The following is a 54,928-nucleotide window of genomic DNA, read 5'->3' on the forward strand; positions in this document are numbered from 1 at the left end:
AGCGGGCGAACCCGCCGAGCCAGTCCGGTCCGGCGCCGGCGGCCGGGGCCTGCCCGGGCGGCTGGTGCAGCCGGCGCAGCGCCGGGCCGAGCGCCGGGGTGGCCGGCAGCGCCTCGCGTACCACAAGGAACAGCCCGAGCCCGACCGCGCACCCGCCGAGTACCGCGATCGCCATCTGCCAGTTGAGGATCACCGTGGCCGCCTTTCGTTCGCGACTGCGGGGCTCGCAAGCTCACTCCTCGCGCTCACGCGATCGCCTCCTCCGGATCGGGCGCCGGGAGGAAGCGCGCGGGCCGGGGCGGCTGGCTCATCGACCGCACCCAGACCAGCAGGCCGACGAACGCCGCGCCGAGCACCGCCATCACGAGCTGACCGGTGAGCGTCCCGTAGGGACGGATGTAGTCGCTGTTCACCAGCCCGTACGCCAGGGTCGCCAGCGTCATGCCGGTGAGGAAGCGGACCGCGAACCGCGGCTGGGTGCGTTTGGCCTCGACCTCGCGCCGCGTCGCCACCTCGGCCGAGGCGGCGGTGGCGATCGAGCCGAGCACGTCGCCGAGGCGCTCACCCCGGTCGGTGAGGTGCAGGATCAGCGCGGCCACCACCTGGTCGGCGACCGGGTCGGCGATCTCGTCGGCGAAGGCGAGCAGCGCGGAGCGGGCCAGCCAGCCGGCCTGCAGGCGGGCGGCGAGCGTGCGTACCTCCTCCTGGATCTCCTCCGGCGCGGTGGCGATGGTGCCGATGATCGCCTGCTGGAGCCCCTGGCCGGTGGCCGAGATGTCCTTGAGCCGGCGGGTCCACTCGCCTACGGCTTCGACCCGGGCGATGGCCCGCTGCTCGGCCCGGCCCACCGCGAACAGCCACGGCACGCCCGGCACCGCGAGCGCCACCAGCAGGCCGACCACCGGCAGCCCGGTGAGCAGGAACGCCGCCGCCCCGGCGACCACCGCGGCGCCGAGCAGGAGCTGGTAGCGGCGCTGGTCGGCGCGGCTCGCGCCGGAACCGGTCCAGAGCCGGCTCAGGCCGGGCCCGGCGCCCGGGGCCGGGCCCGGTGGGCGGCGGGTGCCGACGAGCGCGACCACCGCCAGCACCAGCCCGGCCACGCAGGCCGCGCCGGAGACCAGGGCGATCAGTTCGATCTGCGTCACGCCGGGCCTCCGTTCGGCCGTGCCCCGAGGCGGGTGTGCCGGGGCCGCCGCCACGCGCCCACGCCGGCCTCGACGAACCGGGTGAGCAGCCGGGCGTCGTAGCCGACGCGCAGCAACTGCTCGCGGATGCGTTCGGGCAGGTGGCGGGGGACCGCGCGGCCGTCCGGCCCGGGGCCGAAGACGGTGGTGGTGGTGATCCGGTTGCCTTCGCCGACGCCGATGACCTCCTCGACGTGCGACACGAACCGGTGCTTGCGCCCGCCGATCGCGGTCTCGTCCTCGACAGTCACGTAGACGATCAGGTCGAGCGCGTTGCCGGCCATCCGGCGGGCCTGGTCGACTGTCATCTCCCGGCCGTGCGACAGCGCCAGCTCGATGATGCGTTCGCTCACCCCCGAGGGGGTACGCGCGTGGATGGTGCACATCGACCCGCGGCTGGTGGTCATCGCCTGGAGCATCGGCACGATCTCCCGGGACCGCACCTCGCCGACGATGATCCGCAGCACGCCCATCCGCAGCGACACCGGGATCAGGTCGGCGATGCTGACCTCACCCGCCGGCCGTCCGTCCGCGCCGCGCTCGCCGTGCCCCTCCCGGGACTCGAAGCTCATCACCGCACGGTGCTTGTGCCCACGCCGGGCCGGCAGCAGTTCCCGGCTCTCCTCCAGCAGCACGTACGGCTCGTCGGACGGGATCTCGTCCATCAGCGCCCGGATGACAGTGGTCTTCCCGGCCCCGGCGAGCCCGGCGACCATGATGTTCAGCCCGGCCCGCATGGACGCGCGCAGGAAGTCGCGCAGCAGCGGGTCGATCATCTCGTCCAGGTCGGGCCGGCCGCCCGCGATGTCCTCCAGGCTCACCGCGAGCGTGTTGTGCTTGCGGATCACCGCGTACGGGCGGTGGCTGACCAGGAACACGGCGGCCAGGCGGCTGCCGTCGGGCAGTTGCAGGTCGAGCGTGGGCTTCGAGGTGGACAGCGACCGTTCGGTGGCACCCGCCCGGCGGGCCGCCGCCTGGAGGATCTCCACCAGCTCGTCGTCGGTCTCGGCGATCGGCTCGGCCCAGTCGACGCCGCCGCCGTGCCGGGTGATGCGTACCTGGTCGCAGCCGAGGATGTGCACCTCCTCGATGCTGTCGTCGACGAGCAGCGTCTGGAGCCGGCCCAGCCCGACGAGTTCGGCTGTCACCTGGTCGAGCAGCAGCCGTTCCTCGTCCGCCGCCATCGGCGTACCGGACCGGCGTACCGAGTCGGCGTACGCGGAGACCACGGTGACCGCGAGCCGGGCGCGCTCGACCTCCTCGGCGTCGGCGTCGAACTCGCGGCCGCGCTGCCAGTGGGTGAGCCGTTCGCTCAGTTCCCGGCGCAGCTCGCGGACCACGGCGAAGTCGATCCGGGGGCGCGGCGGCGGTGCCGGGGGCGCGGCGGGGAGTGGGCCGGGGACGTGGTGCCGGCCGTTCGGCGGCGCCAGCGGCGGGACCGTGGAGACGACGCCGGGCTGCTGCCCGCGCGGGTCGTGGGAGACCGGCTCAAACCGCACCGGACACCCCCGGCACGCTCGGCGCGGTCACCGCGCGCGGTGTGGTCGCGCCCGGCCAGGCGAGCCGGGCCCGCCGCCGCTCCAGCAGCGCCCGGACCGGCACCTCCAGGGCGCCGGCCGCGCGCATGAGCGGCCGGTTCGCGCGTACGGTGCCGCCGTGGCCGAGCACCTCGGCGGTACGCGGGTCGTGCGGCAGGCGGGCGATCACCGGTAGCCGCAGCGCCTTGCTGATCTCGCTGGTGCCGTGCCCGTCCCCGACCACGAGCAGCCGCAGCGTGCCCGGCGGTACGCGGTGCTCGGTGAGGTCCCGTTCGATCGCCCGGGCGGTGGCCCGGGTGGCGGAGAGGTCGGGCAGGGTCGCCCGGGTGACCAGCAGCACCACAGTGGCGGCCCGCAGCAGCGGCCACGGTGGACCGCCGACGGCGAGCCGGCCACAGTCGACGAGCACGTCGTACGGCGGTTCGCCGCGCTCCAGCCCGGTGAAGTAGTCGGCGAAGCGCTGCCACAGCGGGATCACGCTGCCGGCCTGGGCCGGGTCCACCACGCCGGGCAGCAGCAGCCGCTCGCGCCGGGGCGCGTCCAGGTCGACCAGCTGGGACCAGAACGTGTGCTCCAGGCTGCCGTCGCGCAGCTCGCCCACCGCCAGCTCACCGATGCCGCGCGGGCCGTCCAGGGCCCCGCCGAGGTAGCCGGCGAGGATCGAGCCGCCCGCCGGGTCGCACTCGGCCAGCACGAGCCGCCGGTGCCAGCTCAGCGCGGCGGCGAGCGCCGCGGTGGTGACGCCCGGCGATCCCTTCGCCGAGACCAGGGCGATGATCGCCATCAGGCCGCCTCGGTGAGCACGAGCGCGATCCGGTCGGCGGCGGCGAGCGCCACGACCGCCGGCACGTCCCGCACGGTCAGCGCCAGGTAGACCACCACGTCGCCGTTCTGCGGCGTGGCGGTATCGATCACGGTGCCCTCGAACCGGGTTCCGCCGGCACGGGACGCGTCGGAGCCGTTCGTGGCGTTGCTCGGTGTGCTGACCAGCAGCACCTTGTCGCCGGGGTTCAGCTTGCGGGCCGGCACCTGCTCGGGTTCCAGCCCGAGAGCGATCTGCTGCTGGCCGGCGCCGAGCAGCGGGGCCTCGGTGAGCTGCGCCTCGGTGAGCAGCGTGCCCGGGGTGAGCCGGACGGCCGCCCGCAGTCCCAGCACCTCGTCCATCCGGTCGGCCGGCACCGGCTGGAGTTCCCGCCCGCCGGAGACGCGCACCGGCACCAGGTCGTCGGCTGTGAGTTGCCGGCCCACGTCGACCGGCCGGGCCACGGCCAGGTACGTGCCGGTGGAGCGCACCGAGGTGACCGCGAACGCCGCGCCGAGCCCGCCGAGGGCGATCAGCAGGATCGCCAGGCCGAGCAGGCCGGGCCGGACACGTCGCTGCCGGACCACCTTCGGCGGCGCGACCGGCGCCTCCATCGGGGTTCCGTTGCGGGCTGCCACCACACTCATCGGGTCACCACCTGAAGCTCGTTGATCTGTACCGGGATGACGCCGCTGGACCGGCTCTGGGCGATCACGCCGCTCTCCCCGCCGCCGGACCACTCGACGGTCCAGAACGTGGTGGCGCTGACCTGGTAGGTGTCGGCCTTCGGATAGCCGGCGTCGAGACCGCAGTCGGGCGAGGTCAAGCCGGCCCGCGGCCCGTCGGCCCGGTACGGCGTGCCCGGTCCGTGGCAGGTGACGTCGATGTCGTCGGACATGTGCCAGACGATCCGGTCCACCTTCGCCGTGATCCTCACGGTCAGCCCGCGGTCGGAGGCGGAGGCGCTCAGCGGCCCGAAGTACGCCTCGCCCGGGCTGGCCCACATCCAGACCGGCAGCCCGACCAGGCCGGGTCCCTGACTGCGCCGGGGCGCGACCGAGGCCCGGGGCGGGAGCAGCGAGATCGAGGCCAGCGCGCGCCGGGCCAGCTCCTCCGGGTCCGGCGGGGCGCCGTAGCCGGGCGGCGGGGCGTCCAGGAGTTCCTGGCGCATGCTGCCCGGGCTGGTGTCGCCGCCGTTGCAGGTGAGCTGGTACCACTGCTTGCCGGGGGGCGCCTCGTCCTGCGGCTCGGCGAGCTTGTAGTAGCAGCCGTCGGCGTTGTTGAACCAGCCGAGCGTCTCGTTGTAGCAGGGGATGACGCGGCCGTTCCACTGGCACTTCGGCGCGCCGCCGCCGTTGCCGCCGCCGCCGTTGTCCCCGCCGCCCGGCCCGCCCGGGCCGCCCGGGGTGCCGGGGTCGTCGTCCCACACGTCGCAGTCGGTCTGTTCCGGCGGGCACGAGCCACCGGGGTCGGCTGCACGCGCGGGCGCGCCGGTGAGCGTCAGCAGCGCGGCGAGGCCGGCGGCGAGCAGCACCCGGCGGAGCGTCCCGGCCCGGGGCGGGCGGGCCGGGACACCCCTTCCTCCCCAGGTCAGCACGGCTGGTCCTGATGTGCGGCGCCGCCGTTGATCAGCCACCGGCCGTCCGGGAAGCGGGCCGCTGTGGCGGTGGCGAGGTAGCGCCCGCCGCGGGTGCCCGGCACGGCCTTGCGGTCCTTGGCGTAGACGAGCCGGTAGCCGCTCGCGTCCAGGCAGTCCTGGATCTCGACGGTGGGTGGGCGGGCGGTCAGGTCGACCGAGACCACTGTGGGGTCGGAGACCAGTTTCCCGGTACGCATCGCGCCGTGCTCCTTCGCGTCGAGAATTGCCATTCGCACCCGGGTCAGCAGCGGATCAGCCAGAAAACGGGCCAGAGCGGGATGGGACGGATCGCTTCGGGCGCTCGCCGCCCGGGACGCGTCGAGATAGCCGGAATACGCGGCAAGCGCCGCCTTTTCGGCTTCCTTCTCCGCCTCGGCGGAATGGGTGGCGGGGGCGGCGGCGCGGCCGGTGAGCGGTCGGTTGGCCGCCTCCGGCTCGGTGCCGCAGCCGGCCGCGCCGACCGCCAGCGCGAGGCTGAGCAGGTAGATTTCCCATCGGCGGGATTGCCGTGTGCGCAACGCCGATCCCTCCTCGGTGCCGGCCCGGGGCGATCACGCCGACCCGCTCCGGGCATGCGGAAGCGCACCCGGAACTGTCACTCCGGGTCCCCGTCGCCGCCACTCGTATTGACCTGTACTGATAGCTGCGGGTTCTGTGCCCTGACTCCTCCGACGCCAATTGATCGGGGGTTGCGTCGTACCCAAGGGGCGAGCATAAGCTCACGTCCGCCGATGCAACAGAGGCAATTCACGTGAACACGGTGAGTGAAGACGGGAGGTGGTGGCCGGTGTGTGTCGTCACGATGACGAGCGGGCTTCCGGTGGGCTCCGGGCCGGCGGGCGTGTGCTCACCCGTACCCGCCGTGGCGGTGGCGACGAGCCGCCGGTATGGGTGGGGAGCGTGCCGCTCGTCCGATCCGTCCCGCCGGTTCGATAGGGCTCACACCGCGGTCGGTCCCGGCCGGTCGCGCGTCGCGCCGCACGCCGCTGCGGGCTCCCCCGTCACATCAGCGCGAACGAGAAATCACTCTGCGTGCTTCACGATGGAACATACGGCGACCGGACGGGGGAGCCGGCGTGACCACTGAACGGGTACGGCGTACCGGACCGGTGGCCGAGGCCAGCCGTCCGGTCGTCCGGCTGCTGGCCGCCCTCGCGGTCGTACCGCTGCTCCGGCTGGCGGTGGCGCGTTACGCCGTACCCCCGGATTGTCCGGACCGGACGGCGTGCGACGGCTGCGCCGCCCCGATCGGGCTGGACCGGCCACTGCCGGCGCTCGGCCCCGCGGCCCGGTGCCCGGCCTGCCGGGCCCGGGTCGGCGCGGCCCCGGCCGTGGTCGAGGTGGCGCTGCTCGTGGCGGTCGCCGTGCCGGTGCTTGCCGGCGGCGTGCCCGCCGCGCGCCTGGCGCTCGCCTGGTGGCTGCTCTGGGCGGTGCCGATGACGATCGTGGACGCGATGGCGCACCGGCTGCCCGACCGGCTCACCTGGCCGGCCGCGGCCGGCGCGTGGGCGCTGCTCGGGGTGGCCGCGCTGACCGGCACGGGCGCGGACCCGTGGATCCGCGCCACAGCCGCCGCTCTGGCGCTCGGCGGCGGCTTCGCCGCGACCACGCTGCTGCTCGGGCGGCGTGGTTTCGGCCTCGGCGACGCCAAGCTGGCGCTCGGCGCGGGCGCGCTGCTCGGCTGGTACGGCTGGCCGGTGCTGGTGGCCGGGCTGGTGCTCGCGCTCCTCCTCGCCGGGGCGACCGGGGTGGCACTGCTCGCCGCCCGGCGGGTCCGCTGGTCCGGGCACCTGCCGTTCGGGCCGTTCCTGGTGCTCGGCACCGCCGCCACGCTGGTGCTCGTCACCGTGTGATCGGCCACCCGCAGGTGCGGGCGGGGTCACCACGGGTATCGGGGTCCCAGCCGCCTCCCAGCCGGGTCTGGTTCGGTGGCGGTCCAGGCTTCGGACTCGGGAGGGCACGTGTCGCACGGCGACGACGGTTGGCGGATCCGGCGTACCAGCGCGGACCTGGACCGGCTGGGCGAGACCGAGTCGGTCTTCGCGCTCGCCAACGGCTGGGTGGGCTGGCGCGGGACGCTCGACGAGGGCGAGCCGTGCGGCATGCCGGGCAGCTACCTCAACGGGTTCCACGAGCAGCACGAGCTGAGCTACCCGGAGAGCGGGTACGCGTTCCCGGAACGCAGCGACACCGTGATCAGCGCGCCCAACGCCGCCCTGATCCGGCTCTGGGTGGGCGACGAGCCGCTGGACCTGGGCACCGGCACGATCCGGCGGCACCACCAGGAGCTGGACCTGCGCGCCGGGGTGGTCCGGCGGGAGACCGAATGGGTCTCGCCGGGTGGCCGGGGTGTCCGGATCCGCAGCACCCGCCTGGTCTCGCTGACCCGCCGTCCGGTCGCCGCCGTCGACTGGGCCGTCGAACCGCTGGACGAGCCGGTACGGCTGCGGATCGGCGCCGACCTGCTCGCCAACCAGCGTGTGCCGGAACGTGCCGACGACCCCCGGGCCGCCTCGGTGATCCACGACCCGCTCACCGGCGAGATCCGCCGCGACGACGGCCTGGACGGGGTGCTCGTGCACCGGACCGGGCGCAGCGGCCAGCGGGTCGCCGTCGCCGTCGCGCACCGGGTCGAGGCACCCGACGAGATCGCCACCGGCACCGAGCTGACCGCCGACCGGTTCCGGCTGGCGCTGTCCGGTCCGGTACGCCAGGGCGAGCGGATCCGGGTCACCCGGTTCGCCGCGTACGAGTGGGCGGAGGTCGACGGCACCCCGCCCGGTGAGCTGGCCGACCTGGTCGTCGCGGAGGCGGACGCGGCCCGGGCCGACGGGTTCGACGCCCTGCTCGCCGAGCAGCGCGCCGCGCTGGATGCCGCGTGGGCCACCGCCGACGTCGAGCTGGACGGTGACCCGGAGCTGCAGCTCGCGGTGCGGTTCTCGGTGTTCCACCTGCTCCAGTCGGGGCGCGCCGACGGGGCCCGGACCATCCCGGCGAAGGGGCTGACCGGCAACGGCTACGACGGGCACGTGCTCTGGGACACCGAGGGCTACGTGCTGCCGGTGCTGACGTACCTGGCGCCGGAGCTGGCCCGCTCGGCGCTGCGCTGGCGGCACGCCCACCTGCCCGAGGCCCGCGAGCGTGCGGCCGAGCTGCGTCTGACCGGCGCCACCTATCCGTGGCGGACGCTCAGCGGCCGGGAGTGCTCCGGCTACTGGCCGGCCGGCAGCGCGGGCCTGCACGTCAACGCGGACATCGCGGACGCGATCCTGCGGTACGTCGCGGCCACCGGCGACACCGCGTTCCTCGCCGAGTGCGGTGCCGAGGTGCTGATCGAGACCGCCCGGCTGTGGCACGGCTACGGCCACTTCGACGACGCCGGCGCGTTCCACCTGACCGGCGTCACCGGCCCGGACGAGTACTCCGCGCTGGTCGACGACAACGTCTTCACGAACCTGATGGCCCGGCGCAACCTGCGCGGCGCCGCCGGCGCCGCCGAGGACTGCCCCGAGGTGGCCGCCCGGCTGGGTGTCGACGCCGCCGAGGTGGCCGGCTGGCGGGCCGCCGCCGACGCGATGTTCGTCCCGTACGACGGCAAGCGCGGCGTGCACGAGCAGTCGGCCGGGTTCACCGCGCAGCCGGAGTGGGACTTCGCCGGCACCGGCGAGGACGACTATCCGCTGCTGCTGCACTTCCCCTACCAGGAGCTGTACCGCAAGCAGGTGGTCAAGCAGGCCGACCTGGTGCTGGCCATGCTGCGCTGCCCGGGGGAGTTCACCGCCGAGGAGAAGACGCGCAACGTCGCCTACTACGAGGCGCGGACCGTCCGGGACTCGTCGCTGTCGGCGTCCGCGCAGGCGATCCTCGCCGCCGAGGTCGGGCACCTCGACCTGGCGTACGACCTGTTCGCCGAGACCGCGTTGCAGGACCTCGCAGACCTGGGCGACAAGACCGCCGACGGGCTGCACCTGGCGTCCCTGGCCGGCGCCTGGCTGGTGGTGGCGCAGGGCTTCGGCGGGCTGCGCGACGACCGGGGCGTGCTCGCGTTCGAGCCGCGGCTACCGGGGCGGATCACCCGGCTGGTGTTCCACCTGCGCCGGCACGGGCACCGGCTGCGGGTCACGCTCACGCCGCGGGAGGCCCGCTACGAGCTGCCGGACGCCGGTCCGGGCGACGCGGTCGAGCTGTGGCACCACGGCGAACAGCTCCGCGTCACCGGCGACGGGCCGGTCACCCGGCCGATGCCGCCGGTGCCCGACCCCGGCCCGGAGCCGCAGGCCCCGCCCGGCCGCCGTCCGGAACGGCGCGCTCAGGAGGCGGCGGGCGGCGACGACTGAGCCGGCAGGCCGGACATCCGGGCGACGACCTCCTCCAGCGCCTCGAACGCGTACGCCCAGTTGTGGCACTTGAAGCTGCGCAACCCGGTGATCGGGGTGCGGCAGTCGGCACAGTGGACGCCCGGGATCGCGTCCGGCACCTCGGTGTTCACGTACTTGCGTTCGCCGAGGATCACCCGGGCGATCATCGTGCGGTCGTGCACGCCGTGCAGCGCGGACGCGACGATGTCGTACCAGGTCGGCCGCCGCCCGCACTTCGGGCAGTCCGGCTCGTCGCCGCTGACCCACAGCGGAGCGCCGATGCTGCGCGCCGGCATGTTCAGCAGCTTCTCCAGCCGGCGTACGTCCGCCTCCGGGGTGGTCCAGCGGTGCCGCCCGGGCAGCGACGCGGGCGAGTCGTAGACGGCGCGGAACACCGCCGGCTCGACCTCCACTGTCTCCCGTCCACCTGTCATCGGTACCTCCTCGCGACGGCGTGTCCCACCGTCGTACCAGGTGGACGGCGGGATCGGCCGGATCATCGACACGACGGGTCAGCGGTGTGTCGCGCAGAGTGCTAGACATCGAGGCGTGACGGAGGCTGAGAACCGACCCAATGTCGCCCGGATGTACGACTACTACCTGGGCGGCTGCCACAACTTCGCCGCCGACCGGGCCGCCGCCGAGGAGGTCCTGAGGATCTTCCCGGACACCGGCGTCGCCGCGCAGAGCAACCGCGCGTTCCTGCGCCGGGTCGTGCGCTGGGCCGCCGAGCAGGGCATTCGCCAGTTCCTCGACATCGGCGCCGGCCTGCCCACGCAGGGCAACGTGCACGAGGTGGTGCGCGCGATCCGCCCCGACGCCCGGGTGGTCTACGTCGACCACGACGAGGTGGCGGTCGCGTACGCCCGGCGGTTGCTGCCCACCGACGGCCGCACCGTGGTGCTCCGGGGTGACCTGCGGCGGCCCGGCGAGTTGCTGGCCGACCCGACGCTGCGGGCCACCATCGACCTGAGCGAGCCGGTGGCGGTGCTGCTGTTGGCGGTGCTGCACTTCGTGCCGGACGCCGACGACCCGTACGCGGCGGTGGCGACGCTGCGCGACGCCACAGTGCCGGGCAGCGTGCTCGCGCTGTCCCACCTCACGCTGGACGGCCTGCCGACGCTGCCCACCGAGCAGGGCACCGCGATCTACCGCCGCAGCAGCTCCCCGCTGGTGCCCCGCACCCGCGACGAGGTGGCCCGCTTCCTCGACGGGTACGAGCTCGTCGATCCGGGCCTGGTCAAGGTGGCGGACTGGCGGCCCGACGGCGAGCCGCAGGCCGCGGTGTCGCACGGCTACGGCGGGGTGGGCGTGCGCCGCTGAGGCGGGAGTCAGTCCAGGCCGCCGTGCGCGGCCCAGAGCGCGGCGGCGCGGTCGGCCGCCGCCGCCACGAGCGCGGCCAGTTCGGGCCGGTCGGGCACCCGGAACGACACGTACGCGCCGCGGCCGCCGGCGGTGGGCCGGCCGTACGCCTTCGCGGCGAGCCGCCCGTCCGGCAGCAGCCGCACGTTGAGCGTGGTCAGGGTGAACTCCTCGCCGCGCCGGGTGTCGGTCCAGCGCAGCTCCTCCGGCACCGTCACGTTGATGGCGAGGGCGCTGACGTCGGGTGAGGCGGCGCTGCTCATCCGGCGATCGTCCCACGACCACGCGCTCACCGGCGCAGTGTGGTTTCCCGGGTCATGCGGGACAGCTTCTCCGGGTTGCGCACCGCGTAGAGGCCGCTGATCCGGCCGTCGTCGAGGCGTACCGCGACGACGGTGTCCAGCTCGCCGTCGAGGCGTACCAACAGTGCCGGGTAGCCGTTCACCTGCGCCGGTTCCATCGACGCCACGGCGGCGATCCGGGACCAGCCGCCGGCCAGCAGCCGGGCCACCTTGTCGCCGCCGGTGACCGGGCGGGCAAGCGCCTGCTTGATCCCGCCGCCGTCGCCGACCAGGACCGCGTCCGGGGCCAGGACGCGGAGCAGCCCGTCCAGGTCGCCGGTCTCGACCGCCCGCCGGAACGCGTCGAGGGCGTCGCGGGCCTCGGCAGCCGGGACGGTACGCCGGGGGCGGCGCGCCGCGACGTGGGCGCGCGCCCGGTGCGCGATCTGCCGCACGGCGACGGGCGTCCGCTCGACCGTCTCGGCGATCTCGTCGTAGCCGACGTCGAACACCTCACGCAGCACGAACACGGCCCGCTCGGTCGGCGTCAGCGTCTCCAGCACCAGCAGCATCGCCATCGACACGCTCTCGGCCAACGCCACGTCGTCCGCCACGTCGGGCGCGGTGAGCAGCGGCTCGGGCAGCCACGACCCGACGTACGACTCCTTGCGCCGCCCGAGCGTGCGCAGCCGGGTCAGCGCCTGGCGGGTGGTGATGCGCACCAGGTAGGCGCGCCGGTCCCGCACCTCGCCGAGGTCGACGCCGGCCCAGCGCAGCCAGGTCTCCTGCACCACGTCCTCCGCGTCGGCGGCCGAGCCGAGCATCTCGTACGCGACGGTGAAGAGCAGGTTCCGGTGTGCGAGGAAGTCCTCGGTGGCCTGGTCCGCCATGACTGGCTCCTCCGCTGTCCGGCTGCGCTCCTCACCAGACGCCGCCCGCCGCCGCCGTGTGACATCGGGTCGCTGTGGTGGTCCTCACCCGCCGGCGCCGTCACGCCGGAGCGGTCTCCGGCATCTCGTGTTCGTCCGACACCACCGAAGCAGAGAGGGCCAACCCATGCAGACCCGATTCAACCTGTTCGAGAACCCGGTCTCGGCGGCGTTCATGAAGCGTTTCGCCGGCGCGGGCCTGGCGATCCACCAGTCGACGTTGCCGCGCACCGTCCAGGAGCTGGTGTCGCTGCGGGCCAGCCAGATCAACGGCTGCGGCTGGTGCATCGACATGCACACCAAGGAGGCGGTGGCCGGGGGTGAGAGCGCGGTGCGGCTGAACCTGGTCGCCGCCTGGCGCGAGTCGACAGTCTTCACCGAGGCCGAGCGCGCGGCGCTGGCGTTCGCCGAGGAGGGCACCCGGTTGGCCGACGCGCATCAGGGCGTGTCCGACGAGACGTGGGCGCGGGTACGCGAGCACTACGACGACGACCAGATCGCCGCGCTGGTGTGCCTGCTCGGGCTGATCAACGCGGCGAACCGGTTCGCGGTGCTCGTGCACCAGCGCGGCGGCTCGTACGAGCCGGGGATGTTCGCGGCGGCGATGAGCTGAACGCCGCGGCGGCGGTCCGGCCCGGTCGTCCCGGGCCGGACCGCCCCCGGAAAACGCGGCGACACCCGTGATCCCCTGTGGCCATACTGCTCGCCATGAAGATTGCGGAGGCCCTTGCGCTGCGGGCGGATGCGGCGCGACGCGCCGAACAGCTCCGTGCCCGCATCACCGCGAGCGCCCGCTACCAGGAGGGCGAGACGCCCGCCGAGGACGCCTCGGCGCTGCTCGTCGAGGCGGCCGGGGTGCTCGGTGAGCTGGAGACGCTGATCCGGCGGATCAACCGGACGAACGCCGCGACTGTCGTGGACGGTGGCACCCTGACCGACGCGCTCGCGCGTCGCGACGTGCTGCGCCTGCGGCACGGCGTGGTCACAGCGGCAGCGGACGCCGCCGCGGGCGAGGGCCAGCGCGGCTACCGTCAGCTCCGGTCGGAGCTGAAGATGGTTCCGGCATTGCCGGTGGCGGAGCTGCGCCGGCAGGCCGACGAGCTGGCCCGGCAGATCCGCGAGGTGGACACCACGATCCAGCGGACGAACTGGGAGGTCGACCTGCTGGACTGACGAGTCGCGGAGCAGGTAGCCGACGTGGAGGCGTGCACGCCCCCGAGAGCCGGCGGGCAATCCGGCTCACTCCTGGCGCGCCGAGGGCAGGCGCAGGGGTTCGACTCCCCGGCACACAACGCATGCCCAGCACAGGACACAGGTGACGGCGCACAGGGCACGGCACACCACCAGGTGCAGATCCACGACGGTGAGGGTGGGACAGGGGACTTCCGCGACTCGTCCCAGGCGTCATCGCAGGTTCCAGAAGAACGACCGGACGTCGTCGACGAACAGGTCCGGCACCTCGAGCGCGGCGAAGTGACCGCCCCGGTCGAACTCGCTCCAGTGCCGGATCGTGTACGTCAGCTCGGCGATCGGGCGTACGGACCGGGTGATGTCGTGCGCGAACACGGCGACTCCGAGCGGGGGCGGGCAGGGCGCGGGCGGGCCACCGAACGCGCTCTCCCGCACCAGCCGCGCGGACGAGGCGGCGGTGCCGGTGAACCAGTAGACCGAGACGTCGGTGAGGATGCGGTCCACGCTGACGGCCGATCCCGGGTCGGTCCACTCGGTGAACTTCTCCGCGATCCACGCGAGCTGCCCGACGGGTGAGTCGTTGAGCGCGTACGACACGGTCTGCGGGCGGCTGGCGTAGAGCACCTGGTGCGGGTGCCGCTGCGTCTTGAGTCGCATGATCCGGGCGAGCCGGTCCCGGTCCTCGCCGGACAGTCCGGCCTCGCCGGTCCAGCCGGGTGGCGGGGGCGTGGGCAGGTAGTTGAGGTGCACGCCGACGACGTGTTCCGGGTCGATGCCGCCGAGCCGGGTGGAGATCACCGAGCCCCAGTCGCCGCCCTGGGCGCCGTACCGCCGGTAGCCGAGCCGGCGCATCAGCTCGGCCCAGGCGCGGGCGACGCGGTCGACGTCCCAGCCGCGTTCCCGGGTCGGGCCGGAGAAGCCGAAACCGGGGATCGACGGTACGACCAGGTGGAACTGTTCGGACAGCGGGCCGATCACGTCGAGGAACTCCACGACCGAGCCGGGCCAGCCGTGCGTGAGGATCAGCGGCAGCGCGTCCGGGTCGGCGGCCCGTACGTGCAGGAAATGGATGTTCTGTCCGTCGATGGTGGTGGTGAACTGCGGATACCGGTTCAGCTCGGCCTCGGCCCGCCGCCAGTCGTACGCGGTGCGCCAGCGCTCGGCCAGCTCGCGTACGCGGGCCAGCGGGATGCCGTAGTCCCACCCGGCGCCTGGTAGCTCGTCGGGCCAGCGGGTGCGGGCCAGGCGGTCGGCCAGGTCGTCGAGGTCGGCCTGGCGGACGTGGATACGGAACGGCTCGATCACGGTAGCTCCGATCGTTGGTGCCACTAACGTTTGTGCGACGAACGATAGCGCAGATCGTTGGGGACGCCAACGTTTTTGGATAGGCTGGGCATGTGGAGAACCCGGAGCCGGACGTCGTACCCACCCGCCTGGCCGGCCTGCCGAGCTGGCTGATCACCCAGACCGCCGTACGCGCCGGCCGGCTGGTGAGCGACGGGCTGGCGGCGGTCGACGCGCGTGGCTACCACTTCCGGCTGCTCGCCACGCTCGACGAGTTCGGCCCGGCCAGCCAGGCGGCGCTCGGCAGGCGTAGCGGCATCCACGTCAGCGACGTGGTGGCGGCCCTCAACGAGCTCGCCGAGCGGGAGTTCGTGGTCCGCGCCCCGGACCCGTCCGACCGGCGGCGCAACGTCGTCACCATCACCGCGGCGGGGCGGCGGCAGTTGCGGCGGCTGGAGAAGCGACTCGCCGAGGTGCAGGACGACCTGCTCGCGCCGCTGACGCCGGACGAGCGCGCGGACCTGACCCGGCTCCTTGCTCGGGTGCTGGCCCACCACACCCGTCCGTCCGCCTGATCGTCCGGCTTTCGCGCCCGGTCGCCCCACTCCCTACCGATATCACTATCGATAGTGATACGGTTCAGTCATGGCGATGTCGATGGAGCGGTGGGCGGAGGTGGCGCTGCACCCGGTGCGGCTCCGCGTCCTGCGTGCCGTGGCGGGCACCCGGGTGACCACTCACGACCTGGCCGAGCTGCTGCCCGACGTCCCGCACGCCACGCTCTACCGGCACCTGGCGACGCTCGTGAAGGCCGGGATGCTCGACGTGGTGCAGGAGCGCAAGGTGCGCGGCGCCGTCGAGCGGGTGTACGCGCTGCCCGCGCACGGCGCGGCGCTGGACCCGGCGGCCCTGGCCACGGCCACGCCGGAGGACCACGCGCGCTACTTCACCGCGTTCGTGTCGAGCCTGCTGTCCGAGTTCTCCCGCTACCTCGCCCGCGACCGCGTCGACTTCGTCGCCGACGGGGTCGGATACCAGCAGCTCGTACTGCACCTGACCGACGCCGAGCTGCACGAGTTCGCGGCCGGGCTCAACGCGCTGGTCGGCCCGTTGCTCGCCAGAGGGCCCGGCGACGGCCGGATCCCCCGGCTGCTGGCGACCGTCCTGATGCCCGCCGATCGCCCGGCGACCCCCGGCGACACGCACACGTCAGCGCACGACTCCGACACGACGAAGGGCGACGACTGATGGCCTCCGTAATGCTCAACGGCGATGTGATCGACATCCGGTTCACCGGATGGGAGCGGATGTGGGTCGGGCGGGAGCGGTTCGCGCTGCGCCTGGCCGCCGTGCGGCACGCCGCCCCGGTGGACGAGCCGATCCGGCTGGCCCGGGGCGCCCGGCGCGGGTACGCCGTGTCCGGCTTCGCCAAGATCGGCGTCTGGGGTCTGTTCGGCGGCCCCCGGCAGCTCGTGGCGGCCCGGCGCGGTCAGCCCGGCCTGCACCTGGTGCTGGATCGCGCGGCGGCCGGCGGCGAGTTCGACGAGGTGGTGGTCTCCGACCCGGCCGCGCCGGGCCTCGCCGAGACGATCGGGCGCGCGACGCGGGGCCGGCCATGACCGGCGAGCACCTGGCGATCGAGGCGTCGGGCCTGACCAAACGCTACGGCGACGTCACCGCCGTACGCGACCTGACCTTCACCGTACGACCCGGCGCGGTCACCGGCTTCCTCGGCCCGAACGGCGCCGGCAAGACCACCACGATGCGCATGCTGACCGGGCTGGTCACGCCGACCAGCGGCACCGCCACCATCGGCGGGCAGCCGTACGGCCGGCTGGCCCAGCCGGCACGGACCGTCGGCGCGGTGTTCGACGGCAACGCGTTCCACCCCGGCCACACCGCCCGTGACCACCTGGGCGTCTACGCCGCGATGGCCGGCTGCCCGGACAGCCGGGTCGCGGAACTGCTGGATCTGCTCGGCCTCGCGCAGGCCGCCGACCGTCGTACCCGGGGGTTCTCCACCGGCATGCGGCAACGGCTCAGCCTCGCCACGGCGCTGCTCGGCGACCCGCGCGTCCTGCTGCTCGACGAACCGTCGAACGGCCTGGACCCGGAAGGCATGTCGTGGCTGCGCGGGCTGCTGCGCCGCCTCGCCGACGAGGGCCGCACCGTACTGGTCTCCAGCCACGTCCTGCACGAGGTCCAGCAGGTGGTCGACGACGTGGTGGTGATCCGGCGCGGCGAACTCGTCGCCGCCGGGCCGTTGTCGCGGCTCACCGGCCCGCCGACGGTGCTCGTCACCTCGCCGGACGCGACAGCCCTGGCCGCCGCGCTGGCGGCCGCCGCCGGGTCCGTCGAGGCCGCCGGGCCCGGCCGCCTGCGGGTACGCGGACTGGACGCGCCGCGCGTCGCCGACCTGGCCGCCGACCACCGGCTGCGGGTCCACGAGCTGGTCATCGAGACCACAAGCCTCGAACAGCTCTTCCTCGACCTGACCACCGAAAAGGCGGAGGCCCGATGAACCTGATCAGAGCGGAACTACGCCGGGTCCTGGCCACCCGCATGTGGACCGGGCTGCTGCTCGCGGCCGTCGCGCTCGGCGGCGGCCTGGTCGGGCTCATGGCGCTCGTCGGGCCGGAGAACTTCGACCCGCCGATGCCCGGCCTGCACACCGAGGAGGGCCTGCGGTCCATCCTCGGCATCCTCGGCTTCACCGCCTTCGTGCCCGCCGCCGCCGGCGCCCTCGCGGCCACCTCCGAGCATCGGCACGGCACCGCCGCCGTCACGTTCATGTTCGCGCCGCGCCGAGGGCGGGTGCTGGCCGCCAAACTCGCCACCCACGCGATCGTCGGCCTCGCCTACGGCCTCGTGCTCGCCGTCGCCGCCGCGGCGGCCCTGTTCACAGTCGCCGCCGCGCGTGGCGTGTCGCTGGGCCTGCCCGCTCCCACGGTGCTGGCGCTGCTCGCCCGCATCGGCGTCGCGATGGCGGTGTACCTGCTCGTCGGCACCGGCGTGGGCGCGCTGCTCCGCAACCAGGTCGCGGCCGTGTGCGTCGTGGTCGGCTACCTGTACCTGGCCGAGCCCGTACTGATGATGATCCCCGGCGTCAACGCGCTCTACCCGCTCCTGCCCGGCGGCGCCACCGCCGCGCTCACCGACTTCACGTACGTCGCCGACGCGATGTCCGCGCAGCTCGGCAGCGACGCCGTCGCGCTCCTGCCGCCGGCGGCCGGCGCACTGCTGCTGACCGGGTACGCGCTCGCCGCAGCCGCGATCGCCGTGGTCGTCCCGATGCGCCGCGACATCACCTGAGGGTCGCGAGCCGGACGATCTCCTCAGCGGTCAGCGGGCTGCGGGGATGGTGGGTCAGGCACATGGGAGCTTGCATCTTGACGAACCGGGCCCCCTCGACCGCGGCGTAGAACTGGCCGGTACGCAGCTTGCCGATGTCCGGGACGTCGGTGCCCTTCGCCCTGGCCACATCCCGGGCCGCCTCGATCTGCACCGGCACGGTGAGCAGGCCGAAGAACTGCGTGGCGGCGTTGCCGGGGATCTGGTTGTGCAACGCCTTCGGTGCCTGGGTGGCGAAGACCAGCCCCAGCCCGTACTTGCGGGCCTGCGAGGTCAGCGCGAGCGTGCTCTGGGTGCAGGCGGTCACGGCGCCGGACGGGGCCAGCGTCTGCGCCTCGTCCATGACGAAGAGTCCACCGAGTGGACGGTCCCCGGCCGGATGACGCTTGATCCAGGTGAACAGGGCGAGCTGCAACTGGTTGACGAAGCTCTGCCGCTGATTGTCCTCGGGCAACCCGGCGAGGTTGATCACCGAGACCCGGGCGCGGCGACCGGAGGGCGGGGTGAGCAGCTCGCCCGGGTCGACAGGCGTTCCGACGCCGCCCAGGAGCGGATCGTTGATCAGGGCGGCCTTGAGCAGCTGGGCCATGCCGGCGGCCAGCTTGGGCGCGCTGTCGAGCTGACTCACCCCGTCCGGTAAATCGTTGAGGACGTCGGTGAACTCACGCAGGTCACTCGCGCCGCTGCGGGCGTAGCCGATCAGCGCCTCGCGCAGCACGGCCCGGCCGAGCCGGGCCTTGTCGGTGCCGCCGTCCACCCGGGCGTGCGGGGCGAGCGTGGCGACGGCGGCGTTGACGGCCGAGGTGAACCCGTCCGGGTCGTCGAGCACGTCGGCGAAGGCCGGCAACGGCTGGAAGCTCAACGGCCGACCGGCCTGCCGTCCCGGCGTCCAGACGACCACGTCGGTGCCGGCCAGATATTCCGCCGCGCGGCGGGCGTCGTCCGCGCCCCAGCCCGGCGGTGCGGCGGGCCAGGTCTCGCCGAGCCGGGCCAGGTCGTTGTTGGGGTCGAGCACGATGGCCGACACGCCGCGCAGGGCGCACTCCTCGACCAGGCGGCGGATCAGTACGGTCTTGCCGGAACCGGAGCCGGCGAAGATGACTGTGTGCCGGCGCAGCGCTTCCAGGTCGAGGCCGACCGGTTCGGGCCGCCCGGTGACAGTGCCGATCTCCATCCGCTCCGGGTCGATGCCCGCCACCGGTGGCAGGGGAGCGACCACCGGCGGCGCCGGGTCGAGCCCGGCGGAGCGCGGCGTCGGGACGGGACCGGCAGAGCGCGGTGCAGCGGTGACCGGCGGTGGCGTCCCGACCGGGGGTCGGTCCGGCGCCTCCTCTGGCCGCTCCTCGGTCCGGACGGCTTCCGGCGCACCCGGCCAGTCGCCCAGCGCCTCCCGCAGGCAGGTGATGTCGGAGGCCGGCCGGCGATCGGCGAACCAGGGCCGCAGCGTCTCCCGCCCGTAGTCCTGGATGAGTTGTTCGAGCGCGGCCAGCCGGGCGACGTCCGGCGCGTCCAGGGGAAGCCGCCGACCGCCGGCCCGCTCGAACGCGTCAAGCACCTCACGGGTACGGGCACCGGCCGACCACTCCGCGCTGCGCAGCAGGAAGAGCCGTCGTTTGGCGACCCCCTCGGTGAGTCCGGCGGTCGTGATCGCGTTGCGGATCCGGTTGAGCACGGCGATGTGGTGCGGCGCGGAGATCGCCCGGAACGACCAGTGCTCCTCGTCCTCGCTGTCCTCGCTCAGGCTGTGCCGTAGCCGGGCGTGCAGCGCCGGCTTGGTTCCGGCGGGGATCGGGTCGAGGCTGAACGCGTCGACTGCCGCGCCCTGCGCGGCGATCCACGCGGTCAGGCCGGCTTCGAGCAGGCGCGGGACGCGGGCGTCCTCCGTCTGCGGGGACAGGGCGGTGTCGGCGGCGGCGACCAGCTCCGCGTACCGGGCGTCGAGCTTGCCGAATCCGTTCGTCCGGCTCTCCGGTGGCGGCCCGGTGACCGTGGCGGGCGCGATATCCCCGGCGACGCGCTCGCCGCTCGTGTGCAGCAGGTGCCGCAGTTCCCGCGCCTCGCCGTCGGCCAGGCAGGCCCGGACGTGCGTGTCGATCCGCCGTAGCAGCTCACGAGGGGTGAAGCCGACAACCTCCTGGAACGCGTCCGGGTGGACCGGCCAGGTGGGGTGCGGCGGGGTGAACCCGAGGCCCTCGAAAAGCACCGCGAACCGCTTCTCGACCAGCTCGCGGCCCACCTCGACGGAGGGGATCTCCTTGAGCGGGGCGGCCTCCCGGAACCGGTCCTGGACGGTGTCCGTCGCCTGCTGCTGGATGCTGCGCCACGTCTGCGGCAGGCACGAGACGACGGACAGCGTCCGGCGAGTGGTCTCGCGTAGCGCCATCAGTCCGCTGGCGACCTGTTCGAGCAGGAGCGAGGTCTGCCAGTCCGCCTCGCCCCGGGCGTCCTGGTTCGTGGCCTTCACGGACTGGGCGATCATCAGGTCGATCTGGTCCACCGCGATCACGGTCGGACCGACGACGGCGAGCAGCCGGGAGATGTCCCGGACCACCTCCTGGGGCGCACGACGATTGCGCCGCAGCCCCCACCCGGCCCGTTGGCCGGGCTCCTCCTCGTCCATCGAGGAGAGGAAGTCGTAGCCGATGTCCTGCACGGCTGACTGCTCGGCCGCGTAGAGCACCAGGGCGCGCGCGGTGTCCTGGCACTCCGTGCCGATCTGCCGGTCCTTCTTGCGGATCAGGTCGACGAAGGCGTCGAGCGTCGGACGGCTGAGTTCGGTCTCACCGGCGACCGCGCGCCGTACCGTCCGGGGCGCACCCACCGCGTCGGCCAGCCGGCGCAGGAACGCCCGTAGCTGGGTCGTCTCGTCCGGCATCGGACGGACCAGGCCCTCCAGCATCGAGATCGCGGTGCGTTGCCAGAACGTCCGGGCTTCGAGCAGTTCGACCAGGAAGAAGAAGCCGCCGCGTCCCTGCACCTGCTGGCGGACCGTGCCGATGAGGTGGGTCTTGCCGGTGCCGCGCTGGCCGAGGATGGCCACGCCCACCGGACTGGAGTCGGTGCTGGCCTGAGCCTCCGCGAAGCTGTCCAGCACCGTCGTGACGACGTCGTGGTGCAGACCCTCCACGTGGAACGGTGTGGGTTTCCAGACGTCGTCCGGGGTCGGAGCCCAGTTGAACCTCAGCGCCGCCAGGGCACGGCGTTGCTCGTCACCGATCATGACGAGATGGCGACCAGATGCTTGTCCTGGTTGCCGATGGTCACCGCCGCCGCCCGCTCCTGCGGCTTCAGCACCTTCTGGTTGGACTCGGGCACCAGGTGCACGCCGCGCTCCCGGTTGAGCGTCACGAGCGCGGCGTCGAACTCGGGGCGGGGCAGGTCGGAGAGGGCGTCGCGAAGATCGGCCAGCATGACGTAGTCGCCGGGCTTGGCGGCCAGCTCGTGGTACGCCTGCCGGATCAGCGCGACCGCGTCCGCGGCCGGGGACGCCGACGACGCCACCGGCGGCGGCGCGACGACCTCGTCCCGGTTGATCTGCATCCGGAACAGGTCGTCGGCGCGGGTTCCGGAATGGTCGATCAGCCGGCGCAGGAAGTCGAGCGCGACGTAGAGCGTTCCGCCCGCGGTACCGGCGCCCTTCGGCGGTTCCGCGCCCAACTCCTCGGTGGCGCGGTCCCATCCCTTGTCGGTGAGCGCCAGCGTGATCGGCTTCTCGGTGACCTCGATCAGGCCGAGTGATTCAAGTCGACGGCGGTGATCGGCTTTCAGGCCGATACCGGCGACATTGGTGAAGTAGGTCTGCGGCAAAGGCGCCGCCTTCACCATCAGCGTGACAAGAATGCACCGGTCGACGAGGGTCAGTTCCTTTTCCGGCATGCGGATGCTCCTCTGCGGCACGAGCTCCCACCGCGTCGACGGTGTGATCGAAGGCTCGGAAGGGGTGGCCATGATCGAGGTGGGCAACGGGGACGGCCCCGGCGCACGGGCCGATTCTGCCGACGGCGCCGGACTCGCGCAAGGTCACCGATCTCGCTGACGAAAGCCGACAGGGCCGCGTAGTGGATCTCCAACGGTCCTGCGTGGACGCCTCGATTGAAACGCCTGTTCGGCGGCTTCGGCGCGGTCGGTCGACCCGACCATTGCGAAATGACAAGGACAGCGGGCAGCATGGCAGACCGGCGCGAGGGCCGGAGTTCTGCTCCGCCGCGAACCCTCCTGCCTGTTCTCCAGAAATACGTCACGGAGGTGACCGTGCAGTCTGAGGTGGTCCGCTACCAGGTCGACGACGAAACGGTTGCCTTGATCGAAGTCGAGCCGACACCCGGTTTCCAGCCCGCAGGCTTCGGCGACGTCGCCGGCTGGGTACGCGAATCCGCGGCACCGGCGGTCGCCGCCGCCCGGGAATTGCTGGAACAGGTCAAGACCGTCTCTCCCGACGCGGTGGAGGTGCGCTTCGGGATCAAGGCCACCGGCACGGCGAGCTGGGTGGTGGCGAAGGCGACCGGAGAGGCGAACTTCGAGGTCACCCTCGCCTGGCAGCCGGACGGCCCCACCGATCGCGGTGCCGGTCCACGGCGCTGACGGACGGCTCGGCCCGTGACAACGGCCCCGGACGAGAGCTCGTGGGCGGTTGCCCTGCACCGTGAGGCGGATCCGCACACGGCACTCGGCACCGGCATCGTCATCGCCGCCAACCTGGTGCTCACCTGCCACCACGTGGCGTTCGCCGCCGACGGCACCCTCCGCCCCGATCTCACTGTCGCCTTCCCGCGCGCGCCCAAGGTCGCCTACTTCGACCGGCGCAAGGTCCGGCGGTGCCGGCACGACGGCATGCCGGCGGCGCACGTCGACGTGGTGGTGCTCGAACTCGTCGAGCCGGTGCCGGCGACCGTCACCCCGGCGCGGCTGCGCTGCCTCGCCCCCAAGCCGCTGCTCGACCGCCCCTTCTGGGCGTACGGCTTCCCGGCCGGGGTGGTCGGCGGCCTGCAGGCGACCGGTTCCGTCGTCGAAGACGGCGGGTACGGCCGCGTCACCATCGACAGCGGCGCTGCCGGGCCGCTCAGCAAGGGGTTCAGCGGGGGCGCGTTGTGGTCCCCGGAGTACCAGGCGGTGGTCGGCGTCGTCGTCACGGCCGACGGCAAGGGCAAGGGGCAGGCGGTGACGCTGCACCACGTCGACGAGCAGGTGCCGGCGATGACGTTGGGCGCGTTGTCGGCCTGGCGGGTCGAGGATGCCGACGACGCCGCGCTATCGGCCTGGGGGTGGACGTTGAGCACCGACGGTGAGGCCGGCCGGCACTGGCTGCCCCGGGCGCGGGGCGTCGCCGTGGACACCGAGGGCGGCGCGCGGTTCCGGGGTCGTACGGCCGCGCTCCGGCGGATCGTCGACTTCATCGACGGGAAGGCGCCCGCCACCCGGCCGCTGATCGTCACGGGTTCGCCAGGCGTCGGCAAGTCCGCCGTCCTGGGCCGCGTGGTGACCACGGCCGACCAGCAGATCCGGGACAGCCTGCCGGGCGGCGACACCGCCGTACGGGCCACTGTCGGCTCGGTGTCCTGCGCCGTACACGCCAAGGGCAAGACCGCGCTGGAGGTGGCGCTCGAGATCGCCCGGGCGGCCGCCGTCGACCTGCCCGGTGCGCCGGCCGATCTGATGCCGGCCGTGCGGGACCGGCTGGCGCGGCGTCCGGCTCGCTTCGCGCTCGTCATCGATGCGCTGGACGAGACGGCCGACCCCGGTCAGGCCCGGCAGGTCATCGACGACGTCCTGCTGCCGCTGGCCCGGGAGTGCGGCCGGTACGGCGTGCGGGTGGTTGTCGGCACCCGGCGCGGCGACGACCGGGGTGACCTGATCGCCTGCTTCGGTGATCCGGTCGAGCTGGTGGATCTGGACACACCGGAATACTTCGCCGGGGCCGATCTGGTGAACTACGCCCTGGCGACCCTGCGACTGCTCGGCGCGGAACGGCCGGGCAACCCGTACAGCGACTCGGCGGCGGCTATCCCGCTGGCGCGCCGGATCGCCGAGCTGGCGAAGGGAAACTTCCTGGTGGCCGGTCTCGTCGCACGGGCACACGCGCTGCGCGACATCGAGCCCGTCGACCCGGCTTCGGTGTCGTTCAGCGCGACAGTGGCCCATGCGCTCGACTCCTATCTGGCCGGGCTGCCGGCTGCCGGCTCGGCCTCCGCCCGGCTCGCCCTCACCGCCCTGGCGTACGCCGAGACGCCGGGTCTGCCGCTGTCGCTCTGGCGGATCGCGGTGACCGCGCTCGGCGGCACGGTCACCGAGGACGAACTCCTCGCGTTCGCCCGTACGTCGGCGGCGAACTTCCTGGTCGAGACCGGTGGCGGCAGCCGGCCCGCGTACCGCCTGTTCCACCAGGCCCTCAACGACGCGTTGTTGGACGGCGCGTCACGCCGGGACGACCAGCGACGGCTGGTCGCCGCCTGGGCGGACCTGGCGGCCGAGGTGGGATGGGCCTCGGTGCCCGACTACCTACGGCGCTCCCTGCCCCAGCACGCCTCCCGCGCCGGGCTCGTGGAGCGGCTCCTCGCCGACGAGGGCTACCTCCTGCACGCGCACCTGGAGCGGTTGCTCTCGGTCGTCGACATGGAGAGACCGCTGGAGCCGCTGTCCCGATCACGGGTGCGGCTGCTGCACCGGACGCCGCTCGCTGTCGCGGCGGCACCGGCCGAGCGCGCCGCCCTCTTCTCGGTCGTCGACCGGCTCGACGGACTGGGCAGCGGGATCGAGGCCGACGGCGCGCCGTACCGTGCGCGCTGGGCGCACACCCCGCCCCGGCAGGAGCGCAGCGTGCTGGACGGGCACTCGCAGGCCGTCTACGACGTGGCGGCCGTCGAGCTGGACGATCGGTGGTTGCTCGCCTCCGCCGGTGACGACGGCACGGTCCGGCTCTGGGACCCGATGACCAACCAGGCCGTGGGAGTCTTCCCGTGTCACAACGACACGATCCGCGGGCTGTGCGCTGTCCGTACCGGCGGCGGCGAGACGCTGATCGCCACCGCCAGCCACGACGGGACCGTCGGCCTGTGGGATCCCCGGACCGGCCAGCGTCGGCACGAACTGAGCGGGCACGACGACTGGGTCCGCAACATCTGCGTCATTCCACTGCCGGACGGCGACCTGCTCGCCTCGGCCGGCGACGACCGGACGGTCCGGATCTGGGATCCGGTGACCGGGACGCAGCGCTACGCGTTGACCGGACACTCGGGCTGGGTGACGGCCGTGACGTACGTCCCGTCGGACGGCCGGCACCTGCTCGCCTCCACCGGCTTCGACGGCGTGGTCCGGGTCTGGGAGCCGACGGCCGACACGCGCCCGACGCTGACCCTCACCGGACACGTCGGCTGGGTGACCACGCTCTACGCCGTTCGAGCGCCGGGTGGCACGTTGCTCGCCTCGGCCGGCTACGACGGCACGGTCCGGCTCTGGGACCCGCAGAGCGGCGAATGCGTCCACGTCCTTGCCACCGGTGGACCGGTCACGGATCTGTGCACGGTCGAGGTCGACGAGGGCTGTCTGCTCGTGTCGACGGGTGAGGACGGGCTCATCCGGGTCTGGGACGTGCCGACGTGGACGAGCCGGCCGAGCCTGCGGGGGCACGCGAGCTGGATCCGTGCGGTCTGCGAGCTGCGTACGGCGAAGGACCGGATGCTGGCGACGGCGGGTGACGACGGCACCGTGCGGCTGTGGGACCCGGCCGGCGGCCGACCCGACACCGTCGCCGAGCGGGACCGGCTCGGGCCCGTGCACAGCCTCTGCGCGGTCCCTGACGAGCGACCGGGCCTGGTCGCCTCCGGCGGTGCCGACGGCCGGGTGCGGATCTGGGACGCCGCCACGGGCGAGCGGCTGCGGGAGATCCCGACACCCGGCGGGCCGGTGAACGCGATGTGCGCGGTCGCCGACGTCGAGGAGCCGCTGCTCGTCACCGCCCAGGACGACAACACGGTCGGAACCTGGAGTGTGCGGCACAGCGCCTTGGTGGGGGAGATGACCGAGCACCACGCTCCGGTGGCGGCGGTCTGCCCGATCGTCATCGGCGGTGAGACGCTCGTCGCGTCGGCCGGCGACGACCAGGCCATCCGGCTCTGGCACCCGCAGACCGGCACCGTGCGGGCGGTCCTGCTCGGGCACGTCACCCGTGCCTGGGTGACGGCCCTCGCGACGGTTCGGTGGCCCGAGGTGGAGGCGCTCGCCTCGGCCGACAAGAGCGGCACGGTGATGCTGTGGGGCGGTGGTGACACGCCGGTCTGGACCCGGCAGGGACATCAGGACGCGGTCACCGCGCTCTGCGGCCTGGTCGTGGCGGGTCGCCGGATGCTGGCGTCGGCCAGCGCCGACCACACGATCCGTCTGTGGGACGCCGAATGGGGTGAGCCCGTGGACGTGTTCACCGGCCACACGGCTGCCGTAACCGGGCTGAGCCTGGTGCGGGTCGGCGGGCGGGATCTGCTCGCCTCGACCAGCCGGGACCGGACGGTGCGGATCTGGGACCCGTCCACCGGACGGGCGCTGCACACCATCCCCGTCTATCACCCGGCGCTGACGTGCTGCACTGTCGACGGAACGTTGCTCGTCGGTCTGGATCAGGGCCTGCTGGCGTTGGACGTCGACGGCCGGAGCGACCTGCCACCCGAGGCCGCGGACCGTGCGGTCGCTCGGGTGGCGGTGCGCTGCTGATCAGGGGCGCAGCACGTAGCGTCCGCGTACCCCGCCCTCGGCCGCCTCCCGGTGGGCGTCCGCCACCCGGTCCAGCGGCACCACCGCGTGCACCCGCGCCGGCAGCTCACCGGCGGCGGTGCGGGCGAGCAGGTCGGCCAGGCGTGTCCCGTCGGCGTGCACCTCGACCGCGCGCACCGTGACACCGCGTTCGGCGGCCGGGTGGGCGTTCGGCCGGACCCCGACGAACACGCCGCCGTCACCTACCAGCGCGAGCCCTCGGTCCTGGAGCGCCGCGGCGTCGGCGACCGCCTCCCAGCCCGGCTCGGCGGCGGTGGTGAAGTCGGCGCCGAGCCCGCGCACGAACTTCTCGTCCCCGGCCCGCGCCAGGCCGGTCACCCGCCATCCCCGGTCCCGGGCGAGCGGCACGACGTAGCCGCCGACCGCGCCGGCGGCGCCGGTGATCAGCAGCCGGCCGCCGGCGGGCGGGTCGCCGAGCAGGTCGACGATCTGCGCCGCGGTCAGGCCGTTGAGCGGCACTGTCGCCGCCGCCACCAGGTCCAGATCATCGGGTACGACCGCCAGGTCGGCGGCGGGTACGACAAGCTGCTCGGCGTACGTGCCGAAGTCGCGGTCGAACCCGCCGACCAGGCCGGCGACAGGGGTGCCGACGGCGAGGTCGACGCCCGGCCCGGCGGCGGCGACGACACCGGCGAAGTCCCAGCCCAGGCCGGTGTGGTGCGGCTGGTGGATGAGCCCCAGCGAGTGGAAGAAGCCGCTGACGACGCCGAGGTCGGCCGGGTTGACCGGCGCCGCCGCGACGTCCACCCGGACCTCGCCGGGTCCCGGCTCGCGCTCCGGAACGTCGATGATCTCGATGGCCTCGGGTCCGCCCGGGGTGCGGACGACTGCGGTGCGGAAGGTACGCGTACCCATGGTTCTGTCTCCTTGTTCGTGAGGGATGCCCTGCTCCACGATGGAGGGGTAACTTTCCATCGGGGAGTACGCACTTCGGAGTGCGTTGGGTACCCCCGGGTAGGAGGCGCGGACGATGCCGACGCAGACGGCGGCGGAGAAGCGGGCGCAGGCGCGGGAGGAGTACGACGCGTTCCTCGCCGGCTGCCCGAGCCGGCAACTCCTGGACCGGATCTCCGACAAGTGGGTGGCGCTGATCCTGGCCGCGCTCGGCCGCGACGGGCCCGACCGCAACGCGGAACCCCGGGTCATGCGCTACTCCGAGCTGTCGCGGCGGTTGGCCGGGGTCAGCCAGAAGATGCTCACCCAGACGTTGCGCTCACTGGAACGCGACGGCCTTGTCACCCGCACCGTGACGCCGAGCGTGCCGGTGACTGTCACCTACGAGCTGACCGACCTCGGTCAGTCGCTGCACCAGCTGATGTACGGCATGAAGCTGTGGGCCGAGGCGCACATGGACGAGGTGCACGCCAACCGCGAGCGGTACGACGCCGCCGGTCACTGACCGGATCTCCGAAACTTTCGGTCGTGCTCGCGCTTCTCGGCGCCCTTCGCTCGCACGGTCATCCATGGACTCCCGCGCTGATCAGCGGGTTGAGTCCATGTTCGCGTCGACATCGACATTGACCGATCGTGCCGTCGCGGATATCTTCCCAGGGAAGTTACCGGTACATCTTCGAAAAGTTTCAGGGCAGTGACGCGGGGGTGGGCGCACCGCCGGCTCCCACCCGCGTCAAGCCGGGCATCGCCAGCGCATCATCGTCCGATATGCAGAGGAGTGTCATGAAACATCTACCGAGGCGCAGCCACCGCGTGGTGCTGGCCGCCGTCAGCAGCGCGCTGGCTCTCGCCGGCGCCGCGCTCGTGGTGCCCACCATTGCCCAGGCGGCGGCGAGCACGCTCGGTGCCGCCGCGGCACAGTCGGGCCGCTACTTCGGCACCGCCATCGCGGCGAACCGACTGGGCGACTCGACGTACAGCACGATCGCGGCGCGTGAGTTCAACATGATCACCGCCGAGAACGAGATGAAGCCGGAAGCGCTCCAGCCCAACCGGGGCCAGTTCAACTTCTCCTCCGGCGACCAGATCTACAACTGGGCCACCCAGCGCGGTCTCCAGGTCCGCGGCCACACCCTCGCGTGGCACGCGCAGCAGCCGGGCTGGATGCAGAGCCTGAACGGCAGCAACCTGCGTCAGGCGATGATCGACCACATCAACGGCGTGATGGCCCACTACAAGGGCAAGCTGGCCGCGTGGGACGTGGTGAACGAGGCGTTCAACGAGGACGGCAGCCGCCGCAGCTCCAACCTCCAGGGCACCGGCAACGACTGGATCGAGGTCGCGTTCCGCACCGCGCGGGCGGCCGACCCGTCGACGAAGCTGTGCTACAACGACTACAACATCGAGAACTGGTCGTACGGCAAGACGCAGGGCGTCTACAACATGATCAGGGACTTCAAGTCCCGGGGTGTGCCGATCGACTGCGTCGGTCTGCAGACCCACTTCACCGGCGGCAGCTCGTTGCCGGGCAACTTCCAGACCACGCTGCAGAACTTCGCCGCGCTGGGTGTGGACGTGGCGCTGACCGAGGTCGACGTCACGAACTCCTCGACCAGCCAGTACGCGGGTCTGACGCAGGCGTGCATCAACGTGCCGCGCTGCATCGGCATCACGGTGTGGGGCGTGCGTGACAGCGACTCGTGGCGTTCCAACGAGAGCCCGCTGCTGTTCGACGGCGGAGGCAACAAGAAGGCCGCGTACAACTCGGTCCTCAACGTCCTCAACTCCGCGTCGCCCAACCCCACGCCGACCGCGACCGTGTCGCCGACCGTGTCCCCGACCGCCGGGCCGACCGGCGGACCGACCACGCCGCCGCCGACCACCGGCGCGAGCCGGATCGTCGGCAACCAGTCCGGCCGGTGCATCGACGTGCCGAACTCCTCGCAGAGCAACGGCACCCGGGTGCAGCTCTACGACTGCCACGGCCAGACCAACCAGCGGTGGACCTACACCTCCAGCCGGCAGCTGACCGTGTACGGCTCGATGTGCCTGGACGCCGCCGGCTCCGGCAACGGCTCGGCGGTCCAGATCTACAGCTGCAACGGCCAGACGAACCAGCAGTGGAACGTCAACTCCAACGGCACCATCACCGGAGTCCAGTCCGGCCGCTGCCTCGACGTCTGGGGCACCGGCAACGGCCAGCAGGTGCAGATCTACGACTGCAACGGCCAGGCCAACCAGCGGTTCCAGCTCGTCGCGACGAGCTGACCTTCGCGTACGGAAAACGGCTCACCGTCGTGGTCTCGGCCACGGCGGTGAGCCGCTTTCGTGGTGCTCGCGTGCTGCCGGTGTCAGCCGATCAGCAACTCCGTGCGGTAGTCGGCGGCCAGCGCGGCGGCCCGGTTCCGGCGCTCGGCCTGCTCCTCCTCGGTGAGAGCCGGCGGCGGCGAAGTGGGGCCGTCCACCCGGTCGCCCACCTGCAGGAAATACTCGTCCTGCCCGGCCGGCGTGCACATGCACAGCAGCCGCGCCGGCTGGTCGAAGGAGTTGCGGAAGAAATGCGGCGCGTTCGCCGGAATGTTCACCGTCTCCCCGGCCCGCGCGACGGTCTGCTCGCCCCGGAACGTGAACTCCACCGCCCCGTCGAGCACCGTGAACATCTCCTCGAAGTCGTGCCGGTGCGGAGGCGGCCCACCACCCGGCGGAACCCGCATGTCGATCAGGCAGTACCGGCCGGCCGTCTGCTCACCGGTGACCAGGATCGAGTAGGTGCCGCCCGCGATGGCGAGGTGCGCCAGGCCGGGGTCGTCGGGCCGGGTGTGGACGAGGGTACGGGTCGGATCGTCGGACGGGATCGCACCGCTGGCCATCGGCTCTCTCCTCGATCGTCGGTCTGCGGATCGATTCCCCTCATAGCCATCCGGCAAGCTGCTAAACCTGGGGCGCTGCCCGTGCTGGGACCGTCATGTCGGGCGGCGGGCGACAACCGCCAGGGCCATGCCGAAGAACTTCAACGGCGAGCGTTCGATCGCGTCGGTCACCGGCCGGATGCGACGCCCGAAGCGGGACCTGTCGAACGGCGGCATGATGTAGTCCACCGCTACCGGCTCCAACCCGGCCCGCCGCAGCTGCGCGGACAAGCCACGGGCGGTGAAGGAACGGGCGTCGGCGAGCCGACGGTGCAGCGGCACGATCCACGGCAGGAACGGGCCCCGCGCCGGCCGGTACCGCCGGCCCCGGATCAGGAAGCCGTGCGTCTCGAACGGGAACCACCGGTTGGGCGTCGTCAGCGCGAACCGGCCGCCGGGCACGAGCACGCGGTGGACCTGCCGCAGGGCGGCATCCAGGTCGTCGATGTGCTCCACCACCTCGATGGCGGTGACCAGGTCGAAGCTGCCGTCCGGGTAGTCCAGCTCGGTGGCGGACAACTCCCGTACGTTGATCTTCCGGGCCGCCGCCGGATCGCCGGCCAGCCGCTCCCGGAACAGCTCCAGCCGATCCTGCTGGATGTCCACGGCTTCGATCTGCGCGAACGCGTCGACCAGCCGCATCGTGTACGTGCCGTCCCCGCAGCCGATCTCCAGTAATCGCCGGCCGGTCAGCGATGTGTGCCGGCCCAATGTGCCGAGCCTCTTCGCCACCCCACGCTCGCCGAATGCGCTGCCATGCCCCAGCCCCAGATTGCGATTCGTATTCATCATGGTCGCTGACCATAGACCTAACGAGCGTTAGCGTGGGGGCGTCGATCGACAGGCAGTGCCGGCTCTGGCCGACCCCTCTGGCGTCCCGATCTCCGACACCGGAGGGGCCGGCGCGTACGCGGTCGTAGTGCCGGGAACACCGGCACCGCCCGACCAGGTGCCGTCGGGATACTGAGCGGTGACGACATAGGGCGCGTTGCCGACGGGGAACTCGAAGTCCGTCACGGGCGAGAACTCACCCTCCGTCGGCCGGACCTAGTCGGCCTGCCTGGTCCAGCCGAGAAAGCGGCGGTGCAACACCCCGGCTGGCGTCCACGGCATGTCCTCAGTGGCTTGGACCAGGTAGGCGCCGAGGTAGAGGGCCAGTGACACGGGAGCGCGGTCATACTCCGCGCGCAGCTCGCGTTTCCGTGTCGGGCAGGGCCAGGGCAGATCGCAACCTCCGCAGCTCCAGACCGGCATGACCGGGCCGTGGGTGGTCACCGCACACCCTCGAGGAAACGGGTGGTGATCGTCCGCGCCTGTCGGCTGGTCGCCCATTCCACCTGCCAGCAGGGGTACGGCGACAGCCGCGACCACCAGGCGCGGCAGCCGGTGCACATGCCGTCGAACCCTCGGACATGCACAGCCAGGATCGCCTGCTCCAGGTCGTCCTTCACGACGCGTCCTCTCCCGGCCAGTGGCCACGATTGATAGGGATTCGGTGCCGGGCGCGGCAGGGCAGATCCGCTCCGCATCGGCAGATCCGCCGCCACTTCCGCCAGCACCAGACAGGGCGGTGCCTCCGGGCGAGAGTGAGGGCCGTCGCGACCAGGTACTCCTCGTACGAGACGTGTCGTTCTCTCGGAGTCGTCCGGCCCGCCCTTCGGCTCATCGCTGCTCTGCCGCGTCCTGCGCCGGCTCACGGTTGCCTTCCGGTCGCCCTAGCTGCGCTGCCAGGTCGAGTAAGCGCTGTCGCGCTGCCGCGCGCTCGGCGTCCTGGTGCCGCTGCCCTGTTCCGTGCGGTGATGCCGGATCGGGTTGCCGGAACAGCCATCGCACCAACGGACACAGGCGACCCCGGATAGTCACGAGCCCGTCCTGTCGTGCAGGGTCGGGAAGGCGAGCCTGACCGGCGGCTCAGAGCCGTAGACGAACATCCCGCCCGGCGAGTCGTCGACGTCGAAGTCCATGCCGGAGACGGTCCCGCCGAGTGGGGTGCGGTGACCATGTCGACCGGTCATGTCACGGTGACATGAGCGGACTCGACCCTGCCCGTACACCGACCGTAGGCTCCTGACTGACCACCATGGGTAGTCGTCTGACGACGCTGGGAGCCGTTGTGCTGCTGGAAAATCTCCGGATACCCGACGACCTCTGGTCGCGCGAGGACATGCACAAGGCTCTGGCGGCCCGCGACATCGGTGCCGTGTTCCGGCTGCTCGCTCGGCACACCGGCGCGAGCCAAACTCGCATCGGTGCGGCTGTCGGCCTGGAGCAGGGCTACATCAGCCGGATCATCGCCGGCCGACGGGTGACCTCGATCGACGTGCTGGAGCGGATCGCCGACGGCTGCGGCATGCCCGACGAAGCTCGAATGACGCTGGGCCTCGCGCCCTGCCTGCGGTCATATCGCCCGGCCATGGCGGATCACTCCCTCGGTCGGCACAGTGCCGTGCCGGCCAACCGGTCCTGGCGCGAGGACGTCCGGGCCGCCGCGCAGCTATGGGAAGGCGATGTGAACCGTCGAGACATGCTTCGCCAGACAGTGTTCAGCTCCACCGCGTACACCTTGCCCGCCCTACGCTGGTTCACCGCCACCACGGCGCAGCCCGTCGAGCAGGAGGGCCGACGAACGGTCGGTCAACCCGACATCGACACGATCCGGCAGATGACCGCCACTTATCGGCGACTCGACAACCAGTACGGCGGCGGGCATGCCCGCGACAACGTCACCCGCTTCCTGCACCACGAGGGGGCGCCCCTGGTGACCGAGGGCCGGTACGACCCGGCGACCGGCCGCAGACTGCTCGCTGCTGCTGCTGAACTGACCCAGCTCGCCGGGTGGCAGGCGTACGACATGGCTGAACACGGCCTCGCCCAGCGGTACCTCACGCATGCCCTGGACCTCGCCCGAACGGCCGCCGACGCCGGCCTTGGTGCCGAGATCCTCGCCGCGATGAGCCATCAAGCCACCTACCTCGGGCACGCCGCCACCGGGGTCGACCTCGCCCGCGCCGCCCGGCAGACAGCACAACGCGCCGGCCTCACCGCGCTGACTGCCGAAGCGCTGGTCATGGAAGCGCATGCCCACGCTGTCGCCCTTCACGAACGCGACTGCGCGACCGCGCTTCACCAAGCGGAGCGAACCCTCGACCGAGCGGACCGCAGCAGCGATCCTCAGTGGCTCGGCTACTTCGACGAGGCGTACCTGTCGGCCAAGTTCGGCCACTGCTTCCACGCGCTCGGTCAACACCGCCGAGCCGAGCGCTTCGCCGCTCGCTCACTCAAGATGGACGAGCGCTACGTACGCGGCAAAGCCTTCAACCTCGCCCTGCTGGCCAGCGTCCACGCTCGCCACGGCGAGCCGGAACGTGCCAGTACCGTCGGCGCGGAGGCGCTCACCCTGACCACCCAACTGCGGTCGGCTCGTGCCGTCCGTTACGTGCGCGATCTGCAGACCGGTCTGGCACCCCACCGCCGCAAGCCGGCAGTACGGCAGTTCATCACCCGGGTCGACGCGGCGCTCGGCCAGCGGCGCTGACTACAGCTCACCCCGAGCCTTGCGCGCCATCAGCTCCAACACGGCGATCACCGTGCCGGCACCCACGATCTCTCCCTCGGAGATGAGTTGCCGCGTCTCCTCCAGCGGAACCCAGGCCACCCGCTCCGTCTCGTTGACGTCCACCGGAGCACCGGTGTACTCCGCGGTCCGGGTAAGGAACAGCAAGTTCTCCGCGTCTGCGGTTGCTACCCAAGGCTGAAACGACACCATGGGCTCCACGGCGCCCGGGCGCCAGCCGGTTTCCTCCTCGACCTCGCGGATCGCGCAGGTCGCCGCGTCCTCGCCCTCATCGACGTAGCCGCCCGGCAGCTCCCACACCCACCGGTCGAACACGAACCGGTGCCGCCGCATCAGCAACAGGCGCTCCTGGCCGTCGAGCACGGCAACCATGGCCGACCTGGGCGCCCGGATCACGTACTGCTCGAAGCGCACCCCGTCCGGAAGCTCCACATCCGCGATGCTCAACCGGGAGCGTCGGCTGCCGTCGACAAGTCGCTCACCGTGAATCGTCCAGCGCGTCGACCTGCTAGCCAGTTCCTCCGTCACACGGCCAGTATCCGACCAGCGGTGCCGGGCCGCGGCCCGCGGCGCCCGCGACTCGGCTCGACCCCGGAGGACCCGGGAGACGGTATGTGGTGGGCCGGCAGGGCTTCGAACCTTGCATCACGTCCGCGATGAGGCCGTTGATGAGCTCGACCAGCTTTTGGCCCGTGTGGCTGAGGTACTGGTTCTAGTCAGCCGCGTCGTGCTTCTCGAGCTCCTCCATCGAACGGCGCAGCGCGGCGGCGTTGGCCGGGCTGCGAAAGAGGTACTCGGTTTCCTTCATCGCTTCGTACTCGGCAAGCGGGACGATGACCACCGGTTCGTGGCCCGAGCGGGTCACCACCACTTCCTCGGCGTCGTTGATAACGCTGTCGAGTTCAGCGGCCAGGTTCAGCTTTAGCTGGGTGAAGTTGACGGTCCGCATGACCACCTCCAAAGTAAGTGGTCCGCGTCTCGCCCTGGTCGAACCGCTGAGCCAAGATCGCGCCCACGCAATGGGGCCGCTGAGCTGCAAGAGAGTGGGCCGCCAGGGACTCGAACCCTGAACCTATGGATTAAAAGTCCACAGCTCTGCCATTGAGCTAGCGGCCCGCCCGCTCAGGTTACCGGAACCCACCCGCCCTAAGCTCGCGGCTTCCACCGCTTGTCGATCTTCAGACCCGAACCAGGCGACCTGTCAGACGCGAGGCGTGAACCTCCCCGCCCGGGGAACCGAGGCAACCATGCGAGTGACCAGCACCGCCGCCGTCGCGGCCTCCCGCGAGGTCCCAGGCGCCGACGGCGTACGCCGGCCCGGCGGTGAGGTGCACGCCTGGCTGCCGGGCCAGAACCAGACGCTGTGCGGGCTGCCGCTGAGCCGTACCCGCCTGCGCCGCTTCCCGCACGTGCCGTTCGACTACTCCGGCATCGACGTGCTCACCGAGGCCGATCCGGAGGGCTGGGTCTGTCCGCGCTGCCTGGCCGCCACGTCGGGTCGCCGCGATCGGGAGAAGGGCTGGGTGCGCACGAACCCCCGTCCGTGAGCGGTTGCTGCCCGGTTCAGCGGGTACCGCACCGGACATGCGCATCGTGATCGTGGGAGCGACCGGCAACGTGGGGACGGCCGTGCTGCGCCGGCTGCGGCGGGAGGCAGAAGCGGAACTGGTGGGCGTCGCGCGCCGGCTGCCCGGGCCGGACGCCGGTGAGCCGTACGCCGACGTGGAGTGGCACTCCTGCGACATCGGCGCGCCCGGCGCGGCCGACCAGCTCGTGCGGATCTTCGCCGGGGCGCGGGCGGTGGTGCATCTGGCCTGGCAGATCCAGCCCAGCCACGACCGCCGCACGCTCTACCGGACCAACGTCGGCGGCAGCCGCGCGGTGATCGAGGCCGCCGTCCGGGTCGGCGTTCCGGCCCTGGTGTACGCCTCATCGGTCGGCACCTACGCGCCCGGCCCGAAGAACCATCCGGTCAGCGAGAACTGGCCGGCGACCGGGGTGGAGACGTCGTCGTACAGCCGGGACAAGGCGGCGGTGGAGGCGCTGCTCGACGGTGTGCAGCGGGAGCACCCGAAGCTCCGGGTGGTACGGCTGCGGCCAGGGCTGATCTTCCAGCGGGAGGCTGGTACGGAGATCAGCCGCTACTTCCTCGGCCCGCTGGCGCCGGTGCGCCTTCTCCGGTACGGCCGCATTCCGCTGGTGCCGTCGAACAAGCGACTGCGGATGCAGGCGGTGCACGCCGACGACGTGGCCGACGCGTACGCCCGGGCGGTTCTGGGGGATGCGAGCGGCGCCTTCAACGTGGCGGCCGACCCGGTGCTGACGCCGGAGCTGGTGGCCCGGCACTTCCACGGCTGGACGGTGCCGGTGGCGACGCCGGTGCTGCGCGCGGCGGCGGCGCTGACCTGGCGGGCGCGGCTGCAACCGGTCGACACCGGCTGGGTCGACCTGGCGCTGAACGTGCCGCTGATGTCCAGCCACCGTGCCGAGACCGAACTCGGCTGGGCCCCGGCGGTCGATACGGTGACCGCCCTGAAGGACCTGTTCACCGGCATGGCCACGAGAGCCGGCACGGATTCCCCGCCGCTGTCCCCGGACCCGACCCTCCCCGGCCGCCCCGCAGCCCTGACCCGAGGCCACCTCCCCGGCCACCCCAACCCCTACTGATCCCACCCATCGCCGCTGCCCGCCGCCCGCTGCCCGCCGCTGTCTCCATCCGCTCCGTCCGCGGCCCCGCTCCGGCGCGCCCGCGCCTCTCGCCACCACTTCACTCCGCCCCGCCCTGCCCTGTTGATCAAGGAGTTTGTGTCACGCGCAGAGATCAACTGGGACACAAACTCCTTGATCACCGTCAGAAGGGCGGGTGCGAGGGTTGGGAGGGTGGGGCGGGCGGCGTAGGGCCGAGGGCTGGTCGGTGATCATGGAGTTAACGGGGCGACACGCCGATGGCGGGACCGTCAACTTCATGATCGACGGGCGTGGCGTGGCGGAGCGGAGCGGGGCGTGCGCGAGCTGGCTGGTCAGGCGGCGATCATGAGGTTGGCGGCGCGACACGCCGATGGCGAGGCCGCCAACTTCATGATCGGCGAGGCGAGGCGAGGCGAGGCGGGGCGAGGCAGGGCAGGGCAGGGCGGGGAGGGGGTCAGGAGATTTGGGCACCCAGGAAGAAGATGCCGGGGTGGCCCTTTGTCTCGAAGCCTCTGCTCGGGTTGCGGCGCAGCGTTGAACTGTCGATCTGCAGCGAGCCGGTGCGGTTGTTGCTGACGAAGAAGATCGCGCCGCCGCCCTCGTTCGCGCTGTTGTCCTCGATCACCGTGCCGGCGATCCGTACCGCGAACTCGTTGCCGTCGCAGTAGATCGCGCCGCCACTACCGCCACCCGGCGTGCCGCCCCGGGCCGGGTTCGCGCCGGTGCCGACCGCCCGGTTGTCGCGGAAGACGCTGTTCAGCACCGTCCAGGAGACGCCGATGCTGCTCAGCGCCCCGCCGTTGGCGCACACTCCGCCGGTGAAGGTGCTGCTCACCACGTACACCGGTTTGTTCTCGAACTGGCTGAGCACGCGCAGCGCCGCGCCGCCCAGGTCGGGGCCGGTACGGTCGCAGCGGTTGCCGACGAACCGCGAGTTGACCACCTTGAACCGCCCGCCCCGGACGAAGATCGCGCCGCCCCCGCCGCCCTCGGTCCGCTCGCCGGTGGAGTCGCCGTCGGCGAACGTCAGGTTCTGCACGGTGAGCTGCGGGTGGTCCTGGTTCTGGCAGTGCGAGGTGGTGAAGCCCTGCGCCTGGTCGCAGGTGTTCATGTAGAGGATGCGGCGCTTGCCGCCGCCGCTGAGCGTGACAGTGCCGCCGCCGTCCAGCACGATGCGCGGGCCGTGCGAGTTCACCACCTTGGCGGTGGCCTTCATGGTGATGGTGACCGGCGCGGGCCCGCAGTCGAAGGTGATGACGCCGCCGGCCGCGACGGCCTTCACCACCGCCTCGGAGGTGCAGCTCGCCGGGGTGCCGCTGCCGACGGTACGGGTCGGGCGCGAGGTGTCCACCGGACGCGCCTCGGCCGGCACGCTCGCCCGGCCCGCCGGGTTGCCGGCGCGGAACGCCACTGTGGCGGGGGTGGGGCTCGGCCGGGCGCTGCCGAGTCCGGAACGCCCGCTCAGGGAGAGCGAGGGCGACGGGGCGGCTGCCGGACCGGCCGGCGAACCGGGGTCGGCGGCGGGTGCGGGGGCCGGATCGTCGCCGCAGGCGGGCAGCGTCGCCGTCGCCAGGGCGAGGACGAGGAGAGGGACAGCCGACTTCACGCGCACCGCCCGATGCTAGGAGGCCCGGCCGCCCCGGCACGACTCCACAGCCGATCCTTAACCCGCCACTAAGCCGCAACCGCAGCGCAGGCAGCGGCCCCGGCAAAGCGCGCGACGGTCAGGCGTGGGACAGCGCGAACGCGACCAGGAAGCCGAGCACGGTGATCAGCCCGACCAGCAGGTGCGCGTCCGCGAACGCCTCCGGCACCATCGTGTCGGTGATCATCGCGAGGATCGCGCCCGCCGCGAGCGCGGTGATCGTCGCCAGCACCTCGGGCGGCGCGCCGCCGAGCAGCGTGTACCCGGCCAGCGCCGCCGCGCCGGAGATCAACGCGATGGCCGTCCACAGCCCGAACACGTAGCGCCGGGTGCGCCCGGCCTGCCGCATCCCGGCCGCGCTGGACAGCCCTTCCGGCACGTTGCTGAGGAAGACCGCGATGACGGTGACCAGGCTGACCGGGCCGCCGGCCAGCAGGCTCGCGCCGATCACCACCGATTCGGGTACGCCGTCGAGCAGCGCGCCGACAGCGATGGCCGTACCCGAGCCGGGCTGTTCCCGCTCGGAGGGCTGCTCGTCGCCGGAGCGCTTGCGGTGCCGCGCGCCGTGCCGGGCCAGCAGGACGTTCGCCCCGGTGTACGCGAGCGCGCCGATCGCCGCACCGATCACCACCGGCCGCAGGCCACCCTGCTCGTGCGCCTCGTCGATCAGCTCGAACGAGACGGCGGACAGCAGCACGCCCGCCCCGAACGCCATCACCGAGGCGGTCGTCCGGCGCGGTACGCGCGCGAAGAACCCGACGGCCGCCCCGATCAGCAGGGCCGACCCGGCGAGCAGGCCCCAGAATCCCGCTTCCAGCCATTCCGGCACGCGCTGGACCCTACCCCCGGGCGCGTGCCGCCAACCGGGTCAGAAGTCGGCGAACAGGTGCGGCAGTTCGCGGGGGAAGAGGCGGCGTAGCTCACCGGCCGCGTCCACCGGCACGTCGCCCAGGCCGCGTACGACCACCTCGGCCGGGTCGAGCACCCCGTACGCCAGGGCGGACAGCCCGGCGGCGGTGAGCCGCGCGGCCGGCACGCCGCCCTCGGCGGTGGTCTGCGCGGGCAGCACCGCCAGCTTGCCGGTGGTGCCGTCGAGCAGGTGCCGGCCGGCGAGCCAGCGGTCGCCGACCAGCTCGATCAGCACCCGGCCCACCCCGACCGGCTGGTCGGCGAGCGCGTCCAGGCTGAGCAGCCGGGCCATCGGCGCGGTCGGGTCGGGCCGGGCCACCCTCGCCTCCACCTGCACGTCGAGGTCGGTGAGCCACAGCTCCGGCAGTTCGTCCGGGGGAATCTGGACGCTGATCCGGGCCACCTGGTCGACGTGCCGGGCGAAGAACTGGAGCACCGACGCCCGCGCGTACGGGTCGTCGACGAGCAGGTCGTCGGCGTGCAGCGTGCCGGCGTGGTCGTCGATCCGGTAGGTGACAGCGCCGACCGTCTCGCCGCCGCGCACCACGCTGACCAGCCAGCGGTCGTCGCGGTCGCGCAGCCCGACCGCCCGGAAGTCCGGGAAGACCGCGAAGCCGTGCCGTTCCCGCAGGCACCGTTCGGTGTACGCGCGCCACCGCGCATAGCCGGTGCCGATCCGCTCCCAGACCAGCTCGTCGGGCAGTTCGGCGCGCAGCAGCGGCGCCAGGTCCGCGGGGGAGAAGACAGCGGTACGCCGCCGGGGCAGCCCGATGTAGCCGAAGCGCTCGTAGAACGAGGCGCGGAACGGGTGCAGCGCGCTGAGCTGCTGCCCCTCGTCCCGCATGCCGTCGAGGAGCTGGTGCATGAGCGTGCGGACGTGTCCGCGCCGGCGGGCCAGCGGATGGGTGGCCACGCCCGCGACACCGGCCATCGGCAGCACCGCGCCGCGCAGGTTCTGCCGCATCGGGATCGCCGAGACCGCCGCCGCGGTGACGCCGTCCTCCTCGGCCACCAGTGTCGTGTTCCCGGCGTTGTACGGCAGGTAGGCGCGGAACTGGTCGGTCCGGGAGGCGCCCATCGGCGAGGCCTCGAACGCGTACGCCTGGAGCGGGAAGCTGGTGGTCAGTCGTTCATCGGCGGCCAGCCGGCGGATGTGCATCCGTTCATCCCAACCGCAGCGGGCGCGCTCCGCAACCGGAAAGGACGCCGACTCACGCCTCGGTGACGTCCGAGATGACCACTGTCACGTTGTCCGGCGCGCCGGCCTGGTGGGCCAGCTTCACCAGTTGCTCGCCGCACTGCTGGCGGTCGCCGTAGGTGGCGAGCGCCGCCGCGATGGCGGCGTCCTCCACGTAGTCGGAGAGGCCGTCGCTGCACAGCAGCAGCCGGTCGCCGGGGAACACGGTGAGCGCCCCGACGGCGGGTGGCGCGTCGGAGCCCTGCACCGCGCGGGTGACCAGCGAACGCTGCGGGTGGTGGCGGGCCTGGTCGCGGGAGAGCGCGCCCTGGTCGACGAGCGCCTGCACGAACGTGTCGTCGCGGGTGAGCTGGGTCAGCTCGTGGTCGCGCAGCAGGTAGCAGCGGGAGTCGCCGACCTGGGCGAGCACCAGGGTGTCCCCGGCGAGCAGGGCGGCGGTCAGCGTCGTACCCATGCCGTCGCGGGCCGGGTCGACGGTGATGGCCGCGCGGATGCGCTGGTTGGCGGTGCTGACCACGGCGCGCAGCGCGTCGGCCGCCTCGTCGGCGCCGGTGGGCGGGGTCAGCTCGTCCAGGATCCGGATGACGATCTCGCTGGCCACCTCGCCGGCGGGGAGCCCGCCCATGCCGTCGGCCACCGCCACGAGGCGGTCACCGGCGAGGGCGGAGTCCTCGTTGTTGGTCCGGACGAGGCCGACGTCGTTGAGGATGGCCGAGCGGAGGATGAGCGTCATGAGGACAAGCTTGCCAAGAAGAACGGCTCCGCGTCTCTACGCGGTGGCGGGTCTGCTGAAAGAAATGTCATCCGCTTGCATCCTGGGTATGCGTCAACTGTCCGGTGTGGACGGTCGAGGATAACGCAGCAGCAGGCTCGCGTGGACCTCCTCCTCACCCACCGCCGCGTATGTGTGCGGCACGTCGGAGACCCACCGCAGGTAGCCGCCCGGACCGGCGGTGAGCGGGGCGTCGACCGGGCCGGCGCGCAGTACGCCGGAGAAGACTGTGACGTGCTCGGTCACGCCGCTGGAGTGGGCGGGGGAGAGCTGAGCCGGACCCGGGGTGACGCACATCCGGTACAGCTCGAAGGTCGCCTCCCGGTCACTGAAGACCTCCAGCAGCGTGGCGCCGACAGCGGCCCCGCGTACCGTCGGTGCCTGCTCGGGCGCGGAGAGTACGGCGGTCAGCGGCACGCCGAGCTGCGCGGTGATCGCGTACAGGGTCTCCAGCCGGGGGTTGCGTACGCCGTTCTCCAGGCCGGACAGCGTGGCCTTGCCGACGCCCGCGAGGCGGGCCAGCTCGGACAGGGAGATGCCCCGTTCGGTGCGGAGCGAGCGGATGCGCCGGCCGACCTCCCGGGCGCCCCGGTCATCGGGTGGTGCGGCGGCTGTCATGAGGGCTATCGTGCTACACCGTGCCGTTCCGTAAACGGAACGGCGGAGGAGGAGAGCATGGGGGGTCGGCTCCAACCCGTCCTGGCCGGCGTGGTGACCGCCCTGGTCGGCTTCGCCAGCTCGTTCACAGTCGTCCTGGCCGGGCTGCGCGCCGTCGGCGCCGACCGGGACCAGGCCGCCTCCGGCCTGCTCGCGCTCTGCGTCGCCAGTGGCGCCTGCGCGGTCTGGCTCGGCCTGCGGCACCGGCTGCCACTGTCGATCGCCTGGTCCACGCCGGGCGCGGCGCTGCTCGTCGCCACCGGACCGGTCACCGGCGGCTGGCCCGCCGCGGTCGGCGCCTTCCTGCTCGCCGGCCTGCTGATCGTCGCCGCCGGGCTGATCCCCGCGCTCGGCCGCGCGGTCGCCGCGATCCCCGGCCCGATCGCCTCCGCCATGCTCGCCGGGGTGCTGCTGCCGCTGTGTACGGCGCCCGTACGCGCCCTCGTGGAGGTGCCCCGGCTGGCCGGACCGGTGGTACTGGTCTGGCTGCTGCTGCACCGGTTCGCCCGCCGCTGGGCGGTACCCGGCGCGCTCGCCGTGGCAGTGGTCGCGATCGCGCTCACCACCTCCGGCCCGGCCCGGATGGACGCCGCGCCGGTCGTCGCGCTCACCGCGCCGGCCTGGACGCTGCCCGCCGTCGTCGGGCTCGCCCTGCCGCTGTTCCTGGTCACCATGGCCGCCCAGAACGTGCCCGGCACCGCCGTGCTCGCCGGCTACGGCTATCGGGCCCCGCTGGGCTCGGCGCTGCGGGTGACCGGGCTCGCCACCGCCCTCGGCGCTCCGGCCGGCGGGCACGCGGTGAACCTGGCCGCGATCACCGCCGCGCTGGCGGCCGGGCCGGACGCCCACCCGGACCCGGAACGGCGCTGGATCGCGTCGGTCACCGCCGGGATCGGGCTGGCGCTGCTCGGGCTCGGCGCGGGCGTGGCCACCACACTGGTGCTGCTCTCCCCGCCGGTGCTGGTCGAGGCCGTCGCCGGGCTCGCCCTGCTCGGCGCGCTCGCCGGAGCGGTCGCGGCGGCTGTGGCCCAGCCGGACGCGCGGGAGGCGGCGGTGGTGACGTTCGTGGTCACCGCCTCCGGGGTGAGCCTGTTCGGGGTGGGCGGCGCGTTCTGGGGGCTGGTCGCGGGCTGGCTGATGCTGCTGCTGTTCCGCCGCCGCGCGGCCGCGTCCCCGCCGGCCGGGTCGCCCGAGGCGGAACCCGCCCCGCCGGTTCCCAGCCGGGCCGGGTGACGACCGGTCATCCCATGGCGGTCTGCTGAGGCGGGAGCCGCAGTTCGAGTTCGATGCTCTGCACCTCCTCCTGGCTCACAGTTATCGGTTCCGGCCGCCCGATCTGGTAGCCCTGCGCGAAGTCGACCTCCGCGGCGCGCAGGAGATCGAGGGTCTCCTGGTCCTGGACGTACTCGGCGGCGACCCGGATGCCGAGCGTGTGGCACAGTTCGACGAGCGCCGACACCACAGCCTGGTCGGCCGGCGACCGGCACAGGTCGACGATGAACGCGCCGTCGATCTTCACCAGGTCCACCGGCAGGTATTTGAGCTGGGCGAGGGCGCCGTATCCGGTGCCGAAGTCGTCCAGCGCCAGGTGGCAGCCGACCTCTCTGATTCCGGTGGCGAAGGCCAGCGCCTCGTTGCGGTTCTCGATGAGCGCGGTCTCGGTGATTTCGAACGTCAGGCATTCCGGCTTGACGTGGTGCCGGTGGATCGCCCCGGTCACGAAAGCGAGCAGTCCCGGGTCGGCGAGCGACTTCCCGGAAATGTTCACCTGGTAATGGGAGGTCTGTGCCCCGCGGCCGATCAGTTCCAGAGCGTGGTCGATGACCCACTTGTCCACCGCCAGGATTTCGCCGACCCGCTCGGCCATGTCGAGAAAGGCCCACGGCGCGACCGGTTCACCGGTGTCGCTGCGAACGCGCAGCAGAATCTCGTGACGGGCCACCTGATTGAGCCCGAGATCGATGATGGGCTGGGCGTACAGGGCGAACCGGTTGGCCGAGACGGCGCGGTGAATCCGGCGGCGGCACCGGTCCGTCCGTTCCCGCTCGGCGACCGGCCGCTCCAGGACCTTGACGGCGGTGGCGTTGCGGTGCGCGTCGCGGGCCGCGTGCTCGCCGTCCACGAGAAGGTCGAAGCCGGTGTCCGGGATGTCGTTGTCGAAATGGACCACGCCGGCCGAGGTGTTGAGCCGCAGGGGCTTCTGCCGGACGCTGAACAGATGGTTCCGGAACTTGTCCACGATCCGGGCGGCCAGGGCCTCGGCCTTCCCCGCGTCGTCCCGGGGGGCGAGCAGTAGGCCCCACGAGCCGGAACCCACCAGCCCGCTGGTGACGCCGTCCCCGGCGACTGCGCGCAGGGTCCGGGCGATCTCCGCCGTCACCTGGTCGCGGTCCTCGTCGGTCAGCGCGTCGGGCAGCCGGGTGGCCGGTTCGGTCGCCACGACGATCAGGGCGCCGCCGGTGGTGCGCCGCGCCCGGTCGACCTCGTCGATCACGTACCCGCGGGTCTGGAGCCCGGTGAGCACGTCCCGGACGGCCGGGTCGGGGCCGAGCATCCGGCTGCGTACGGCGAGCCGGCGCTGCTCCTGGCGGGCGAGTTCGAGCGCGGTGATGTCCTCGCCGGTGGCGATGACGCCGACCGGCCGGCCCGCGTCGGTGAGGATCTCGAGGTGGCAGTACACGTGGCGGACGCTGCCTCCGGGCTGGACCACCCGGAAGCCGATCTCGTCGGGGCGGCTCTGTTCCCACGCCGTCCGCACCGCGGCGAGGACGCGCTCGACATCGGCGGGATGAACGAGGTCGGCGAGCGTCCGCGGGGTGAGGCGGAGCGTTCCCGGCGCGTGCCCGACGATCATCGCCATCTCGTCGGACCAGGAGAGCCGCTCGAAGCGCTCCGCGTCGCGGTCACCGGGCAGCCAGGTGACGGTGCCCTGCTTCGCCAACTGGGCGGCGCGGGTGACCCGGACGGCCTCGTCGGCGTCCCAGGTCAGGGGATCGGTGAGGTCGGTGTCGACGATGATCTTGTAGCCCTCGGCGAGGGACAGGTCGTGCTGGCTCTGCACGGTCCGCGCCACCCGGCGGGCGCGCGCGAGCTCCAACGGGCTGGGTGTGGTCTCGGCGAGCGCCAGGATGTCATCGAGATCCACGGCCGGCCCCCTGCCGCCGCTCGCTCTCCGAGCGGGTGAAGCCGGCCTTCTCGGCCAGTTCGCACAGCTCCTTCTTGGCGGCGGCCTTGTAGGAGCGGACGCTGTTCTCGGTCAGGCCGAGGACGCGGGCGATCTCCTGGTTGGAGAAGCCCTCCTTCGACATCTGGAACACCTCGGCGTGCCGTACCGGCAACTGGTGCAACCAGCCGCGCAGCGTCTCCTGCGCCTCCCACGCGTCAGCGATGTCCGAGTGGGACGACGGCGGCAGGTCCTCCGGCGCCACCGCGGCCTCCCGCAGTCGTCGGTCGTGATCCTTCAGCATCTTGAACCGCGCCGTACGGACGATCCACCCGATCGGCCGGACGTGGTCGCGGAGCTTGGACCACTCGACCCGACCGTGCAGAAAGGCTTCGTGAAGCGCGTCCTCCACCGCCTGACGGTCCCGGCATCTCGCCCGGAGAATCCGTTCCACGGTGTGGTACGAGCCTTCGGTGAATTCGGCGAACTCCCGGTCGTGAACGGCCTTCAGGCGGGCCGCCTCCGCCTCGCGCAGAGCGTCGTTGTCGTCGGGATCCGGTGTGAGAGCGGCGGTGCCCTTGATGTCTGTCACGCCGCCTCCTCGACGGGGCCGGGCTTCGACGCGCCGCGCCCGCCCAGTTCGACCTCCCGATGCCCGTCGCGATCGCGCTCCACGATCCGTACGACGTCATGGTCCGCCTCGGCCAGCCGGATCAGCCACGTGACCCGCGCTGTGGTGCGTGTTGTCGCCTCGCGTTCCTCGTTCATCCGGGCGCGGTATGCCACGTAGGCCCGCACCAGGCCCGCCACCACTGCGGCGACGGCAGTGGCCACGGCCACCACCTGATATCCGGTGAGCGGTTCCGCCAGCGCTTCGTTCATTGTTCCCCCTCGGCCCCCTTGGTTCGCCAATTACTATCCGTGGCGAGAGGCCGATGTAGATACCAGAGCGCGCGCAATGTTTTTGAAGATCAACGATCAAGTCGTTCATCAGCGATTAAAGCGCAAAGTCATGGCATTGAGACTCTGCGCAAGGGGATTGACGGGCGGCTTTTCCGGGCAACTTGCATTGATCACCTATTACTGCGGGTGACAAATCCATCACCTCGGCGGGCGTCACTCCTCGGCGGGCAGCTCCGTGGCCGGGACGGTCAGGCGTACCGCGCCGTCGTGCACCGCGGCGATCCGGTCGGCCAGCACGTAGACCGCGCCGGTGCGGACCAGCTCGGTGGAGACCTTGAGGTAGCCGTCGCGCAGCAGTCGCGCGGCCAGGTCGGCCGGTACGTCCGGCTCCTCGACCGCAGCCGACTCGATCAGCTCGTCCAGGCTGCTGCCCGGGTCGACCGGCGCGGGCGCCTGCACGGTCACCGCGGCCGGGTCGCCGCGCTGGACGAGATCGACTGTGCCCACCTCGACGCCTGCGGAGTCGACCACCCGCATGCCGGTGGTGACCCGGGAGACAGTGTCCTGCTGCTGGCTCATACGGCAGCGGTTCCCGGGTCGCGCGGGCGCTAAACGGACGGGGCCCAGCCGCCCGGCGGGCGGGGGGACAGTTCGCGCCACGTGTCGGTGCCGTCCAGCAGCGCCCGGACCGTCTCCTCCGCCTCCTCGACGCTGGCGTGCTCGTAGAACCGGGAAACCCCCTCGGCGCCGCCGGCCCGCTGCTCGACGTGCCAGCGGTCGCCGTCCACCCGGAGGAAGACGTCACGCCGGGCGAGGCGTCCCCATTTCCCGTTCCACCAGTGCCTGCGCTGCTCCATGCCCGGACTCTATCGAACATGTGTTCGATACACGTCGGCCCCCGCGAGATTGTCGCGGGGGCCGATCGGCTATGGCGTCAGCGCGGCGCGGGCGGCTCCTGCCGGCGGCCGAGCACGTCGTCCAGGGCGCTGCGCTGCCCCGGCGTGCCGTGGTTGCCGGCGAGCAGCGCGTCACGGATCTCGGTGAGCAGCTTGACCTCCTCGCTCGGGGCCGACGGCGGCGGCTCCTCGCCGCGCTTGCGGCGCTCGGCGAGCTTGTTCATCGGGTAGACGACCAGGAAGTACAGCGCCGCCGCGGTGAGCGCGAACGTGATCACCGCGTTGACGAACGCCACCCAGTCGAACGGGATGCCCCGGAACTCGGGGGTCGAGCCGGTGAGCCCGTTCTTGCTGCCGGTGATCAGCGCAATGAACACGCGTACCAGCGGTTCCAGGAACGACTTGGTGAGCTGGGTCACCACGCCGGTGAAAGCCGCGCCGATGACGACACCGACCGCCAGGTCGACGACGTTGCCGCGCATGATGAAGTCTTTGAAGCCCTTGAGCATCCGTACTCCCGTGCCCTGATGAGTCTGCGTCGGGGACAACCTATGCCCCGGCGGGCCCTTCGAGAAAAGCACCGGCCTCGATCGCCGCCCGCTGCGGGTCGCCGGCCCGGATCGCCTCCACCAGCCGGCCGTGATCCACGTACCGCTCCGGGGTCAGCGCCTCGCCCATCGCCTGGGCCACGGTGCTGCGCAGCGCGGCGCCGACCGAGGCGTACAGCTCGGCCAGCATGGCGTTGTGCGCGGCCGCCACCACGGCGGTGTGCAGCGCGGCGTCCGCCTCGACGAACTCGTCCACCCGGCCGCCGCGCCACGCGGCCTCCCGGGCCGCGTGCGCGCCGTCGAGCGCCACCAGGTCCTCAGGGGTACGCCTCAACGCGGCGAGCCGGGCGGCCTCCACCTCGAACGCGCGCCGGACCTCGATCACCTCGGTCATCCGGTCGTCGGTGAGCCGGCGGGCCACCACCGGGGCCAGCTCGTCGGTCGACACCACGTACGTGCCGGAGCCCTGCCGGCACACGAGCACCCCGGCGTGCACGAGCGCCCGGACCGCCTCGCGGACCGTGTTCCGGCCCACACCGAGCTCGGCGACGAGTTGCGGCTCGGTCGGGATGCGCCCGCCCACCGGCCACTCTCCGCCGAGGATCCGCTCCCGGAGCTGCTCGATGGTCTGGCGGACCCGGTGACCGCGCGGCGGCACGACGACGGAATCCACGGCGGGTGTCACCGGTTACACCTCGTGCCGAAATTCATCCCATGATTGTAGGTTCGAGGTCATGACTCCGCCACCCGCGCCCGCCGCGACAGTGCCCGCCCCGGGCGCCGGATCCGCGGCCGTCCCCACCCCGGCGCCCCGTGCGGTCCGAGGCGGCCTGCTCGTACTGACCGGGATGCTGCTCGTCGCGCTGAACCTGCGCGCGGCGGTGACCAGCCTCGGCGCGCTGCTCGACGAGGTCCGGGTCGGTCTCGGCCTCTCCGGGGCGATGGCCGGCCTGGTCACCACGCTGCCCACCATCGCGTTCGCCGGCCTGGGCGCGCTCACCCCGTGGCTGGTGCGCCGCTGGGCCGCGCCCCGAGTGCTGGTGCTCGCCATGCTGGCGCTCACCGTCGGGCAGGTGCTGCGCGCGCTCACCGGCTCGGCGGCGGTCTTCGTGCTCACCAGCGCGCTCGCGCTCGCCGGCATCGCGGTGGCGAACATCCTGCTGCCGATGCTCGTCAAGCAGCACTTCTCGCACCGCACCGGACTCGTCACCGGGGCGTACACGATGGCCCTGACGGTGGGCACGACGGTGGCCGCCGCCGCGGCGGTGCCGGTGGCGCACGCCTTCGGCTCCTGGCGGGCCGGACTCGGCGTCTGGGCCGGGCTGGCCGCGCTGGCCGTACTCCCGTGGGTGCCGCTGGCGCTGCGGGCCCGCGCCGCGCGACGGGCCGCGCCCCCGGCGGTGGCCGTCGCCGCCCGGGCGCGGGTGCAACCCGCCCGGACCCGGCTCGGCTGGGCCATGGCGGTCTACTTCGGGGCGCAGTCGCTCAGCGGGTACGCGATCATGGGCTGGCTGGCCCAGCTCTTCCGGGACGCCGGGTACCGCCCGGAGGCGGCCGGGCTGCTGCTCGCCGGCGTGACCGCGCTGGGCGTGCCGGTGGCACTGATGATGCCGACGCTGGCCGGCCGGCTGGCCACGCTCCGGCCACTCGTGTTGTCACTCACCGTGTTCTCCGCTGCCGCGTACACCGGCCTGGCGCTGGCCCCGCGCGGCCTGGCGCCGCTGTGGGTGCTGCTGCTGGCACTCGGCCAGGGCGCGTTCCCGCTCATCCTGACCACGATCGGGCTGCGCGCCCGGACCGCCGAGGGCACCGTGGCGCTGTCCGCGTTCGCGCAGAGCACCGGGTACGTCATCGCGGCGCTCGGACCGCTGCTGGTGGGCATCCTCTACGAGGCGACCGGCGGCTGGACCGCCCCGATCGGCTTCCTGCTGGTGGCGCTGGCCGTGCAGACGGCTGCGGGCATGGTGATCGCCCGTCCCCGCTACATCGAGGACGAGCGCTGAGCGGAACCGGTCAGGAGGAGGGCGGGGTGGGATCGCCCGCGACGGCCTGCTCAACGGTCGGGTACGTGTGCAGCACCTCGACCAGCCCGCTGACCTCGAGGATGCGCAGCACGCCGCGCTGCGGAGCGGCCAGCCGGACGACGCCGCCGGCCTCGTCACAGTTGTTCTTCGCCCGGACGAACACGGACAGGCCCGTGGAGTCGCAGAACGACACCTCGGCCAGGTCGAAGACCAGGCGGTTGCGCCCCTTGTCCAGCAGATCCGTGATCTGGTCCTGCAGCTGCGGTGCCGTGGCCATGTCCAGCTCGCCCGCGACCGACACGACGACCACGTCGCCGCGCTGTTCCGTGTGCACCGTCAAGGACATTCGTCGACCTCCTGTGTTCGGGGGAAACGGTATCCCACGACGGGCGCGCCGCGCAGAACGGGAGCGGTCACGGGTGCGGTCGATCATTCTTTGCTCCGCGACAAGTACCGCGTCAGCCCCCGGTGATAGAGTCCGCCCGTCCAAATCAGGGAGGTCAGGATGGCGTTGAGCGCCGAACAGGGTGGTCGGCTCGCCCACCTGCTCAGTCAGCACGCGGACCGGCTGACCAACCGCTGGACGGAGATCGTCGCCAGTTCGCTGCGCGGTCGCCTGAGCCGGGCCGAGCTGGCCCGGCAGGTCCAGGAACTGCACCGCGCGCTGGTCGACGCCGGTCGCCAGGGCGTCTCCGACCTGGCCGACGAGCACGGCGGTGAGCTGCGGGCGGTGCTGTCCGAGCTGTCCACCAACCGGGCCCGGCAGGGGTTCTCCGCCACCGAGACCGCGATCAGCGTGTTCGCGTGCAAGGACGCCCTGCTGGAGCTGATGGAAGAGGAGAAGGGTGACGACACCCTGCGCGACTTCGTCGCCTTCTCCGCGCTCGTCGACCAGATGGGCCTGTTCACGTTCGAGACGTTCGTCCGGGCCCGGGAGAGCCTGATCGCCGACCAGGCGGAGCAGCTGCTGGAGCTGTCCACCCCGGTGGTCAAGCTCTGGGAGGGCGTGGTCGCCGTCCCGCTGGTCGGGACGCTGGACTCGGCCCGCGCCCAGGTGGTGATGGAGCGGCTGCTCCAGACCCTGGTCGACACCGGCTCGCCGTACGCGATCATCGACATCACCGGCGTGCCGGCGGTGGACACCCAGGTCGCGCAGCACATCCTCAAGACCGTGGTGGCCGCCCGGCTGATGGGCGCCGACTGCATCATCTCCGGCATCCGCCCGCAGATCGCCCAGACGATCGTCGCCCTCGGCATCGAGTTCGGCGACATCGCCACCAAGGCGAGCCTCGCCGACGCGCTGCGCCACGTGCTGCGCCTGACCGGGGTCGAGACCACCGCTCGCCGCCCGCGGCGGGAGTCCTGATGGAACGGGTGCCGATCCTCAAGATCGGCGACATCCTGCTGGTCTCCATCCAGGTCGACATGTCCGACCAGACGGCGATCCAGTTGCAGGAGGACCTGGCCGAGCGGATCGTCGCCACCGGCTGCCACGGCGTGATCATCGACATCACGGCGCTGGACATCGTCGACTCCTTCGTCGGCCGGATGCTCTCCACCATCGCGTCCATCTCGAAGGTGCTGGACGCCGAGACGGTGGTGGTCGGCATGCGCCCGGCCGTCGCCATCACGCTCGTCGAGCTGGGGCTGTCGCTCAACGGCATCCGTACCGCGCTGAACGTCGAGCGCGGCATGGAGCTGATCGCGGCCAGCCGGGCCGACGAGTGGGACGAGGGCGCCGACGACGAGGACACCGAGACGACGGCGACGGCATGACCACGGGCGTCGACCTCGGCGTGCCGGCGACGCAGGCGATCCGCAGCGACGAGGACGTGGTGCGGGTCCGGCAGTTGGTGCGTACCACGGCCGTCGCGGTCCGGCTCTCCCTGGTCGACCAGACGAAGCTGGTGACCGCCGCCAGCGAGCTGGCCCGCAACACGCTGATCTACGGCGGCGGGGGCAGCGCCGAGGTGAGCACAGTGGAGGACGGCCGCCGGCGTGGCGTACGGATCCTCTTCGCCGACGAAGGGCCGGGCATCCCCGACCTCGACCTGGCGCTGACCGACGGCTACACCACGGGGGGCGGGCTGGGCCTCGGGCTCAGCGGGGCCCGCCGGCTGGTGGACGACTTCGACATCCAGACGGCTGTCGGCGAGGGGACGAGGATCACCGTCACCAAGTGGTCGCGATGACCGCCGACGTGGTCCCCGACCACGGGGTGTGGTTCCGGGTCGACAACGGCGCGACCGCCGGCGGCGTACGCCGGGCCGCCGAGCGTCTCGGCCGGCAGCTCGAACTGAGCACCGATCGTGTCGCGGACCTGGCCATCGTCACCGCCGAGATCACCAGCAACCTGGTCAAGCACGCCCGCGAGGGCACGCTCCTGCTGCGCCCGGCGCGCCGGGCCGGACGGGCCGGGGTGGAACTGGTGGCCATCGACTCCGGCCCCGGCATGGCCGACCTCACGCTCTCGTCGGTCGACGGTCACTCCACCGCCGGCACGCTCGGCATCGGGCTCGGCGCGATCACCCGGCAGTCGAGCCGGTTCGACGGCTACTCGACGCCCGGCCGGGGCACGGTCCTGGTCGTCCAGGTCTGGGACGGAGCGCCGCCGGAGCCGGACTGGGCGGCCGGGCTGGCCCGGCCGATCACCGGCGAGCAGAGCAGCGGCGACGGGTACGCGGTGCGCGAGGTGGACGGCCGTCGCCAGGTGCTGGTCTCCGACGGCCTCGGCCACGGGCCACTGGCCGCCGCCGCGACCGGGGCCGCCGTGTCCGCGTTCCGCTCGGCGCCGGACGGGCCGCCGGACGTCGTGGTGCGGCACCTGCACGCCGCCATGTCGCACACCCGGGGCGCGGCGCTCGCGGTGGCCGAACCGGATCCCGCCGCCGGGCTGCTCCGCTTCGCCGGCCTGGGCAACATCGCCGCGATGATCGTCGCGCCGGGCGAGCGGCGGCGCGGGCTCGTCTCGCTGCCGGGCATCGCCGGGCACCAGCGTCCGGCGATCCGCGGGTACGACTACCCCTTCTCGCGTGACTCCACCCTGGTCATGCACAGTGACGGGGTGGTGGATCGCTGGGACCTGGACGACTACCCCGGGCTGGCCGGGCGCAACCCGTTGCTGGCCGCCGCGACGCTGCTGCGTGACGCCGCCATCCGTCGCGACGACGCCTGCGTCCTGGTCGCGCGGGGGGCGGCATGACCGAACCCCTTCTGCACCTGGCACTCCGGGTCGAGCAGGACATCTTCCTGGTCCGGCAGCGCGGCCGCGAGGTGGCCGCGGCGGTCGGGCTGGAACACCAGGACCAGGTGCGGATCGCCACCGCGCTCAGCGAGGTGGCCCGGGAGTTGTTGAGCGGCGCCGACGGCGCGGACGTCACGTTCGCTCTCGACCGGGACGCCGTGGGCCGCCGGATCCTCCAGGTCGACCTGTCGCCGTTGCGTCCACTGCCAGGCGGCCGGTACGAGCCGAAGTCCGGCGCCGTCGCGCGTCTGGTGGACACGTTGCAGGTCGTGGCCGTCGAGGGCGATACCGTCGTGAGGATGTCCAGACGGGTGCCCGACCACGCCGAGGAGCTGACGCCGGAACGCGCCGGCCGGCTCCGGGCCGAGCTGGCCGAGCGTGCTCCGGCCTCCGCGCTGGACGAGCTGGCCGCGCAGAACTCCCAGCTCATCGCGGCCCTCGACGAGGTACGCAGCCAGCGCGACGAGCTGGCGGTGCTCAACTCCGAACTGCAGGAGACCAACCGGGGCGTGATGGCGCTCTACAACCAGCTCACCGAGGAGCTGGAGGAGACCAACCGGGGCGTGGTGGCGCTCTACGCCGAGCTGGAGGAGAAGTCCACGCAGCTGCGGGCCGCGAGCGAGTCGAAGAGCCGGTTCCTCGCCAACGTCAGCCACGAGCTGCGCGCGCCGGTCACCGCGATCATCGGTCTGGCCCGGCTGCTGGCCGACTCCGCCTCCGACCCGCTCACCGGCGAGCAGGCCCGCCAGGTGGGGCTGATCCGGTCCTCCGCCGGTGACCTGCTGGGGCTGGTCAACGAGCTGCTCGACCTGGCGAAGGCGGAGTCGGGCCGGATCGAGCCGGACTGGTCCGAGGTCGACCTGCGCGCGGTGTTCGGGCAGCTGCGCGGCACGCTGCGGGCGCTCACCGTCCGCTCCGATGTGGAGCTTGTGGTCGAGGAGCCCCCGGCCCCGGCGACGCTCCGCTCGGACGAGGTGCTGCTCGCCCAGGTGCTGCGCAACCTGCTGCACAACGGCCTGAAGTTCACCGAGCGCGGCGAGGTACGCCTGCGCGCCGAGCGCCGGGGCGAGCAGTGGACGCTGTCGGTCACCGACACCGGCGTCGGCATCCCGCCCGAACTGCACGAGCGGGTCTTCGAGGAGTTCTACCAGGTGCCCGGCACGACGCGGGTCGGTGGCACCGGGCTCGGCCTGCCGTACGCGCGGCGGCTGGTCACGCTGCTCGGCGGGACGCTGGAGCTGACGAGCGAAACCGGCCGGGGCAGCACGTTCACAGTGGTCCTTCCCGCGGGCGGAGCGTGACGGTGGACAGCGGGCCGGTGACCGTGCTGGTGGTCGACGACAGCGGCCCCAAGCGGTACCTGCTGGTGAACTGGCTCACCCGGGCCGGTTTCGTCACCGTGGAGGCGGAGAACGGCACGGAGGCGCTGGACCGGGTGGCCCGTGAGCACGTCGACCTCGTGGTGCTCGACGTGCGGCTGCCCGACATGAGCGGCTTCGAGGTGTGCGAGCGGATCAAGGAGACGCACCCGTACATTCCGGTCATCCACGTCTCCGCCCACGCGGTGGACGTGGTCGACCGGGCGCAGGGTCTCACCCGGGGCGCGGACGCCTACCTGGCCGAGCCGATCGAGCCGGAGGAACTGGTCGCCACCGCGCACGCGGTGCTGCGCTACTACCAGGCCCGGCTGCGTGCCGAGCAGCTCGCCGAGCGGCTCGCCGCGCTCGCCGACGCCACGGTGGAGATGCACGCGACGCCGAACTTCGTCCGGCTGCTGGAGGCGGCAGCGAGCGGCGCGGCGCGGATCTTCAAGGCCCCCGCGGCGGTGGTCGCCGAGACGTTCGACGGGGACTGCCTGGCCGGGGTGGCGGTCGACCCGCACACGCCGGCCACGATCGTGCCGTGGGTGGTGGACGACACCGGCGTGCCGATCGGCACCCGGGTACGGGTCGACGACCCGGGCAACTGGGCGCTGACGGGCTGGCCGGACGGGGACACGGTGACGGTGGCCGCCTCCCGGCTGCGGGAGGACCGCGCCCCGCTGTACGTGGTGGTGCCGACCGCCACCCAGACCGTCCGTACGCCGGTGCTGGTGCAGCTCGCCCAGGCCGTCGCCTCGGCGGTGGAGGCGCAGCGCTCCTTCGACGAGGAGCACCGGATCGCCGTGACGTTGCAGCGCAGCCTGCTGCCGCAGCGGCTGCCCGACGTCGTGGGCCTGGACCTGG

The 54,928-nt window shown here is 72.7% G+C and carries 57 protein-coding genes, 1 tRNA gene and 1 pseudogene (1 of these 59 running past the window's edge); 25 read left to right on the forward strand and 34 right to left on the reverse strand.

The genetic code is table 11. The features are described from left to right. The 7 genes and pseudogenes from A4R25_RS25615 to A4R25_RS25645 form a co-directional block, all read right to left on the reverse strand. Positions 1 to 193: pseudogene (locus A4R25_RS25615) on the reverse strand (secretion system protein); the annotation flags it as partial. Between the two features lie 52 nt (positions 194 to 245). Next, entirely contained in the window at positions 246 to 1,199 is a 954-nt protein-coding gene (locus A4R25_RS25620; protein ID WP_369799315.1) for a type II secretion system F family protein, read from the reverse strand. Beyond that, positions 1,142 to 2,683, reverse strand: coding sequence for a CpaF family protein (locus A4R25_RS25625; protein ID WP_064448360.1), 1,542 nt, complete (start codon positions 2,681 to 2,683; stop codon positions 1,142 to 1,144). The genes A4R25_RS25620 and A4R25_RS25625 overlap by 58 nt, the downstream gene beginning before the upstream one ends. Beyond that, positions 2,673 to 3,506: a hypothetical protein gene (locus A4R25_RS25630; protein ID WP_064448361.1), complete on the reverse strand. Its 834-nt coding sequence runs from the start codon at positions 3,504 to 3,506 to the stop codon at positions 2,673 to 2,675. The genes A4R25_RS25625 and A4R25_RS25630 overlap by 11 nt, the downstream gene beginning before the upstream one ends. Further along, positions 3,506 to 4,171: an SAF domain-containing protein gene (locus A4R25_RS25635; RefSeq protein WP_043327506.1), complete on the reverse strand. Its 666-nt coding sequence runs from the start codon at positions 4,169 to 4,171 to the stop codon at positions 3,506 to 3,508. Before A4R25_RS25635 ends, A4R25_RS25630 begins: the two co-directional genes overlap by 1 nt. Then, positions 4,168 to 5,121: a hypothetical protein gene (locus tag A4R25_RS25640; protein WP_043327505.1), complete on the reverse strand. Its 954-nt coding sequence runs from the start codon at positions 5,119 to 5,121 to the stop codon at positions 4,168 to 4,170. The genes A4R25_RS25635 and A4R25_RS25640 overlap by 4 nt, the downstream gene beginning before the upstream one ends. Continuing rightward, positions 5,115 to 5,681: a hypothetical protein gene (locus tag A4R25_RS25645; RefSeq protein WP_043327504.1), complete on the reverse strand. Its 567-nt coding sequence runs from the start codon at positions 5,679 to 5,681 to the stop codon at positions 5,115 to 5,117. Before A4R25_RS25645 ends, A4R25_RS25640 begins: the two co-directional genes overlap by 7 nt. A gap of 558 nt (positions 5,682 to 6,239) precedes the next feature. On the opposite strand from A4R25_RS25645, the gene A4R25_RS25650 reads away from it, so the two are divergent. Both A4R25_RS25650 and A4R25_RS25655 read left to right on the forward strand, forming a co-directional pair. After that, positions 6,240 to 7,016 carry a prepilin peptidase gene (locus A4R25_RS25650; protein WP_064448362.1) on the forward strand — a complete coding sequence of 259 codons (777 nt, stop codon included), beginning with the start codon at positions 6,240 to 6,242 and terminating at the stop codon, positions 7,014 to 7,016. 108 nt (positions 7,017 to 7,124) lie between these two features. Then, complete coding sequence (locus A4R25_RS25655) at positions 7,125 to 9,500, forward strand: glycoside hydrolase family 65 protein (protein WP_064448363.1); 2,376 nt, start codon at positions 7,125 to 7,127, stop codon at positions 9,498 to 9,500. Here A4R25_RS25655 and A4R25_RS25660 read toward each other — a convergent pair. Continuing rightward, positions 9,473 to 9,955 (reverse strand): hypothetical protein, encoded by a 483-nt coding sequence (locus A4R25_RS25660; protein ID WP_043330744.1) that lies wholly within the window; start codon positions 9,953 to 9,955, stop codon positions 9,473 to 9,475. The genes A4R25_RS25655 and A4R25_RS25660 overlap by 28 nt on opposite strands. Before the next feature lie 115 nt (positions 9,956 to 10,070). Here A4R25_RS25660 and A4R25_RS25665 point away from each other — a divergent pair, with 115 nt between their 5' ends. Continuing rightward, a complete protein-coding gene (locus A4R25_RS25665) occupies positions 10,071 to 10,844 on the forward strand; it encodes an SAM-dependent methyltransferase (RefSeq protein ID WP_064448364.1) in 774 nt (257 codons plus the stop codon). A gap of 8 nt (positions 10,845 to 10,852) precedes the next feature. Here A4R25_RS25665 and A4R25_RS25670 read toward each other — a convergent pair whose 3' ends face one another. Beyond that, on the reverse strand, positions 10,853 to 11,176 hold the full coding sequence (locus tag A4R25_RS25670) for a hypothetical protein (RefSeq protein ID WP_231915634.1): 324 nt from the start codon (positions 11,174 to 11,176) through the stop codon (positions 10,853 to 10,855). Next, positions 11,173 to 12,054: an RNA polymerase sigma-70 factor gene (locus A4R25_RS25675; protein WP_064448365.1), complete on the reverse strand. Its 882-nt coding sequence runs from the start codon at positions 12,052 to 12,054 to the stop codon at positions 11,173 to 11,175. The genes A4R25_RS25670 and A4R25_RS25675 overlap by 4 nt, the downstream gene beginning before the upstream one ends. Positions 12,055 to 12,220: 166 nt before the next feature. Here A4R25_RS25675 and A4R25_RS25680 point away from each other — a divergent pair, with 166 nt between their 5' ends. Both A4R25_RS25680 and A4R25_RS25685 read left to right on the forward strand, forming a co-directional pair. Continuing rightward, a complete protein-coding gene (locus A4R25_RS25680; RefSeq protein WP_043327495.1) occupies positions 12,221 to 12,706 on the forward strand; it encodes a carboxymuconolactone decarboxylase family protein in 486 nt (161 codons plus the stop codon). A gap of 95 nt (positions 12,707 to 12,801) precedes the next feature. Continuing rightward, a complete protein-coding gene (locus A4R25_RS25685; protein WP_064448468.1) occupies positions 12,802 to 13,266 on the forward strand; it encodes a DIP1984 family protein in 465 nt (154 codons plus the stop codon). Between the two features lie 231 nt (positions 13,267 to 13,497). Here the strand turns inward: A4R25_RS25685 and A4R25_RS25690 are convergent, their stop codons facing one another. Further along, complete coding sequence (locus tag A4R25_RS25690; protein ID WP_064448366.1) at positions 13,498 to 14,589, reverse strand: epoxide hydrolase family protein; 1,092 nt, start codon at positions 14,587 to 14,589, stop codon at positions 13,498 to 13,500. A 92-nt stretch (positions 14,590 to 14,681) separates the two neighbouring features. Between A4R25_RS25690 and A4R25_RS25695 the strand changes: the two genes are divergently transcribed. The 5 genes from A4R25_RS25695 to A4R25_RS25715 all read left to right on the forward strand — a co-directional run bounded on the left by A4R25_RS25695 (position 14,682) and on the right by A4R25_RS25715 (position 17,880). Next, positions 14,682 to 15,143 carry a MarR family winged helix-turn-helix transcriptional regulator gene (locus tag A4R25_RS25695; protein WP_064448367.1) on the forward strand — a complete coding sequence of 154 codons (462 nt, stop codon included), beginning with the start codon at positions 14,682 to 14,684 and terminating at the stop codon, positions 15,141 to 15,143. Between the two features lie 70 nt (positions 15,144 to 15,213). Next, complete coding sequence (locus A4R25_RS25700) at positions 15,214 to 15,816, forward strand: helix-turn-helix domain-containing protein (RefSeq protein WP_167435554.1); 603 nt, start codon at positions 15,214 to 15,216, stop codon at positions 15,814 to 15,816. Further along, the gene (locus tag A4R25_RS25705; RefSeq protein ID WP_064448368.1) at positions 15,816 to 16,187 is read left to right on the forward strand and encodes a hypothetical protein; all 372 of its coding nucleotides are present in this window, start codon (positions 15,816 to 15,818) and stop codon (positions 16,185 to 16,187) included. Before A4R25_RS25700 ends, A4R25_RS25705 begins: the two co-directional genes overlap by 1 nt. Beyond that, positions 16,184 to 17,089 (forward strand): ABC transporter ATP-binding protein, encoded by a 906-nt coding sequence (locus tag A4R25_RS25710; RefSeq protein WP_064448369.1) that lies wholly within the window; start codon positions 16,184 to 16,186, stop codon positions 17,087 to 17,089. The genes A4R25_RS25705 and A4R25_RS25710 overlap by 4 nt, the downstream gene beginning before the upstream one ends. Then, complete coding sequence (locus A4R25_RS25715) at positions 17,086 to 17,880, forward strand: ABC transporter permease (RefSeq protein WP_064448370.1); 795 nt, start codon at positions 17,086 to 17,088, stop codon at positions 17,878 to 17,880. The genes A4R25_RS25710 and A4R25_RS25715 overlap by 4 nt, the downstream gene beginning before the upstream one ends. Here the strand turns inward: A4R25_RS25715 and A4R25_RS25720 are convergent. Both A4R25_RS25720 and A4R25_RS25725 read right to left on the reverse strand, forming a co-directional pair. After that, positions 17,873 to 21,139, reverse strand: coding sequence for a helicase HerA domain-containing protein (locus A4R25_RS25720; protein ID WP_064448371.1), 3,267 nt, complete (start codon positions 21,137 to 21,139; stop codon positions 17,873 to 17,875). The genes A4R25_RS25715 and A4R25_RS25720 overlap by 8 nt on opposite strands. Continuing rightward, on the reverse strand, positions 21,136 to 21,882 hold the full coding sequence (locus tag A4R25_RS25725) for a hypothetical protein (protein WP_231915635.1): 747 nt from the start codon (positions 21,880 to 21,882) through the stop codon (positions 21,136 to 21,138). The genes A4R25_RS25720 and A4R25_RS25725 overlap by 4 nt, the downstream gene beginning before the upstream one ends. 129 nt (positions 21,883 to 22,011) lie before the next feature. Here A4R25_RS25725 and A4R25_RS25730 point away from each other — a divergent pair, with 129 nt between their 5' ends. Then, a complete protein-coding gene (locus A4R25_RS25730) occupies positions 22,012 to 22,500 on the forward strand; it encodes a CU044_2847 family protein (protein WP_231915636.1) in 489 nt (162 codons plus the stop codon). A 15-nt stretch (positions 22,501 to 22,515) separates the two neighbouring features. Beyond that, positions 22,516 to 26,619, forward strand: coding sequence for a WD40 repeat domain-containing protein (locus A4R25_RS25735; RefSeq protein WP_064448373.1), 4,104 nt, complete (start codon positions 22,516 to 22,518; stop codon positions 26,617 to 26,619). On the opposite strand, the gene A4R25_RS25740 is transcribed toward A4R25_RS25735, so the two are convergent. After that, positions 26,620 to 27,534 carry an NADP-dependent oxidoreductase gene (locus A4R25_RS25740; RefSeq protein ID WP_064448374.1) on the reverse strand — a complete coding sequence of 305 codons (915 nt, stop codon included), beginning with the start codon at positions 27,532 to 27,534 and terminating at the stop codon, positions 26,620 to 26,622. It abuts the gene before it with no gap. A gap of 115 nt (positions 27,535 to 27,649) precedes the next feature. Here A4R25_RS25740 and A4R25_RS25745 point away from each other — a divergent pair, with 115 nt between their 5' ends. Continuing rightward, the gene (locus A4R25_RS25745; protein WP_043327477.1) at positions 27,650 to 28,078 is read left to right on the forward strand and encodes a helix-turn-helix domain-containing protein; all 429 of its coding nucleotides are present in this window, start codon (positions 27,650 to 27,652) and stop codon (positions 28,076 to 28,078) included. A 278-nt stretch (positions 28,079 to 28,356) separates the two neighbouring features. Continuing rightward, positions 28,357 to 29,841 (forward strand): endo-1,4-beta-xylanase, encoded by a 1,485-nt coding sequence (locus A4R25_RS25750; protein ID WP_064448375.1) that lies wholly within the window; start codon positions 28,357 to 28,359, stop codon positions 29,839 to 29,841. An 83-nt stretch (positions 29,842 to 29,924) separates the two neighbouring features. On the opposite strand, the gene A4R25_RS25755 is transcribed toward A4R25_RS25750, so the two are convergent. From A4R25_RS25755 to A4R25_RS32180, 4 genes are all read right to left on the reverse strand, one after another. After that, entirely contained in the window at positions 29,925 to 30,443 is a 519-nt protein-coding gene (locus A4R25_RS25755; RefSeq protein ID WP_064448376.1) for a cupin domain-containing protein, read from the reverse strand. 93 nt (positions 30,444 to 30,536) lie between these two features. Then, positions 30,537 to 31,193: a class I SAM-dependent methyltransferase gene (locus A4R25_RS25760; protein ID WP_307189068.1), complete on the reverse strand. Its 657-nt coding sequence runs from the start codon at positions 31,191 to 31,193 to the stop codon at positions 30,537 to 30,539. 336 nt (positions 31,194 to 31,529) lie between these two features. Further along, the gene (locus tag A4R25_RS31925) at positions 31,530 to 31,757 is read right to left on the reverse strand and encodes a hypothetical protein (protein ID WP_043327471.1); all 228 of its coding nucleotides are present in this window, start codon (positions 31,755 to 31,757) and stop codon (positions 31,530 to 31,532) included. Next, positions 31,754 to 32,179 carry a hypothetical protein gene (locus A4R25_RS32180; RefSeq protein WP_373888018.1) on the reverse strand — a complete coding sequence of 142 codons (426 nt, stop codon included), beginning with the start codon at positions 32,177 to 32,179 and terminating at the stop codon, positions 31,754 to 31,756. The genes A4R25_RS31925 and A4R25_RS32180 overlap by 4 nt, the downstream gene beginning before the upstream one ends. 416 nt (positions 32,180 to 32,595) lie before the next feature. Here A4R25_RS32180 and A4R25_RS25775 point away from each other — a divergent pair, with 416 nt between their 5' ends. Next, positions 32,596 to 34,017: a helix-turn-helix domain-containing protein gene (locus A4R25_RS25775; RefSeq protein ID WP_064448378.1), complete on the forward strand. Its 1,422-nt coding sequence runs from the start codon at positions 32,596 to 32,598 to the stop codon at positions 34,015 to 34,017. Here the strand turns inward: A4R25_RS25775 and A4R25_RS25780 are convergent, their stop codons facing one another. The 3 genes from A4R25_RS25780 to A4R25_RS25790 form a co-directional block, all read right to left on the reverse strand. Then, complete coding sequence (locus A4R25_RS25780) at positions 34,018 to 34,584, reverse strand: NUDIX hydrolase (protein ID WP_064448379.1); 567 nt, start codon at positions 34,582 to 34,584, stop codon at positions 34,018 to 34,020. Positions 34,585 to 34,768: 184 nt separating this feature from the next. After that, a complete protein-coding gene (locus tag A4R25_RS25785; RefSeq protein WP_064448471.1) occupies positions 34,769 to 35,005 on the reverse strand; it encodes a type II toxin-antitoxin system Phd/YefM family antitoxin in 237 nt (78 codons plus the stop codon). Between the two features lie 95 nt (positions 35,006 to 35,100). Continuing rightward, positions 35,101 to 35,172, reverse strand: a tRNA-Lys gene (locus tag A4R25_RS25790). Between the two features lie 131 nt (positions 35,173 to 35,303). Between A4R25_RS25790 and A4R25_RS25795 the strand changes: the two genes are divergently transcribed. Beyond that, positions 35,304 to 35,603 (forward strand): hypothetical protein, encoded by a 300-nt coding sequence (locus A4R25_RS25795; protein ID WP_064448380.1) that lies wholly within the window; start codon positions 35,304 to 35,306, stop codon positions 35,601 to 35,603. Positions 35,604 to 35,640: 37 nt separating this feature from the next. After that, on the forward strand, positions 35,641 to 36,723 hold the full coding sequence (locus tag A4R25_RS25800; RefSeq protein WP_064448381.1) for an NAD-dependent epimerase/dehydratase family protein: 1,083 nt from the start codon (positions 35,641 to 35,643) through the stop codon (positions 36,721 to 36,723). 475 nt (positions 36,724 to 37,198) lie between these two features. On the opposite strand, the gene A4R25_RS25805 is transcribed toward A4R25_RS25800, so the two are convergent. The 5 genes from A4R25_RS25805 to A4R25_RS25825 all read right to left on the reverse strand — a co-directional run bounded on the left by A4R25_RS25805 (position 37,199) and on the right by A4R25_RS25825 (position 41,886). After that, positions 37,199 to 38,350: a hypothetical protein gene (locus A4R25_RS25805; protein ID WP_064448472.1), complete on the reverse strand. Its 1,152-nt coding sequence runs from the start codon at positions 38,348 to 38,350 to the stop codon at positions 37,199 to 37,201. Between the two features lie 118 nt (positions 38,351 to 38,468). Beyond that, complete coding sequence (locus A4R25_RS25810; RefSeq protein ID WP_030500687.1) at positions 38,469 to 39,218, reverse strand: ZIP family metal transporter; 750 nt, start codon at positions 39,216 to 39,218, stop codon at positions 38,469 to 38,471. Positions 39,219 to 39,257: 39 nt separating this feature from the next. Further along, positions 39,258 to 40,457 (reverse strand): enhanced intracellular survival protein Eis, encoded by a 1,200-nt coding sequence (gene eis, locus A4R25_RS25815; protein ID WP_064448382.1) that lies wholly within the window; start codon positions 40,455 to 40,457, stop codon positions 39,258 to 39,260. Positions 40,458 to 40,509: 52 nt separating this feature from the next. Further along, complete coding sequence (locus tag A4R25_RS25820; RefSeq protein ID WP_013283512.1) at positions 40,510 to 41,229, reverse strand: PP2C family serine/threonine-protein phosphatase; 720 nt, start codon at positions 41,227 to 41,229, stop codon at positions 40,510 to 40,512. A gap of 93 nt (positions 41,230 to 41,322) precedes the next feature. Beyond that, the gene (locus A4R25_RS25825; RefSeq protein WP_064448383.1) at positions 41,323 to 41,886 is read right to left on the reverse strand and encodes a helix-turn-helix domain-containing protein; all 564 of its coding nucleotides are present in this window, start codon (positions 41,884 to 41,886) and stop codon (positions 41,323 to 41,325) included. Between the two features lie 57 nt (positions 41,887 to 41,943). On the opposite strand from A4R25_RS25825, the gene A4R25_RS25830 reads away from it, so the two are divergent. Beyond that, positions 41,944 to 43,158: a benzoate/H(+) symporter BenE family transporter gene (locus A4R25_RS25830; protein ID WP_064448384.1), complete on the forward strand. Its 1,215-nt coding sequence runs from the start codon at positions 41,944 to 41,946 to the stop codon at positions 43,156 to 43,158. A gap of 7 nt (positions 43,159 to 43,165) precedes the next feature. On the opposite strand, the gene A4R25_RS25835 is transcribed toward A4R25_RS25830, so the two are convergent. From A4R25_RS25835 to A4R25_RS25865, 7 genes are all read right to left on the reverse strand, one after another. Continuing rightward, the gene (locus A4R25_RS25835) at positions 43,166 to 45,070 is read right to left on the reverse strand and encodes a GGDEF domain-containing phosphodiesterase (RefSeq protein ID WP_064448385.1); all 1,905 of its coding nucleotides are present in this window, start codon (positions 45,068 to 45,070) and stop codon (positions 43,166 to 43,168) included. Then, positions 45,057 to 45,680, reverse strand: a complete 624-nt coding sequence (locus A4R25_RS25840; protein ID WP_104112727.1) for an RNA polymerase sigma factor — start codon at positions 45,678 to 45,680, stop codon at positions 45,057 to 45,059. Before A4R25_RS25840 ends, A4R25_RS25835 begins: the two co-directional genes overlap by 14 nt. Beyond that, positions 45,677 to 45,970: a hypothetical protein gene (locus A4R25_RS25845; protein ID WP_064448386.1), complete on the reverse strand. Its 294-nt coding sequence runs from the start codon at positions 45,968 to 45,970 to the stop codon at positions 45,677 to 45,679. Before A4R25_RS25845 ends, A4R25_RS25840 begins: the two co-directional genes overlap by 4 nt. Positions 45,971 to 46,204: 234 nt before the next feature. Next, on the reverse strand, positions 46,205 to 46,570 hold the full coding sequence (locus tag A4R25_RS25850) for a hypothetical protein (protein WP_043327443.1): 366 nt from the start codon (positions 46,568 to 46,570) through the stop codon (positions 46,205 to 46,207). A 29-nt stretch (positions 46,571 to 46,599) separates the two neighbouring features. Further along, entirely contained in the window at positions 46,600 to 46,848 is a 249-nt protein-coding gene (locus A4R25_RS25855; RefSeq protein ID WP_026268772.1) for a hypothetical protein, read from the reverse strand. A 77-nt stretch (positions 46,849 to 46,925) separates the two neighbouring features. Continuing rightward, positions 46,926 to 47,396 (reverse strand): large conductance mechanosensitive channel protein MscL, encoded by a 471-nt coding sequence (mscL, locus tag A4R25_RS25860; RefSeq protein ID WP_064448387.1) that lies wholly within the window; start codon positions 47,394 to 47,396, stop codon positions 46,926 to 46,928. 40 nt (positions 47,397 to 47,436) lie between these two features. Continuing rightward, on the reverse strand, positions 47,437 to 48,120 hold the full coding sequence (locus tag A4R25_RS25865; RefSeq protein WP_064448388.1) for a FadR/GntR family transcriptional regulator: 684 nt from the start codon (positions 48,118 to 48,120) through the stop codon (positions 47,437 to 47,439). A 49-nt stretch (positions 48,121 to 48,169) separates the two neighbouring features. On the opposite strand from A4R25_RS25865, the gene A4R25_RS25870 reads away from it, so the two are divergent. Further along, positions 48,170 to 49,438, forward strand: coding sequence for an MFS transporter (locus A4R25_RS25870; protein ID WP_064448389.1), 1,269 nt, complete (start codon positions 48,170 to 48,172; stop codon positions 49,436 to 49,438). Positions 49,439 to 49,448: 10 nt separating this feature from the next. Here the strand turns inward: A4R25_RS25870 and A4R25_RS25875 are convergent, their stop codons facing one another. Then, positions 49,449 to 49,805, reverse strand: coding sequence for an STAS domain-containing protein (locus tag A4R25_RS25875; RefSeq protein WP_064448390.1), 357 nt, complete (start codon positions 49,803 to 49,805; stop codon positions 49,449 to 49,451). A 159-nt stretch (positions 49,806 to 49,964) separates the two neighbouring features. Here A4R25_RS25875 and A4R25_RS25880 point away from each other — a divergent pair, with 159 nt between their 5' ends. The 6 genes in view from A4R25_RS25880 to A4R25_RS25905 are tightly spaced (at most 2 nt apart) and all read left to right on the forward strand, a layout consistent with a single transcriptional unit that may run on beyond the window. Beyond that, on the forward strand, positions 49,965 to 50,825 hold the full coding sequence (locus tag A4R25_RS25880; RefSeq protein ID WP_043327435.1) for an STAS domain-containing protein: 861 nt from the start codon (positions 49,965 to 49,967) through the stop codon (positions 50,823 to 50,825). Next, a complete protein-coding gene (locus A4R25_RS25885; RefSeq protein WP_043327433.1) occupies positions 50,825 to 51,235 on the forward strand; it encodes an STAS domain-containing protein in 411 nt (136 codons plus the stop codon). The genes A4R25_RS25880 and A4R25_RS25885 overlap by 1 nt, the downstream gene beginning before the upstream one ends. Then, the gene (locus tag A4R25_RS25890) at positions 51,232 to 51,651 is read left to right on the forward strand and encodes an ATP-binding protein (protein WP_043327430.1); all 420 of its coding nucleotides are present in this window, start codon (positions 51,232 to 51,234) and stop codon (positions 51,649 to 51,651) included. Before A4R25_RS25885 ends, A4R25_RS25890 begins: the two co-directional genes overlap by 4 nt. After that, complete coding sequence (locus A4R25_RS25895; RefSeq protein WP_043330732.1) at positions 51,648 to 52,661, forward strand: SpoIIE family protein phosphatase; 1,014 nt, start codon at positions 51,648 to 51,650, stop codon at positions 52,659 to 52,661. The genes A4R25_RS25890 and A4R25_RS25895 overlap by 4 nt, the downstream gene beginning before the upstream one ends. Beyond that, entirely contained in the window at positions 52,658 to 54,004 is a 1,347-nt protein-coding gene (locus A4R25_RS25900; RefSeq protein ID WP_064448391.1) for a sensor histidine kinase, read from the forward strand. The genes A4R25_RS25895 and A4R25_RS25900 overlap by 4 nt, the downstream gene beginning before the upstream one ends. Before the next feature lie 2 nt (positions 54,005 to 54,006). Then, positions 54,007 to 54,928 carry the 5' portion of a SpoIIE family protein phosphatase gene (locus tag A4R25_RS25905; protein WP_064448474.1) on the forward strand. 617 nt of this gene lie beyond the right edge of the window, so the window shows 922 of its 1,539 coding nt (coding positions 1-922); the start codon lies at positions 54,007 to 54,009; its stop codon lies beyond the right edge, outside the window.

It is taken from the genome of Micromonospora sp. NBRC 110037 (assembly GCF_001652995.1).
Taxonomy (GTDB): Bacteria; Actinomycetota; Actinomycetes; order Mycobacteriales; family Micromonosporaceae; genus Micromonospora; species Micromonospora chalcea.

Coding starts and splice junctions, on each gene's coding strand:
- A4R25_RS25630 (WP_064448361.1), bottom strand. CDS start 3,506: ATGGCGATCATCGCCCTGGTCTCGGCGAAGGGATCGCCGGGCGTCACC.
- A4R25_RS25635 (WP_043327506.1), bottom strand. CDS start 4,171: ATGAGTGTGGTGGCAGCCCGCAACGGAACCCCGATGGAGGCGCCGGTC.
- A4R25_RS25660 (WP_043330744.1), bottom strand. CDS start 9,955: ATGACAGGTGGACGGGAGACAGTGGAGGTCGAGCCGGCGGTGTTCCGC.
- A4R25_RS25675 (WP_064448365.1), bottom strand. CDS start 12,054: ATGGCGGACCAGGCCACCGAGGACTTCCTCGCACACCGGAACCTGCTC.
- A4R25_RS25680 (WP_043327495.1), top strand. CDS start 12,221: ATGCAGACCCGATTCAACCTGTTCGAGAACCCGGTCTCGGCGGCGTTC.
- A4R25_RS25685 (WP_064448468.1), top strand. CDS start 12,802: ATGAAGATTGCGGAGGCCCTTGCGCTGCGGGCGGATGCGGCGCGACGC.
- A4R25_RS25700 (WP_167435554.1), top strand. CDS start 15,214: ATGGCGATGTCGATGGAGCGGTGGGCGGAGGTGGCGCTGCACCCGGTG.
- A4R25_RS25705 (WP_064448368.1), top strand. CDS start 15,816: ATGGCCTCCGTAATGCTCAACGGCGATGTGATCGACATCCGGTTCACC.
- A4R25_RS25710 (WP_064448369.1), top strand. CDS start 16,184: ATGACCGGCGAGCACCTGGCGATCGAGGCGTCGGGCCTGACCAAACGC.
- A4R25_RS25715 (WP_064448370.1), top strand. CDS start 17,086: ATGAACCTGATCAGAGCGGAACTACGCCGGGTCCTGGCCACCCGCATG.
- A4R25_RS25720 (WP_064448371.1), bottom strand. CDS start 21,139: ATGATCGGTGACGAGCAACGCCGTGCCCTGGCGGCGCTGAGGTTCAAC.
- A4R25_RS25740 (WP_064448374.1), bottom strand. CDS start 27,534: ATGGGTACGCGTACCTTCCGCACCGCAGTCGTCCGCACCCCGGGCGGA.
- A4R25_RS25745 (WP_043327477.1), top strand. CDS start 27,650: ATGCCGACGCAGACGGCGGCGGAGAAGCGGGCGCAGGCGCGGGAGGAG.
- A4R25_RS25750 (WP_064448375.1), top strand. CDS start 28,357: ATGAAACATCTACCGAGGCGCAGCCACCGCGTGGTGCTGGCCGCCGTC.
- A4R25_RS25755 (WP_064448376.1), bottom strand. CDS start 30,443: ATGGCCAGCGGTGCGATCCCGTCCGACGATCCGACCCGTACCCTCGTC.
- A4R25_RS25785 (WP_064448471.1), bottom strand. CDS start 35,005: ATGCGGACCGTCAACTTCACCCAGCTAAAGCTGAACCTGGCCGCTGAA.
- A4R25_RS25795 (WP_064448380.1), top strand. CDS start 35,304: ATGCGAGTGACCAGCACCGCCGCCGTCGCGGCCTCCCGCGAGGTCCCA.
- A4R25_RS25800 (WP_064448381.1), top strand. CDS start 35,641: ATGCGCATCGTGATCGTGGGAGCGACCGGCAACGTGGGGACGGCCGTG.
- eis (WP_064448382.1), bottom strand. CDS start 40,457: ATGCACATCCGCCGGCTGGCCGCCGATGAACGACTGACCACCAGCTTC.
- A4R25_RS25820 (WP_013283512.1), bottom strand. CDS start 41,229: ATGACGCTCATCCTCCGCTCGGCCATCCTCAACGACGTCGGCCTCGTC.
- A4R25_RS25825 (WP_064448383.1), bottom strand. CDS start 41,886: ATGACAGCCGCCGCACCACCCGATGACCGGGGCGCCCGGGAGGTCGGC.
- A4R25_RS25830 (WP_064448384.1), top strand. CDS start 41,944: ATGGGGGGTCGGCTCCAACCCGTCCTGGCCGGCGTGGTGACCGCCCTG.
- A4R25_RS25845 (WP_064448386.1), bottom strand. CDS start 45,970: ATGAACGAAGCGCTGGCGGAACCGCTCACCGGATATCAGGTGGTGGCC.
- A4R25_RS25850 (WP_043327443.1), bottom strand. CDS start 46,570: ATGAGCCAGCAGCAGGACACTGTCTCCCGGGTCACCACCGGCATGCGG.
- A4R25_RS25855 (WP_026268772.1), bottom strand. CDS start 46,848: ATGGAGCAGCGCAGGCACTGGTGGAACGGGAAATGGGGACGCCTCGCC.
- mscL (WP_064448387.1), bottom strand. CDS start 47,396: ATGCTCAAGGGCTTCAAAGACTTCATCATGCGCGGCAACGTCGTCGAC.
- A4R25_RS25870 (WP_064448389.1), top strand. CDS start 48,170: ATGACTCCGCCACCCGCGCCCGCCGCGACAGTGCCCGCCCCGGGCGCC.
- A4R25_RS25875 (WP_064448390.1), bottom strand. CDS start 49,805: ATGTCCTTGACGGTGCACACGGAACAGCGCGGCGACGTGGTCGTCGTG.
- A4R25_RS25880 (WP_043327435.1), top strand. CDS start 49,965: ATGGCGTTGAGCGCCGAACAGGGTGGTCGGCTCGCCCACCTGCTCAGT.
- A4R25_RS25885 (WP_043327433.1), top strand. CDS start 50,825: ATGGAACGGGTGCCGATCCTCAAGATCGGCGACATCCTGCTGGTCTCC.
- A4R25_RS25890 (WP_043327430.1), top strand. CDS start 51,232: ATGACCACGGGCGTCGACCTCGGCGTGCCGGCGACGCAGGCGATCCGC.
- A4R25_RS25895 (WP_043330732.1), top strand. CDS start 51,648: ATGACCGCCGACGTGGTCCCCGACCACGGGGTGTGGTTCCGGGTCGAC.
- A4R25_RS25900 (WP_064448391.1), top strand. CDS start 52,658: ATGACCGAACCCCTTCTGCACCTGGCACTCCGGGTCGAGCAGGACATC.